We start from the raw sequence: 57269 nt of genomic DNA on the forward strand, positions 1-57269 counted from the left end.
GCGCCAAGGTCTATGGCGAGCGGCTGGGGCAGGCGCAGTTCGACACCATCATGCGGGATGCGCTGGCCCAGCGGCTGTCGGATCTGGACCTTGCCGCCTTCGTCACCGCCTGCGCCGCGGATCGGTTGGATTTCGACGAAACCATCGGCCTGACCCGCGCCATGCAGGGGGCCGGCGAGACGCTGGATTGGGGCGACCGGCTGGTGCTGGACAAGCACTGCGTCGGCGGCCTGCCGGGCAACCGCACCACGCCGATCGTGGTGGCCATCGTCGCGGCGGCCGGGCACCTGATCCCCAAGACCTCGAGCCGCGCCATCACTTCGCCGGCGGGCACCGCCGACACGATGGAGGTCATGGCGCCGGTGGCGCTGGACATCCCGGACATGCGCCGGGTGGTCGAGGCACAGGGCGGCTGCATCGTCTGGGGCGGCGGCCTGCACCTGAGCCCGGTGGACGACGTGCTGATCCGCATCGAACGGCCGCTGGATTTCGACAGCGAGGGCCAGCTGGTGGCCAGCGTCCTGTCCAAAAAGGCCGCCGCCGGGGCCAGGCGGGTGGTGATCGACGTCCCCGTAGGCCCCACCGCCAAGGTCCGCTCGCAGGCGGCAGCGGCGGCGCTGTCGGCCCGGTTCGAGGCGGTGGCCAGGGCCATCGGGCTGGACCTGATGATCCAGATCAGCGACGGCAGCCAGCCGGTGGGGCAGGGGATCGGCCCGGCGCTCGAGGCGATGGACGTGCTCAAGGTGTTGCGCCGCGATCCCGACGCGCCCGCCGACCTGCGCGACCGCGCCCTGAACCTTGCGCGGGCGCTGCTGGACATGGGCGGTGGCCCGGCCGCCCGGCACAACCTTGCACGCGAATTGCTCGACAGCGGCGAGGCCGAGCGGCGCTTTGTGGCGATCTGCGAGGCGCAGGGCGGCTTTGCCGAGCCGCAATTCGCGCCGCACCGAATGCCGGTCACGGCCCCGCGCGACGGGATGGTCACGGCGATCGACAACCGCCGCATCGCCCGCGTCGCCAAGCTGGCCGGCGCGCCTCAGAGGCCACGGGCCGGGGTGCTTCTTCGGGCGCAGAGGGGCGACACGGTCCATCGCGGTGACCCACTGTTCGAAATTCACGCCGAAACACCCGGAGAGCTGGCCTATGCGCACCACTATGCCGCCAGCCATCCCGGCATGTTCAGGATCGAGGAGCCGTCATGACACCCGTTCTTGCCCCGTTTCCCGAAATGCTGCCCCTGGCCGAGACGCTGGCCCCGTTGATCGGGGCTGATCTGGCCCCGGTCGACTGGCACCAGTTTCCCGACGGCGAAAGCCTGGTGACGCTGGATGCCGACCTGGCGGGGCGCGACGTGGCGCTCCTGTGCACTCTGCGCGACCCCGACCGCCACGCGCTGCCGCTGCGCTTTGCCGCCGAGACCGCGCGCGATCTGGGCGCCGTCAGCGTCGGGCTGATCGCGCCCTATCTGGGCTACATGCGGCAGGATCGCCGGTTCGCGCCGGGGCAGGCGGTCAGCGCGCCCCTGTTCGCCGCCTTCCTTCAGGAGAGCTTTGACTGGCTGGTCACCGCCGACCCGCATCTGCACCGGATCCCCAGCCTCGACCGGCTGTTCACCATTCCCGCGCGGCGGGTGGTCACCGCGCCGCTGCTGGCCGAATGGATCGCCGCGCATGTGGATGACCCGGTGCTGCTGGGGCCCGACAGCGAAAGCCAGCAATGGGTGGCCGGCGTCGCAGCCAGGGTGGGATGCCCCTACGAAGTTCTGCGCAAACATCGCAGCGGCGACCGCAGCGTCGAGATCAGCGTGCCCGACAACCCGGCGCTGCGCACCGGCACGCCGGTCATCCTCGACGACATCGCCTCGTCGGGCCGCACGCTGGTGCGGGCGATCGAGCGGCTGCGCGAGGCCGGGACCCGCGCGCCGGTCTGCGTGGTCATCCACGCGGTGTTCGCCGGGAAGGCCCATGCCGACATCTTGGCCGCTGGCGCCCGGCAAATCGTCACCACCAACAGCATTCCGCACGCCAGCAATGCCATTGACCTTTCTCCGCTGATTGCCGGCGCGATCGCAGAGACGGCGGCAGGCTTGACCTTCCAGCAACTGGAATCCCCATATTCAGACCAAGCCAAATGGTCAAAAGGATCAAAAAAATGAGCGACAGAATCCATAATCCTGCCAAAGCCGAGGCAACCGAGACGATCTATACTTGCCCGATGCACCCCGAGGTGCGCCAACCCGAACCGGGCGACTGCCCCAAATGCGGCATGCACCTTGTGCCCGAGGGCGAGGTCGACGCGCATGCGCACCACCACCACGCGCACGCGCAGTCGACGGGCGACAACGGAGAATACGACACCGTGCCGGCAGGCTATGACGGACCCGTTTACACCTGTCCGATGCACCCGCAGGTGCGGCAGACGCATCCGGGCTCGTGCCCGCTCTGCGGTATGGGGCTGGAGCTGGAAAGCGCAACGATGGCCGATGAGGGGCCAAACCCCGAACTGGTGGATTTCACCCGGCGGCTCTGGGTCGGGGCGGTGCTGACCTTTCCGCTGCTGGTGTTCACGATGGGGCCGTATGTGGGGCTGTCGGGCGTCCGCGAAATCTTTGGCGAACGCGCGACCCTGTGGATCGAACTGGTGCTGGGCACGCCGGTGGTGCTGTGGTGCGGCTGGCCCTTCCTTGAACGGGGTTGGACCTCGTTCCGCACCATGAACCTGAACATGTTCTCGCTGATCGGCATGGGCGTGATGGCCGCGTGGCTGTTCAGCGTGGTTGCGGTGCTGGCGCCGGATATCTTCCCCGACGGGTTCCGCGATGCCGAGGGCCATGTGGGCGTCTATTTCGAGGCGGCGGCGGTGATCGTCACGCTTGTCCTGCTGGGGCAGGTGATGGAACTGCGCGCCCGAGAGGGCACCGGCAAGGCGATCCGGGCGCTGCTGGACATGGCCGCCAAGACCGCCCGCATCATCCGCGCCGACGGCAGCGAAGAGGAAATCCCGCTGGAAGAGGTTCAGGTCGGCGACCGCCTGCGCGTGCGTCCCGGTGACAAGGTGCCGGTGGATGGCGTCGTGCTGGAAGGACGCTCGTCGGTGGACGAGAGCATGATCTCGGGCGAGCCGGTTCCTGTCGAGAAGGTGGCGGGCGAGCCGGTGACCGGGGCCACGATCAACGGCACCGGCACCCTCGTGATCGAGGCCACCCGCGTGGGCGCCGACACGATGCTGTCCCAGATCGTCGAGATGGTGGCCAATGCCCAACGCAGCCGCGCGCCGATCCAGAAATACGCCGACAAGGTGGCGGGCTGGTTCGTGCCGGCGGTCATCGCCATCGCGGTGCTGGCTTTCATCGGCTGGGCGATCTGGGGGCCTGATCCGGCGCTGTCCTACGCGCTGATCGCCGCCGTTTCGGTGCTGATCATCGCCTGCCCCTGCGCGCTTGGCCTGGCGACACCGATGTCGATCATGACGGCCACCGGGCGCGGGGCGCAGGCCGGGGTTCTGATCAAGAACGCCGAGGCGCTGGAGCGGTTCGAGAAGGTCGATACCCTGATCGTGGACAAGACCGGCACCCTGACCATGGGCAAGCCGCGGCTGGTGGCCGTGCTGCCCGAGCCCGGCCATGACGAGGCCGAGGTGCTGCGGCTGGCCGCGACACTGGAGAAGGGATCCGAACACCCGCTGGCCGAGGCGATCGTCGCCGGGGCCGAAGAGCGTGGCGTGGCCCTGTCCGACGCCACTGACTTCGAAGCGGTGACCGGCAAGGGCGTCAAAGGCATGGTGGACGGCCGCCCGGTCGCGCTCGGCAACCTGAAGCTGGTCACCGATCTGGGGCTCGACGCCGCCGACCTGACCGCCAAGGCCGATGCGCGCCGCGATCAGGGTGAGACGGTGATGTTCGTGGTGCTCGACGGCGCGGTGGCCGGTCTGGTCAGCGTCGCCGATCCGGTCAAGGAGACCACCCCGGCGGCCTTGCAGGCGCTGCATGATCTGGGCTTCCGCATCATCATGGCCACCGGCGACAACGAGCGCACCGCCAAGGCGGTGGCCGAGCGTCTGGGCATCGACGAGATCCGCGCCGACGTGCTGCCCGAGGACAAGGCCCGCATCATCCGCGAGTTGCAGGAAAAAGGCGCCAAGGTTGCCATGGCCGGTGACGGGGTGAACGACGCCCCGGCGTTGGCGCAGGCCGATGTGGGCATCGCCATGGGCACCGGCGCCGACGTGGCGATCGAAAGCGCGGGCTTCACGCTGGTCAAGGGCAACCTCGACGGCATCGTGCGCGCCCGCCGACTGGCCCGCGCCACCATGCGCAACATCCGCCAGAACCTGTTCTTTGCCCTGATCTACAACGCCTCGGGCGTGCCGGTGGCGGCGGGCGTGCTGTTTCCGGTCTTCGGCATCCTGATCAGCCCGATGTTCGCCGCCTTCGCCATGAGCGCCTCGTCGATCTCGGTGGTGCTGAATGCGCTGCGACTGCGGGGGGCGAAGATTTGAGCACGCACCAGCATAATATGCACGGCGCCGATGGCGCGCTGAAGCCCGGATCAATCTCGCTGACCGGGGCCGTCGCCATGGGCACCGGTGTGATGATCGGCGCGGGGATTTTTGCGCTTACCGGACAGATCGCCGGGCTGGCGGGGCCGTGGTTTCCGCTGTCCTTCTTGGTCGGGGCCGTGGTGACGGGTTTCAGCGCCTATACCTATATCGCCATGTCCAACGCCTGGCCCTCATCGGGCGGCATCGCCATGATCCTGACCAAGGCCTATGGGCCCGGGGCGGTTGCGGCGGCGGCCTCGCTGCTGATGGCGCTGTCGATGGTGATCAACGAAAGCCTCGTCGCGCGTACATTCGCGAGCTATGCGCTCCGCCCGTTCGACATCGAAGGCGGGCCGCTGGTGCCTGTGGTCGCGGTTGCGCTGATCGTCTTTGCCTATGCGGTGAACCGGTCGGGTAACCGGTCGGTGGGGTTGTGGTCGATCATCATGTCGGCGCTCAAGATCGGCGGGATCGCAATATTCGGCATCGCCGCACTTTGGGCGGCGGGCGGAACCTGGCAGGTTCAGGGCTCGGAACCGGCGGCGCCGTTGGGGTTCGTCGCCTCGGTGGCCCTGTCGATCCTCGCGTTCAAGGGCTTCACCACCATCACCAACAGCGGGGCCGAGATCGTCGATCCGCACCGCAATGTCGGGCGCACTATCATGATCTCGATCGTGATCTGCGCGGTGGTCTACCTGCTGGTCGCCCTTGCGGTCGGCGTCAGCCTGCCGCCCGAGCAGATCCGCGCGGCGCAGGACTATGCTCTGGCCGAGGCTGCCAAGCCGGTGCTGGGGCAGGGCGGGTTCTACCTGACCGTTGCGCTGGCGATGGTGGCGACGGCTTCGGGGCTGATCGCCAGCGTTTTCGCCGTGTCCCGGATGCTGGCGATGCTGACCGACATGAAGATGATCCCGCACAGCCATTTCGGCATGACGGGCAGCATCCAGTCTCACACGCTGATCTACACGGTCGTGATTGCGGGTCTGCTTGCGGTGTTGTTCGACCTGTCTCGCATCGCCTCGTTGGGGGCGTTCTTCTACCTGGTGATGGACATGGCGGTTCATTGGGGTGTCTGGCGGCGCTTGCGCAGTCAGATCAACGCCCGGGGATGGGTCTTGTTGACCGCTCTGACGCTGGATGCGGTGGTGCTGACCGCGTTCACGATACTCAAACTGCGCTCGGATCCGATGATCGTGGTTTATGCCATTTCCGGCATCATCCTCGTTTTCGCCTACGAGCGGCACTTTCTCCAACACTGGACCTTGGAACAGGAGGAAAACCAGCCATGACAAACACTGGCAACACACCACGTCCACCCGAGACCACCGACCAAATCGATCCGGCCGCGCCTTCCGAGGTATCACCGGATAAAGACCAGCCGGTGGGTCGCACCAGGCGCAATTGGATTCCTGCGGCCGCCGTGATCGCATTTGGTGTTGCGCTGCTGGGCTGGGAATACCGCGAGGCACTGTATCCGCTGCTGGCCTCGCCCCTGCTGTTCCTGGTGGTCTGCGTGGGCATGCATTTCCTGATGCACCGCGGCCATGGAAAGCACTGAACAATGACCCAAGCCCGCATCTATGTCGTTTTGGGAACTGCGATCCTTCTGACCACTTTGGCCGAGGTTTTCTACCTGGTGGTCTGGGGAATGGTGTTGTTCCCGCAGGGCAGTCTGGCGGGCAAGGCAATGTGGACATTGACCTGTGGTGTGGCAATGGGGGCCGTGATCGGTGCGGCCACGCTGGTGGCGATCGAGCCGCGTTACAGCGGCACCGCCGGATTGTGGCGGGCAGCGCTGATCGTAACTGTGGTCGGCAGCTATTGCGCCCTGCTGTGCAGCCGTATCGACGCCAGGTTCGGCTATTTCGGCGGGTCCGAACACGCCGGTTTGTTCATTGCTTCAGGAGTTGTGCCCGCGATTGCCGGCGGGGTCTTTTACGGATGGCTTTTGTACGGCTGGAACACGGCGCAACAGGAAGGATCGAACGAAGCGCGCGGATAGGAAATCCAAGCAGGAAAGGAGAAACCCATGTTTGCAAGATCCATGACCATACCAGCGGCACTGCTGGCAATGACGGTCGGGCCAGTTCCGGCGCTGGCCTCGCACGGCGAAGGACAGCACATGCAGATGATGGACCAGACGCCTATGGGGCTGATGATGCCCCAGATGAGTGCCGAAAGAGGCAGGGCGCTGTTTGCCTCCAAGGGGTGCATCGTCTGCCACTCGATCAACGGAGTTGGCGGGGAAGACGCCCCGATGCTCGACGCCTCGACGATGGACGAAATAATGAACCCGTTCGACTTCGCCGCCCGCATGTGGCGCGGCGCGGCCGCGATGGTCGAGCTTCAAGAGGAAGAACTGGGTGAACAGATCGAGCTGAGCGGCCAGGAACTGGCCGACATCATCGCCTTTGTTCATGACGCCTCGGAACAGGCGAAACTCTCTGAGGATGACATCCCGAAATCGATCGCGGCGATGATGCACCATCAATCCGAAGAGGATCACCACGAAGAAGGGGAAGAGGGGCATAGCGACTGATCCACCTCGTCCGGGCCTTGCCGACCGGCAGGCCCGGACCCGGCATGAAGGAGGAACGCCATGTCAGATATCTCGGCAAGACAACAGCCACAGGCGGACGAGAGCCGCCGCGACTTCCTGTATTACGCCACCGCAGGCGCCGCGGTCGTCGTGACCGGAGCCGCGATCTGGCCCCTGATCGACAGCATGAACCCCAGTGCGGATGTCTCGGCCGAGGCGGTAGTGAATATTGACCTCGAAGGGGTCGAGCCCGGCAGCCGGATCACGCTGAAATGGAAGGGCAAGCCGGTTTTTATCGACCATCGGACAGAGGAACGGATCGCACAGGCGCGGGCCGACGACGCGGTGCCGATGATCGACCCCGAACCGGATGCCGAGCGCATCCAGCGCCCGGAATGGCTGGTCGTGATCGGCGTCTGCACTCATCTGGGCTGCATCCCGCTGGGTCAAAACAGCGGCGACCCGACCGGGGACTGGAACGGCTGGTTTTGTCCGTGCCACGGCTCGCATTACGACACTTCGGGGCGGATCCGGAAAGGCCCGGCGCCGCGAAACCTCGACGTGCCGCCTTATGAGTTCGTGAGCGACACGCTGGTCAGGATCGGCTGAGGCGCGGAGCGTAAAGGAGCCATGCAGCGCGCGCCCCCCAGCCAGTGGCCGGAGTGCGGCCAATCCGTCACGAGATCGCTCGGCGGGCCGAAGGACTCCGCCAGCAGGACGCGGCCTTCGCCGTTCGGGCCGCGGGCCACGGCGTCATTCGCCACGATGACCTCACGCAGGTCAGGTTTCTTGTTCATCTTCGCTCGGCAGCGGCTTCAAGGAACCAGAAATCTTCTGTTGCTCAAACCGCTCAATTTGTCCGATAGGTGCTGACGTCAGACAGAATTTGGCCGGTGCCTTCCCGATGACGGCCGGTCTCTTTCGCGAAAGAGGGCCCGGAAAACGCTTTCGACCCCGCTTGGGTTCCCGCTATCTTCGGGGCTGACAAAGCAGGCAGGCGGCAGAGTTGAAGGCGACGAACATGGCACAAAGTCGTACCGGGATGTCAAACGTTTACGGTGTAGCCTGCGTGATCGGTGTTGCGCTGACGATCATTCTTTCGGTCTTTTTGTACATGTCGCATGCAACCGGAAAACGCTTCGGCGACATGCGTGAGAACTGGTTGATCTACTCGGGAGATACCAGCCCCCAAGGATACTGGATTTCCGACATACGGGGGTATTTCGGCTATGGCGGCCTGATCCACAACTTCAAAAACTACGTGCTTCGCAGTGACCCGACCTATGGAATGACATTGCGGCGGCAATCCAGCAATCTTCTGCAAACACTGGAAAGCTACCGGACGTCGAACGCGTCACCCGCGGAAAAAGAAGCGGTGACACAGATAGAGGCGGTGGTGCGCGAATATGTCGGCAACATCGAAAAGATCGAGGCCGGAATCGCGGCCGGGCTAAGTGCCGAGGAAATCGATGAGCTTGTCCGTGTCGACGACCGACAGGCGCTGGAGGCCCTTGCGACGTTGGAGGCGTTGTGGATCGCGGAGCGTGATCAAAGCTTGTCCAACATGGTGCGATCGTTTTCCGAGGGGGAACGATTGGTGCGCCGTTTTTCGATCTTTCTGGTCGGGCTCATCATTCTGGTCGGCGTGATCGGGATATTGACGACACTGCTGATGGCATATGTCCTGCGTACCAACAGGCGGCTGCAGCAAGAACTTGAAATCCGCAAACAGGCGGAACTGGCCGAACGGAAATTGGCGCGGGCCGTGGATCAAAGCCCCACCTCGATTGTCATCACCGACACCAATATGCGCATTGAGTACGCCAACAGAAAGTTTCTTGAGATGAGCGGGTATGACGTTGAGGAAGTGCTGGGGCAGACGCCTCGGATTCTCAAGTCGGGATATTCGAGCGAGGAAAGCTACCGTTCTCTGCGGACTGCCCTGAACGAGGGTCGAAGCTGGAATGGCGTGTTCCGCAACCTGCACAAGGATGGCAGCCAGTATTGGGTTTCGAACACGTTTCTACCGCTGCTGGATCAGGATGGCGCCGTCACCCATTATATCTGCATCGGCGAGGACATGACGGAATCCCGCCGCACCCGTGAAAAGTTTGCGCAGGTGCAGAAGATGGAGGCGGTGGGAATCCTGGCGGGGTCGGTGGCGCATGATTTCAACAACGTGCTGATGAGCGTGACCGGCAATGCCGATCTGATCGAACTGGATGCCGAGGGCAACGAGGACATTCTGACCTCGGTCAATCATATCCGCATTGCTGCCCGCCGGGCGCAGGGGCTGGTGCGAAAGATGCTGACCTTTGCCCGGCAGAAACCGCGCAACCCGCAGCGTAGCGATCTGGTGAAAGCGGCGCAGGATGCGTTGGAACTCATCCGGGTATCGGCACCGCCCAATATCGAGATCCGTTTTCAAAGCCGGATCGACGCGGCTTTTGCGGATCTGGATGGAACGCTGTTTTTCCAGACGCTTTTGAACCTTTGCCACAATGCATTTGAAGCCATTGGAGACAGACCTGGCGTGGTGGCCTTGGAAATCAGCCGCGCCGAGCGCGACACGCTCAGCGACATCCCCGACGAAGCGCTGGGTGCCATCAGGGTAGATGTCAGTGACACCGGGCCCGGAATCCCCGAGGATCTGCAGGCCAAGATATTCGAGCCGTTCTTTTCCACCAAGCCTGTGGGCAAGGGCACCGGGCTGGGTCTGACGATCGTCCGCAACAGTGTCGAGGAATGTCGCGGCAGCGTCGAGCTTGTCTCGACACCCGGGCAAGGCACTCGCTTCTCGCTATTTTTCCCCGAGATGCCCGCGCTCAGCACCGAAGAGCAGAGGGAAATCGAATCGATCGCGGGCAATGAACATGTCCTGCTGGTCGATGACGACGAAAACGTGCTCTATGTCTCCCGCCGCCTGCTCGCCAGCTATGGCTACCGGGTCGAGGCCTATTCCTTGCCAACCAAGGCGTTGGACGCGTTCCGCGCTGCCCCCGACAGCTACGACATTCTGGTTTCCGATCTCATGATGCCGGATTTGTCCGGGACGGAGTTGATCGAGGCCGTGCGCGGGGTTCGGCCCGATCTGCCTGCGATCCTGATCAGCAGCTATTTCGAAAATACCGAGGTTGCCGTATCGGGCGAGATGCCCGTCATGGCGCAGAAACCGCTTGAAATCCGCAGCCTCGCGCGCCTGATCCGATCCTTGATGAACTGAGCGCCGTTACATTTCTTAACAACTCTTCACACTATTTCATCGCGGGAAAATCACCGCGACACATGTTCGGAATAAAAGCACCCTGCCGAATGTCGTCACCGCGTGACGGCTATTGGTCCAGCGACAAAGGGGCTTTCTCATGAACACCAAAGCCAGAACATGGTTCAGAGCGTTCTCGACAGCATCATTGCTGACGCTGAGCGTTGTGCTGCCGGTTCACCATGCCCAGGCAGACGAGCCGGGTCCGGTCGAACCCATAGAATTCAATCCCGCCTTGGCGGAGCTCGGCAAGCGGCTGTTTTTCGATCCGCGATTGTCGGGCGATACCGAGCTTTCCTGCGCAAGCTGCCACCAGCCCGACAAGGGGTTCACCGACGGTCAGGCCCTGTCGGACGCCTACGCCGGCAACCTGCATTTCCGCAACGTGCCGACACTGATCAACAGCGCCAAGCGGGCAGCCTGGTTCCACGATGGGCGGATCGGCACCAACCTCAATGACGTGACCCGCGAAAGCATCACCGAAACCTATTCGATGAACATGGACATGCGCCTGATGCAGGAGCGTCTCAAACAGGACCCTGTCTATGTCGAGATGTTTGCCGCCGCAGGTCTGGGCGAGCCGTCAAACGGGGGCGTGCGCAAGGCGATCCCGGAATACCTGAAAACGCTGATCTCGCGCGGCGCGCCCTTCGACACCGGAGAGATGTCGCAGGACGCCAAGGACGGCTATGTGATCTTCAAAGCCAAGGGCTGCAATTCCTGCCACTCGGGCGAGCGCTTTACCGACGACAAACCTCATAACATCGGTGTTCCGGAAAACCCGGAAATCTGGTCCACGCCGGAGCGGCACATCACCTTCGTGGCGATGATGAAGTTCCTCGGGCTGGAGAACTACATGAACGTCCGCCAGGATCCGGGCGCGTATATCCGCACCCACCAGCCGGAAACCTATGGCGGCTTCATCACTCCGACCCTGCGCGAGCTGACCCATACCGCGCCTTACATGCACAACGGCACGATGGAAACGCTGGCAGACGTGGTCGCCTTCTACAACGAGGGTGGTGGCGACGATCCGAACAAGGATCCGCGGTTGAAGCCGCTGGGCCTGTCGGAATGGGAGCAACGCAAGCTGGTTGCGTTCCTCGAATCGCTTTCGGGCGATCCCCTGACCGGGCCGGAATTCGTCGTCGAGGAGATCGATACGGATTACGAGCCGATCGAAAACTGGCTTGAAGCCGTGAACTGAGGAGTGGACCCATGAAAGACCTTTCGTCTTATCTCAAAGGCTCGATTGCCGCCGCTGCTCTGATTGCGGCCGCCGGTTCTTCGGCCCTGGCCGCCGAGAGCATGAAGATTCCTGCGGGCGTCGGCGGCGCGGACCCGGATGTAGATGCACCTCTTGAAGCGCTTGGCCCGCCGCCCATTCCGCTCGACAACCCGCAAACCGAAGCAAAGGTCGAACTCGGCAAGATGCTGTTCTTCGATCCGCGGCTGGGTGGCAATCCGTCGACGCCATGTTCCGCCTGCCACAACCCGGATGTCGGTTGGGATGTCGAGGCACCGATTTCATTCGGCTATCCGGGCACGACGCACTGGCGCAACAGCCAGACCATCGTGAACTCGGCCTACTACAGCAAACTGTTCTGGGCCGGATCGTCGAAAAGCCTTGAAAGCCAGGCGAAATCGGCGGCAAGCGGTGCGGTTGCGGGCAACGGCGAAGCCGACATGATGGAGGCACGCCTGGCCTTCATCCCGGAATATGTCAAACGCTTCAACGAAGTCTTCGGCGACAAGTGGCCCCGCATCGGCAATGCCTGGAACGCCATCGCCGCCTTTGAACGCACCATCGTTCAGACCGACACGCCTTTCGACAACTATCTTCGCGGCGACGAGGATGCGTTGACCGAGGAACAGAAACGCGGTCTGGAGCTGTTCACCGGCAAGGCGCAATGCTCCGAATGCCACAACGGTGCGCTTCTGTCGGATGAGAAGTACTACAACACCGGCGTTCCGCGCTACGATGGCTGGGAAGACGATGCTCTGGCTCAAATCACCTTCCGCTACGAGCTTTATGCCAAGGGCTCGACCGAAGAGGGCTATCGCCACACCAAGGACGACCCCGGCTTCTATTTCCGCACCAAGGAAAAGTCCGACAAGGGCAAGTTCCGCACGCCCAGCCTGCGCTACACCCTCTATACCGAACCCTACATGCACAACGGCATGCTGGAGACGCTCGAGGATGTGGTCGAGTTCTACAACCAGGGTGGCGGCGAGAACGAGTTCTCGGAAAACAAGTCCCCGCTGATCCAGCCCCTTGGCCTGACCGAACAGGAAAAGGCGGACCTGGTGGCCTTCCTGAAGTCCCTGTCCGGCGAGGAAATCCTGATCGAGGAACCTGACCTGCCGGATTACCAGCCGCTTTCCGCGGTTGCAGCAGAGGAGTAAGCGCTATGACCGATCATAACGCAACCGGATGCAGCTGTTCGGGCGAGGCCAAGAAGGCCTGCACCGTGAACCGCCGCCAGTTTCTTTTCGCCTCCGGCGCCACCACCTTTGCGGTGATGGTCACCCTGCCGACCAGCAAAGGTCACGCCGAGCAGGTGCCGGCCCTGGTATCGACCTATCCGCGAAAGCTGATCGGCAAACTGTCCGAGCTCGAGCAGGATGTGCCGGTCGATTTCACCTACCCGGACGAAGGCGACTATGCCGAATCCATTCTGGTCAAGACCGGCACCGAGTGCGGTGGCGGTCTGGGCCCGGACCGGGACGTGGTGGCCTTCAACCTGACCTGCACGCACCAGGGCGGATCGCTGTATGACACCTACAAGCCCGAGCACAAGGTGCTGGGCCCCTGTCCGCTGCACCTCAGCACCTACGATCTGACCCGCCACGGCATTCTGGTGTCCGGGCAGGCGTATCAGTCTCTGCCGCAGGTCCTGCTGGAGCTGGACGGCGACGACATCTACGCCGTGGGCATGTTCGGCCTGATCTATGGCCGTTTCGACAACCTGATTTCATAAGGAAGGGGAGACTGAACAATGGCAACCCCATACTATGTCCCCGAGACCAACGTCCCGCTGCCGCCCAAAGGCGCCGAGGTCATCTCGACCGCCTGCGACTACTGCATCGTGGCCTGTGGTTACAAGGTCTACCGCTGGCCCGTGACGGCCAAGCCGGGCGGTCCTGGCGCGGATGAAAACGCATTTGGCGAGGACTTTCCCGTGGCGCCTCTTGGCGCGTGGGTGGCTCCGAACCAGCACAATATCGTGCTACACAAGGGCAAACCGCATCATGTGGTCATCATCCCCGACAAGGATGCGCATTTCGTCAATACCGACGGTGACAGCTCGCTGCGCGGCGGCTGTATCGCGCAGAAGTGCTACAACCCGCAGACGCCCACCCGCGACCGCCTGAAGACTCCGCTGATGCGGATCTATGGCACGCTGATGCCGGTTCCATGGGATCTGGCGCTGGACGTGGCAGCCGAGGTCGGCAACCACGTGATCAAGAAGCACGGCACCAACGCCTATGGCGTGAAGACCTTCAGCTACCAGTATATCGAGAACACCTACGCGATCTCGAAATACGCGCTGCGCCACATCAACACGGCGAACTTCACCTTCCACGACACGCCGTCGGATGTGACCTCGACGCCGGGCTTCCGCGATGCAGGCTTCGACAATTTCGGACCGTCCTACGAGGATTGGCGCGATGCGGAAACCCTGCTGGTCTGCGGCACCGACCCGTATGAAACCAAGACCATCCTCTATACCCAGTGGATGATGAAAGGGATGCAGAACGGCCAAAAGGAGATCTACCTGATCCCGCGCCGTTCAGCCGGCGTGGCCCATGCGGAAAAGATGGGCGGTCTGCATATCGACATCCTGCCCGGCACCGACTTGCCGGTCGTCAACGCCATTGCCCGCGTGATCGTGGAAAATGGCTGGGAAGACAGCGACTGGATCAAGAAGTGGGTCAACAACAAGTGGGAAAGCTCGTCGGGCTTCGGGCAGGGCACCCGGAATACGCCGTGGCAGTGGCGCACGACCTGGGGCAAGTTCCAGACCAAGGGTTTCGAGGACTGGAAAGAGTGGCTGCTGAGCCAGGATGAATTCATCCCGGAAAATGCTGCGGCCATCGCCGAGATCGACGTTCAGAAGATCTATACCGCAGCCGAATGGCTGGCCAAACCCAGGGCCGATGGTACCAGGCCCAAGACCTCGATCATGATCGAGAAGGGGTTTTACTGGTCCAACAACACCGGCAACACGCAGGCCATTTCCGCTTTGGGCATCATCTGTGGCTGTGGCGGACGCCCGGGTCAGGTCATCGGCCGGGCGGGCGGCCACCAGCGGGGTGGCGTGAAGGGCGGCAAGTACCCACGCAACAAATCGCCCGAGAAACTGCCGGGCCGCCGTCGCCGCGCCATGGATACCGACCGGTATCTGATCGCAGGGCATACCCGCATGGCCCACGTGATCGGCACCACCTGGATCCAGTCCATGTGCGGCAGCCAGCAACTTGCCGACAAATTCGAGGAACTGACCGTCCGCAACCCCAACCAGGTGAACTCTTTCGACAAACAGGAGATCATCGATACACTGAAGGCCCGCGCCGACAGCGGTGGCATGGTGGTGATCAACCAGGACATCTATCTGCAGGACCCGATCGGCAACCGCTACGCCGACATCGTGTTCCCGGCAGCGACCTGGGGCGAAGAGGACTTCCTGCGTGCCAATGGCGAACGCCGCCTGCGGCTGTATCAGAAGTTCTATGACGCGCCGGGGGCCGCCAAACCCGACTGGTGGATCATCGCACAACTCGCGACACGCATGGGTTTTGACGGCTTCGACTGGCAGAATTCCAACGAGGTCGCGGAAGAGGCGGTGCGCTTTACCCGCGGCTCGCGCAAGGACTTTCACGCCGTCTATCGTCTGGCCAGGAAAGAGGGCAAGACGTTGCACGCCAAGGTGCGCGAGTTCGGCACTGACGGGGTGCAGTGCCCGGTCATGCTGGATGCGGACGGGGTCACGCTGATCGAAACCAAACGGTTGCATGACACCACCCGCAAGCTGCCAGAAACCGGCGCGGCCGGAGCAGATGTGTTCAACAAGAAGCTGACGCATTTCAACAGCCAGACCGGCAAGTGCAACATCCAGAAATCGCCGTGGAGCCTGTTCTCGGACTATTGGGAGTGGCTGAAACCCAACAAGGAAGATGGCGAACTCTGGGCCACTTCGGGCCGGATCAACGAACGCTGGCAGTCCGGGTTCGACGACCGTCGCCGCCCGTATATCGTGCAACGCTGGCCGGAGAACTGGGTGGAGATCCACCCGGATGACGCTGCGGAACGCGGTATCGAAAGCGGCGACTACGTGATGGTCTATTCCGAGCGCGTTCCTGGCAACAAGCACACGTTGCTGGGCGTGGAAGGCGATGACTTCCAGTTCTCGAAACTGATGGAAAACGGGCATATCGAACTGACCAAGGCGGCCATCACCGCCGTGGCCATGGTAACGCCCGCCATCAAGAAAAGCGTTGTCTACATGGACTTCCTGCACATGCAGCAGCCCGCCAACGCGCTTGAGGGCCGGATCGTCGACTGGATCAGCGGCAACTACAACTACAAGATGGGCGTTGCCAAAGTCCGCAAGCTGGGGCCGTCGCCCTACAAGTCATCGTTCCGCACGATGTCCTTTGCGCCGCGCGACATCGCCTGACACTGAACCGATGCTGAGATTCCCGGGGGCGGATGCCATGTCGCCCCCGGGAGGCCCCGCCAAAAAATGGGGCCATGGGCCGGAATGCTCCGGTCACCTCGGAAGGCAGGAATCGGTTGGGAAACCTGCCTTCCATTTCCCAACCAACCATTCCCAACAAGAACATGGCAGAACACGAAATGAACGCTCAATCCGAAAACCTCCTGCGCGACGCAGCCGTGGCGCTGTTAAGCGAATTTGCGAAATCCGAATATGACGTGGTTCGGCTGCGCGCCATCCAGGCGCTTGCTGCCCTGGGTGCCAGGAACAGCCCCGCACTGGTCGAGGCGCTCTTGGACGATGACGAGGATGTGCGCCAGGACGCGGCGACAGCCCTTGGTCAGCTCGGCGTCGAGCAGGCCGTACCGCAGTTGCTGGAAAACCTGATTCACGATCCGTGCGGCGAGGTGAAACTGGCCTGCGTCACAGCCCTGGCCAAATTGGGCGCCGCTGATGCCGCTCCTTACCTGCGCACCCTGGTGACTGGCCGGGGGGACGAAATCGTCTGGGACGAGGACGAATACCATCAGGATGAGTGGGACGACTGGCTCGATACCCAGATCGCCGCCATCCGCGCCGTTGGCACACTGGGAGACGCGGTCGCCATCGAGCCGATCGTCCGCGCCGTTATGGACGAAGAGGCGCAGGAACTGGGCGATGTCGCTTGCGAGGCGCTTGGCCGGATCGGCGCAGCGGCGATTCCGACCCTCGGGGTGTTCGCCTCTTCGCCGAAACGACGCTTGCGCTACCATGCCGTGCGCGCCCTGGCGGAAATCGGCGGGTCCGAGGCGCGGGCCATCCTTCGCAAGGCTTTGTCGGACGAGGACGGCGGCGTGCGGTTGCTGGCCCATGAGGCGTTGATGGAGCATGATCCGCAGCTGGTCGAAGCCGCGCTGACAGACCCGCAAGAGGACATTCGGCTTGCCGCCCTGGCCCGCGCCGGCCTGTCCGAGCCCGAGTTGCTGGACCGGATGATGCGCGATCCTGGATCACGGGTGCAACTGGCCCTAATCGAGCGGCTCGACCGCACCTCTCCGATTGCCGACACGGACGATTTGCGCTGGCAGGTTCTGGATTTCCTTTCGACCGGCGAACAGCCCGAGGTCGCAGCGCAGGCCCTTGGTCTGCTTGCCGCCCTGGCGCCGGAACTGATGACCGACAGGCTGAAAACCTTGTTTGCGGCGACACCGGATCAGGAGCAGGCCGAACGCGATCAATGGGCCGTCGTCGACGCACTTGCCAGGTCGCCTGTCAAGGAAGCGGCGGAATGGCTGCAACGCGCCTGCCGCTCACCTTTTCGATCGGTTCGGCTCAAGGCGCTGGCAACGCTTGGGATGATCGTCACGGAAGAGGGTCGCGCCCATGTGAACCAGCAGCAGGGCCGCGAGTTGCTGTTGTCGCTGGCATTGTCGCCGATGCCGGTCGCGGAAGAAAAGAAAGAGGACACCGCCGAGATCGAAGAGGCGCCGCGCAACGACATCCAGGCGCTGGAAGAGGCGGGGCTGGACGTATCGCATGGCGGAGAGAATGGCCCGACATCCAGCCTCGGCGCCATTCTGGGGCATGATGCAATCGCCGCCGAAATGCAGCATGAGGCAGAGCAGGCCGAGGAAATGCCGCCGCTTTCACCTCGCGAGCAGGCGTTGCTGGCACGGGCCACCCGGCAGCCCAAACGCCGCCGGGTGGCGCTGGACGACGACGCCGAGGCGCTGGAGCACGAAAGCCGGATGACGGCGATCCGCCTGCTGGGCGAAGTGCGCGGGATGCAGGCGATGCTTGCACAGATCGTGCGGGATCCGGACCCCGAGGCCGCGCAACAGGCACTGGGGGCGCTTGGCAACGCGGTGGCGCGCCACGGGGCCGAGCTGAGTATGGAACAACTTGCCGGGATCGCGACCGACGGTCTGTCCACCGCTGACTCGGCGACGGCGCTGCAGGCGCTCAAGCTCTTGCGTCAGGCGGCTTTGCCTCCTCTACCCGAGTTGCGTGGCAAGCTTCGCGCGATTCTGCGAACGGGCGAAGCTCCATTCCGTATCGAAGCGATGCAGATTCTCTGCGCCTGGGATGAGTCCGCTGACGCTGCGCGTGAACTGCTGGACGATCCTTCGGCCTCGGTCCGGCAGGCATCCATGCGGCTGATCTCGGAGATGACCCCGGAAGAGGCCGGGGCGGTGATCGTCCCGTTCCTTCTGGCCAACCCTGACCAACGGATCCTGACCTATATCGGCGACAATCCGCAGGCGAAAAGAAATGTGGCGGGTGAGTTGATGCAGAAGTTGAGGGATCACGACCGCCGCGCGACGTGGCCGGTGATGATCGCTGCCCTGGCGGATCTTCTGTCCCAACCCGGGCCTGCGGTCTGAGAGCGAGGGGGGCATGGACATGCAGAAGTGGAGAGCGGCGGGGCAGGCCCTGGCCGCGGCGCTGCTGTTGCCCGCGGTTTCGCAGGCGACCGAACAGCCACAGGTGGCGGTGGTGCATCAACTCATCGATCCCTCCGCGCAGGTCGTCGCCGAGGTCTTTCGCTTCGAGCCCAAGTTCCTGCGCGTCCCCGCCGGCGCGACGGTTCGTTTCAAGGGCTCGGTCGGGCGGCACACGGTCTCGTCGATCAGGGCAATGATCCCCGAAGGCGCGCGAAGTTTCGAGATCCGGGGCAAGCCGGAGATGGAGCTGACCTTCGAGCACGAGGGCGTCTACGGCATTCGATGCCGTGTGCATGGCCGTCATGGGATGGTCATGCTTCTGGTTGTCGGAGACCCGGGCGTCAACATCACCACCGCCAGGGCCTACCTGCCGGAATTGCCGGACCCCGAGAGGGAAGTATTCGAAGAACTTTTCAATGAACTGGAGAGAACCGATGGCTGACGGCTGTGGATGCGACGCCCTCGCCCATGATCTATTGTCGGTGCCCGAGGCGCTGGAAAAGGGACTGGCGGCGGCCGCCCCGATCGGCATGCGGGAAAGCCTGCCGTTGGCAGAGGCAATCGGCCGGGTTCTGGCGCAAGATTGCGTCAGTCAGACGGACATGCCTGGATTCGACAACGCTGCCATGGATGGATTTGCCTTGCGCACGGCCGATTTGGGTTCCGGGAGCCGGTTCGAATTGCCGGTTGCGGGTCGTGTGGCGGCGGGCGACAGTGGCGTGAAAGAGGCGCCCAGCGGTGCGGCCCTTCGAATCCTGACCGGGGCGCCGGTTCCTGCGGGATTTGATGCGGTGGTCATGCAGGAGCACTGCGAGCGACTGGATGGCCGCATCCGGTTCGACCGTCGCCCGCAGCCGGGCCAGCACATTCGGCGCGCAGGAGAAGACCTGAGAGCGGGCGAGACGATCCTGACCAAAGGGTGCCTGATCGGCCCGCGCGAGGCCGGGGCCTTGGCCGCTGCCGGATACGGGCAGGTGCAGGTCAACCGAAGGCTGAAGGTCGCCTTCTTTTCCACCGGAAACGAGTTGCGCCACCCGGGCGAACCGCTGGGACCCGGCCAGATCTGGAACTCCAACCGTTTCATGCTGCGAGCACTGTTGGATCGGCCCTGGGTCGAGCTGTCCGACATCGGCCCGGTGGACGACGATCCGATGCGGCTGGAAAAGACCTTGCGCGAGGCTTGCGACAACGCCGACCTGATCGTCACGACCGGCGGGGTCTCGGTAGGTGACGAGGACCACATGCCGCGGTTGTTCGCAGCCATGGGCGGAAAGGCCGACGTGATGAAGGTGGCGATGAAGCCCGGAAAACCGCTCATGTTCGGCCGCCGGGGCGGTGCGCTCTATATTGGTCTGCCGGGAAATCCGGTCTCGGCCTACGTAACCTGGCGGGTTATCGGCGCGCATATGATGGCGCGGCGGGCCGGGCTGTCCTACCGCCCCGAACCCCTGCTGCCGGCCGTGGCGGCTGCCGACTATCACCGTCATCCGGGTCGTCAGGAATACCGCCCCGCCCGTATTCTGGATACCACGCCGGACGGTCGTCCAAGGCTGAAACTCTTGGGTTCGTCTTACAGCGGGCGTGTGGCGCTGCTGGCGCAGGCCGACGGGGTGGCGGTTCTTCCGGCGCAGGCCGCGGACATTGCCGAGGGCGCCCATCTGGAGTTTTTGCGCTTCTGAACCCGGCCAACCGCTTGGGTCGGCGTGCCGTGGCAGGATATGCGTTCCCGAGGCATCGACCTTGCATGTTTCGGGCCCTCGCTGCTAACTGTTGCTTGCCGCTGCACCATGGTCAGCTGAGTAGGCGAGATGAGCAAAGAACATATCCTTGTCGTCGATGACGATCCGCAAATCACGTCGTTTCTCAAGCGTTATCTCGAGAAGCAGAGCTGCGATGTCAGTTGTGCGGCGGACGCAGTCAGCATGGAGGCCATTCTTGCCGTAAAGTCCGTGGACCTGATCGTTCTGGACATCGGCCTGCCCGGGCGCAGTGGCCTTGACATCACCCGCGATCTGAGAGCGAACTCGAACATCCCGATTATCGTTTTGTCAGGACGGGATGACGCGTTCGACCGGGTGGTCGGCTTGGAGTTCGGGGCCGATGACTATGTTACCAAACCGTTCGAGGCCCGAGAGCTGTTGGCCCGTATTCGCACTGTTTTGCGCCGCTGCCGAGCTGAGGGGCTGGCCGCACGGAACAACGGCGACGACGTGCCACTTATTCGGTTCGGGCAATGGGTGGTCAATTTCAACGAGCGAACGTTGAAATCGGACGCGGAGGGAGTTTCGACGCCGCTGACGACCACCGAGTTCGACATCTTGCAGGCATTCCTGAAAAATCCACATGTTGTCTTCTCTCGAAATCAACTTCTGGATACGGCGCGTGGAAATGATACGTTCGTCGGTGATCGGACGGTGGACGTGCATATCATGCGGCTGCGCAAGAAAATCGAACCGGATCCATCCAACCCAAGCTATATCAAGACCGTTCACGGCATCGGTTACTGTTTCGCTGCCAACGTAACCAAAGTTGGCGACCACAAGTGAACGGGCATTGCGCGGCCTTGGGTGATGTGACGTGTAGACGGCTCGGTTTTTCCAAGAGTTGATTTGCGCTGATGGCGAACTTTGCGGGTTGTGGTCTGTGTCTCAGCGCGGTCGAGCATCCCGTTCCCGCGTCAATCCGACATGTCATTTCAATCTACCGTAGATGGTCCTATCCGGTTGGACGGGGGAGGGTAGGGTTTTACTCGTGAGACAGCCGCAATCCGACCGCGACCTGCGCGAGCGCGGCCAGGATCGCGGCGACGAACACCGCCTCGATGGCGATCGCACCGGCCAGAACCCCGCCCAGAAGCGGCGCCAGTGCCGCCGGAGCCGCGAAGCTGTTGAACCAGGCGGAGTAGGCCGGGCGGCGCTCGTCGGGCGAGATCTCCATCAGGAAGCCGAGATAGCCGATCGTCACTCCGTTCATCATGGCGCCGATCAGGAAAAACAGACCCGCGTATCCCGCCAGACCCGCGCCCGTGGCCGAAAGCATCAGGACAAGGACCGGAGGCCCCATCCGCACCACCGCCACGACCTGCAACAGCCGCAGCTTGCCCATGTGGTCGCCGATGCGGCCCCAGACCGGGTTCGAGGCCAGCGCACCGAAGGTTTGCGCGGCCAGCATCGTGCCGACCTCTGCCGCCCCGAGACCCTGCCGGGCGGCCATCACCACGTAGAACGGCAGCGCCATCAGCGTCGCAGCCCCGAGCCACTGGAAGATCAGAAACAGCCGGAGCCGGCGGTCCTGCCGCAGCGTGATCAACCCGTCGCGCAGAAAGGCCGGCAGGTTGGACGGGCGGTCGCGCGGCGCGGTTGCCGCGGCGGGTGGTTCCCCGGCCGAGACGAAAAGGGTTGCCGAGACGATCATCAGCCCCGCACCAAGACCGAAGATCAGCGCATAAGCCGTGAGCGGCGGCATCACGTCCAGCGCGAGGCGCAGCAGGCCTGCCACCAGGACCGCCAGAACGCCGCCGCCGAAAAAGCGCCAGGCCAGCATCCGGCTGCGGCGCTCCGACGGGATCGCCCGGCCGACGATGTCATTGTAGGGCACCGCCACGACACCGCTGACAAAGGCATAGACCGTCCAAAGGCCGAGAAACCCGAACACCAGCGGAACCGGAGGCCAATCGACTTGCGGCCAGTCAGCCCCCCGCCAAAGCAGCAGACCGATCAACGCCACCGCGATCGCCCGGCCATAGGCGCCAAAGGCGTAGAACGGCATGCGCCGTTCCGTGCGGCCGGCGAGGTAGCCCACGAACAGCTGCGGCAACAGCCAGCCCAGCCGCAGAACCGCGCTGGCATAGCCGACCGCCAGCGCGCTGCCGGTCAGCATGTGCACCAGGCTCGCCACCACCGTCGCGCTGTCCACCGCGGCCGATCCGCCCTGAAATGCCGCCCCGGCCCCGGCGATGCGCCAGAACCTCGTTTCTTCGGAACTACGCGCCACCCTTCGCGGCCTCCGCCTCCGCCCGGGCGCGGCGGATGTCGATGCCGCTCTGCCACAGCACCGTCAGGCCGATCCCGACCACCAGAAGGATCGTCAGCACGTAGTTGAACAGGATCATCAGAAGCGCCGTCTCGTCCGGCACCCCCAGCGCCTTGAGCGCGAACCCCGCCCCGAAGACAAAGCTCGCCGGGATGCGCACGAAGCGCCCGAGGACCATGGCGAACCCGGCAAACACCATCAGGAACAGATAGTCCCACGCGCTCAGAACAACGCCGACGGCAAGCCCGGCCCACAGGAAATGGGTCGTCGCCACCAGCTTGCCGATGATGGCCGCGGCGATGGCGGCGACGCGGCGGGCCCGCGCCCGCGGCCAGATGATCCCGGCGCCCAACGCGGCGCGCAGGCCCGCGCCATCGGCCCCCATGCGGGCCACCGCCCCGTCGAAGAGGCGGCAGAGCAGGGGGGTTTCGCTCAAGAGCGACGCGCGGAACCGGAACAGCAGCCAGAGCAGCCCCCCGAACAGCACGAGATTCAGCAGCCCCGCCAAGCTCAGCCCCAGCCGCAACTCGCCTTCGATCTGCGGGATCTGGCCGGCGGCGGCCACAACCCCGGCAAAAAGCGCGAAAACCACGCCGTCGAGGAACCGGGCGATGATTGTGGTCGCCAGCACGGTCGCCATGCTCAACTGGTCCAGCCGCGCGATCAGCCAGGCCCGGACCAGCGGGCTGATGCCCAGCGGGACAAGGACATTCGCGCCATACCCCGCCAGCAGCGCCCCGGTCAGCCGCAGCGTGCCCACCGGCTTTACTTCGAACAGGATCTGCCGCCACTTCCAGCCGCTCATCAGCTGTTCCAGCAGGATGGCTGCGGCAAGAACGGCGATCCAGAACGGGTTGGCCCCGCGCAGGCCCTGCAGAAACAACGCGAAATCGAGGCTGCCATAAAGCGCGAACACCAGGTAAAGCGCCAGGGCCGCGCCGAATACCGGCAGCACCCATCTTTTCAGGAAGGTCCGCATATGACGACCTCTCGCCTGTTCCGGTTCGGAAGTCTTACCCAATGTATCATGATGCGGTGTCAAGGTGCTTGTGAAGTAGGGCAGGCGGTTCGGTATCACTACATCCTTTCTGGGTGGGCCATGTTGGTGCACGTCTTTGCCGCCGCGATGGCGCGGTAGAGCGCCGAAGACATCCGGCCTTGGTTCAGCCAGTTCGATACCTCTACCCGATTCAGCCTGCGTTCGCTTGTCAAAACCCATCCCATGCCCACACTCTCTGCCTGTTCTCATTGGGGCAGGGTGTGGCACTTCTACTTTGCACGTGTAGGACATTTTAACTTTGCTGCTTCAGGTGAAGCGCCCGTAATAGAGATTATGTTACCTTTTGATCACGCGGTAAGGGCCTCTGGCCGAAGTTGCGCTCAGATGAGACAGCCGGGATCGGCATCTGTATGCGACGATACCGTGGTCTTGAGACCCTATCGGCACTCCGAGATGATGGAGTTCGCGACGGTCGTACCGCACCGCCACCACTCCAACCCGATACACCCCAGAACAACCAACCAAATTCACGCTGAATTCTTCCTCCTGCACATGTGTGCACGCACGCGCGCAGAAAGGTTTTCTCGTCGCCCTCGACGATACCACATTCCCTTCGCCAGCAGGCCAAGCCACCATTTCACAAGGACACACGCATCATGACCAAAGACATCAACGCGCTGATCAAGAAGATCAATGAAACCGCCAACACCCTCTACGAGCTCATTGGCGAGATTGATCCCGGCACGATCCCCGCCCTGGAGAGGCACCTTCAGGACGCAAGCGATGCGGCTGACAAGATCAGCTACGACACCTTCACCTATCTCGCTCTGGTCGCGGAATACGGAGATGACCAGATCGACGCCGTCTTTCAGGCGAAAACCGACCTGGACATTCACGAAATCCATGAGGAACTGCAGAACTCGATGACCCACGACGACATCGACCAGTTCGTATGGGAAAGCCTCAAATCGGCTCAGGAAGACGGAACCCAGGACTGTGAGGACCCCAAGTTCGACATGGCGCGGTTTCGCGACGAACTGCTGGCCTCATCCCGATTGGTCACCACCAAGACCGGCGCGATCGTTGGGCTCTGCGCCTGACGCGGCTGTGCACGCACATACCCCGAAAAGGAACCCCGCGGCGGCCAGTCGCAACTTTTGACAGGCTGCTGAACCGCGGGCGCTGTTTCGGCAAGAGATGGCGCCCCACAAGGCATGACCCGCCTGCAGGTGTTTTGCTCGGCCGGGATATTCGGTCTTCTACCCACCCGAGCCCGGCCCAGTCGCGCCCGGCGCTTTTCAAAAATTTCTTTACACAACGCGACAACACTTTGTTTTTATTACCTATTACTTCATCCAAATCCGTTTCCGGATTTTCCAAAACGAACCGATCTCCCGCGCGTAACACGCAGGAGACCATTCGTGACCAATACCCGATCGACCGCTCGCACTCTCGACCAGTTCTACACTTCACCGACCGTTGCCCGTGACTGCATCGACTTCGCCAAGGCCCAGCTTTCTCGCCTGAATTTTGACACGCTGCTTGAGCCGTCGGCCGGCGCCGGGGCCTTCTCGGACCAGCTCGGCCCGGCCTGCCTCGCGCTCGACATTGACCCGCGCATGCCGGGCATCGTGCGGGCGGACTTTCTGAAATGGCCGCCGCCCGCCGATCCGGGCCGCACCTTGGTCATCGGCAACCCGCCATTCGGTCGGGCCGCCCGCACCGCCGTCAGGTTTTTCAACAAGGCGGCGGAATTCGCCGATGTCATCGCCTTCATCGTGCCGTTGAGTTTCCGCAAGGACAGCGTCCAGCGGCAGCTTGATCGCCGGTTCCATCTGCTCGCCGAACTTGAACTGCCGGATCAGTCCTTCATCTTCGAGGGCGCGCCCTATTCGGTGCCCTGCTGCTTTCAGATTTGGGAGCGTCGTCCAGAGCCCCGACTGCCGAGGCCCAAGACGACCACGCATGCCGATTTCACCTTCTGCAAGCGGGACGAGGCGGATTTCGCCGTGCAACGGGTCGGCGCCAATGCTGGCCGCATCAAGCCCGTAGACAAGGCCGGCAGCGCGAACTCGCATTACTTCTTGCGCGCCACAGGTGATGCCACTCTGCTGCGGTTGCGATTTGAGAAGATCGACTTTGACATGGTCCGCAACCACTGCGCCGGCTGCCCGTCGATCTCGAAGGCCGAGGTGGTCGATCTCTATTGCCAGATCCTTGCAGATGAGGAAGCTTTTCCGCCTGATCCCCTCCTATTGCAGGCGCGCAGTCGTCACCCGGTCGAGACGAAGACCACAGCGGCGGCCGTGCCGCTCTGCCCCGGAAACCGACGGGGGCATCCGGAACTGGCCCGGCATGTCGGCCCGCTGGATATCGACCGGGCCTCAGATGCCTTATGGCCGTTACCAATTGATACAGAAAACGTGTTGAAGCCGGCTGCGGCGGGTGGCACTCGGGCAGGCAAACACGCGCGGTCTATCGCAAGGAAGGCAGATCATGATTGGCAAATCCGGAACGGCCCTGGCGGCCTTGATGCTGTTGGCAGCAACGGTCACCGGCAGGGCGGAAGCGCAAGAGCAGACAAGCGCGCCGCTTGACCGCGTGCAATCCGTGTTCAGTCTGGCGGTCGACCCGGCCGGCGACGGCGCCCTGTTGCTGGGCACGGGCTACGGCCTGCTGCGCGCCACGCCCGACGGCATGGCCCAGGTCATCACGCCCCCTCGCGCCGCCATCACCGGCATCGCCACCGACCCGAATGACCCCGCTCGTCTGCTCCTGAACGGTATCGACGCGACCGGGGCTGCGGCAGGGCTGCTGATCTTCGATCAGAAGACGGCACGCTGGACCGCCACCCCCGGCACGCAGGGCGAGAACGGGAGCAAGCTGACCTCGCTCTCGATCAGCCGGCTGGACGGTGAGCGAATGGCGGGGATCGACAAGACGATCCAGCTGAGCACGGATGGCGGCCTCAGCTGGGAACCGCTTGCCACCGCGCCCGAGGAAACCCTCGCCGTGGCGCTGTCCGGCACCAGCCCGTCGCGGATCTTTGCCGCCACCGTGGGTGGGCTGATGGTCAGCGAAGACAATGGCCAGAGCTGGCAGCAAAGCTATCCCGGCGACGCCCCTGCAACCGTCGTCACCAGCCTGTCGGGCGGGCGCGTCGCGGCGTACATCTATCGCACGGGCCTCGTCATGGCCGATGAGGAAACGCTTGACTGGCAGGTGGTCGGCAGCGGCTTCCAGGACCGTTACCTGCGGGCCCTGGTCGAGGACCCCTCCTCGCCCGAAACGCTCTATGCCGTGGCCGATACCGGGGCTATCCTGCTCAGCCGCGACGGCGGGGCAACCTGGATCAGCTTCGAAGGCAGCGATCTGGCCACGCCGGACCGGATCGCCGCGGGCAAGGTGCTGTATGATGACAACTGCGCCTCGTGCCACGGCGCTGGCGGCATCGGCGAGGCCCCCGACGACCCCGAGGCCCGCGACGAGTTCGGCTTCAAGGCGCCCGCGCTCAACGACGCGATGCACGCCTGGCACCATTCGGATGCCGGCCTGCGCGCCACGATCCACGAAGGCTCGCCCCGCAACGAGCGCATGGCCGCCTGGCAGGAGGTGCTGAGCGACGAGGAGATCGATTCGATCCTTGCCTATGTCAAAAGCACCTGGAGCATACGCAGCCTGGCCTGCCAGGGCGCTCGGCACATGGCCTGCTTGGGGCAATAGACCTGCACCGGGCGGCCTGAAGCAGACTTTGATCTGTGATCTGTCCCCGCGTGCGCGGGGCGGATCAGTATCGTTGCGCCGGTTTTTGCGCGCAATAGCTGTCGGGCCGCTTCTGCGCCGCTTCAATTTTTTCCTGGGCAAACTCCCAGGCCAGACGGGATTTCATCCGCCACACCCGGTCTTCGTGCGTCTCGGTCTTGCGGCGGTTTTGCTCTGCGTGGAAACGTGCAAGGCAGGCCCGAATATTCGGTGCGTTTGGCTTCACCTTCATGCGCGCTTCGATTTCTCTGATCGCCTCGGCCAGTTCCGTGGCTGTCATCAGGTGGGCCGATCCTGCCCGGCAAGCCGGGCGATACCGGAGAGGCAGCAGATCCCGGACATCGCCGAGATCTGACAGATTCGGGTGTTGGATCGAGCGCGAAGCGCTGTGGCCATTGGCATCGGAGGCACGCGTCACGACATTTCCCCCCATCGCTCAGGCAAGACCCGGCGCTTGAGCTTCAATAAATGCGTTCTTCAGCAGCCCCTGGACCGCGTCGAGGTGCTCGGCCACGAAACCCATCGCGCAATCGCCGGTGTCCTTCCAGGTCGCATTCTCGACCTGGACAGATACCGGGCCCGGAACCAATTCGGCCTCCACCGCAAGGAGTTTGTCTGCGCCATCGATGCACGCCTTCAAATCGGCCCGGATGTAGCCGCCATCGGCAATGTGGCCATTGACCAGTGTGAGGTTCGAGGTGTTGTTCGCCATGGTAGTTTTCCTTGTTTTGGCTTCTTCGTCACTTGAGGAAGCATGTTGAGTTTGCATTCGGGCAGATCGCCCTGTTCAGCAGCTGACCGGAGCGCCTTGCTGCTTCAGGAAGGAGATGGGTTCGTTTTCTCAGGGCAAAAAACTTTTTTTGCGCAGGACGGAATTTTTTTTGCCCGCCAGTTCACGCCGGGAATAGAAACAAAAAGGGGCCATTCAACATGCCGAAATACCCATTCAAACGATATTCCGCCGCCCCCGCTGATGACCAAGCCGCCCGACAACGCACCTACCCAGAACTTTTCGCACCCCTCGCAGAAACCCCGACCTTTTCCCCACCGCAATCCGCCCAGTTGCAATGGTCGAGCGGTCCCCAGAGCGACTCTGCCGCTTTTTCCGGCGATTTTCCGTTCGTCAGCAGAACCGCGGTTTCCCACCTCGCGTACCGCACGGCCCGCTTGATCCTGATGCAGGCCACTCGTGCAGCCGCCTCGTTCCAGGAAGAAACCGCGGTTCCCGCTTCAGACACTGTTGTCTTTCGCTTCAGGTAAGTCCGTGCCGCCTCGACACTGGAAAAGATCGCCGGGGCCGCCTCGGCAAGGCCAGTAGGCGACAGGCGGATACCGCCTTGCGCCAACAGGCCATCGGCGATCGCCGCGTCAAGGCGGTTCGGCGACAGGTCCTGCCATGACACAAGGGCATCGACCGGAATGCCGGGGATCGGGATGTTGCAGCCGATGAGCACCCGCTTGGGGTAGGATGACCGCGCCAGGCGCAGCCGCTCAATCAGTTGCCGGGTCGCCAGTTCGCGGCTCTGCAGCTGCAGCCGACGGATGCGGCGGTCGGGGTGGCAGGGCACCAGCACCGCTTTTGCGCTCCCGTCGGTCATTTCATAAGGAACGACCGCCTCGGGCATCCGGATGTTTCCGGCAGCGTCCGGGGCAAGCAGGTCCAGAGGCTCGCCCGGCGTATCACCCCAGAGCGCCCGCGCCTGGTCTTCCAAAGCGCAAACCGGCAGTTCCTCGCGGCCAATCACGATGACGCTCGAACAATCCTTGTATTTGTTCGAGCCAAGAGCGCGGCCACCGAACCACAGCCAGTGGGCCCCGTGCAGCTTGGTTTCGAGCATGTAAGCCGAAACTTCCTCCTCGGACATGCCGTCAAAGCGATGCCCGGCATCCTCGAAGAAGGCGCGCACGACCTTGCGCGTCGCGCCGACCAGCACCCCGCCGTTGCGGTCCAGGCGGTCGGTCAGCACCTCGCGCGCGATGATCTGCCGCCAGGTCTCGCGCAGACCGGGCTGGCTCAGCAGGCTGCCGTTGGTCATCCGGCGGTCGTGAAGCTGCGTCACGATGGCGTTCGGGCGCAGCGTGACATCGTGGCTGCCGCGAATATCACATTCGAGCGCCGACAGGATCTCGGGATCAGCATCGGCGTCGAGCACCAGCATCGGCTGCTGATGACGCAGCGGTTTCCGCCTGAGCACCCGGATAAGATGCTTGTCGCCATCCGTAACCAGGCGCAGCCGTTCGGTTGCGTCCAGACCGGCCTCCTTTGCGTCAGCCAGCACCTGCCAGATCGCGGCAAAGCCGGAAACCTGACGGTGGTGGGCTTCTGCCCGCCTCAACAGCTTGTCCTGCAGCACGCCGCTCTGGTCCGGTGCCAATGAAGCGCCCGGGGCCTTGCCCTGCCATTCAAGGGCAGCAAATGCCGCAAAGTCCGCATGGGAAAACGGCAAACCCAGAGGCGAGTTGCCCGCGATCAGCGCCGCCGCGACCTGCTGCGCGGCGTCCAGAAGGTCGGCGTGATCGCCTGCCGTCTTGACCGGAAAGAACGTACGGGGTGCCGTGAAAGCGACAACGGGAACATTCCCGATCGAAAGGAACTGCTGCCAGAAGGTCTCGTCGACGATCCGCAAGTCACATTTCTCCACCGGGTCGGGCAGGGAAAGATAGCTGTTGGCGAGGAAATTGTGCGTCGCGCCGGCTCGGAACTGCGCGAGATAGGCGCATCGGTCAAAATGCGGGCAGCGCTTTTCCTCCCCGTCCTCCTCGACACGCCGGCAGAAACTGTCCCGCACCGCGATGCCCAGACGGCTGGCCCGCTCGACCAGATCGGCCTTGGCGCACATGGTGCCTGCCCCGTCCGGGTGCGGTGCCGAGCGACCGCGGATTGCCTGCGCCTTCAGGCCAAGGTCGAGGGCCTCCGCCGCAGCCTCCTCGGCCAGCGCGAGTGTCGGCAGGTGGAAGGACACGCGGCAGTCCTCGCCGCGCCCTGCCTTTTCGGCCAGCAACAGCCGTGCCAGCCGGCTCTTGCCGGCGCCGGGACTGGCGCGACACACCACGGTGGCGACGCCGGGACGCTCCTCGCCGGACAGGGCGAGAATGGCGGCGGCCTCCTCCAGCGCCTCGCGCAATTGGGCGTCGGCCTGCCCCAGCGGCGTGAAGCGCGTCTGCAGCACCGGACCGTCACAGTCAAACGCCCCCTGCCCCGTGAACCGTCCGGTTTTGTCCCGCAGCGCTTCGGTCTTGGTGGAAATCATGGTCATCGCCAGTCGTCCTTTTGTTGCAACTGGCGAGGAACTCGGTTCGCATCGGAAAACCCGGAAACACCGGTTTGATCCGGAAGTTTTGGGGCGGACCGGAAATAGGATCCTGTTACCGGCGTGACCCATTTTTCACGGCCACCGCCCAGGCATCAGCTTTTTTGTCCCGGAAATTTCCGCACGGCACCGCCGGGGACCATTTCCCCCGCAAACACCGGGAGGAAGCCAATGAAAACACCGAAATACTATTCAACGAACGAGGTTGCAGCGATCTTCAAGCGCGATCCGCACACGATCCGCGACTGGATCAACCACGGCTGCCCGACGCCTCACGGGCCAGTCAAGCTGCAGGCCGTAAAACTGGGGAAGTCATGGACGATCAAAGATGAGTGGCTTGCGGTCTTCGAGCTGCGAGTCCGGCCTGAGGCAGGAAGGCCGGATCTCGACCTCGAGTAGCCGGTCGCCCACCAACCAAGAGGCGTATCCATGACCCTTGCTGAAGAATTGCAGGACTATCTCGACACCAGCGGCGAGTCGCGACGCACGTTGTCCTTGCGCGCGGGGCTAAATCCCAAGGCCGTCTCGGACATTCTCAACATCCCCGGACTCAAACCCCGTCATTCCACGCTGGTAGCTCTGTCGGAGGCAACGGGGCGCGATTTTCTGAGCTTGGGCGGTGAGGCGCAGAGAACCTATGCGGATCTCATCTCAGAGGCGCAATCTGTTGGAAACAAAACCTTGGCCTCACGTCTGACATGGCTGTGCCGCAATGCCGGTTGGGTGCCCGAGCTAAAAGCGGTCTGCAAACAAGAGGTCATCGATTTCTTTGACCACCATACCCCGGCCAGCTTTGGCCTGACCAAGGGAAGCATGGCCACCTATCGCTCGATGCTCCTCAAAGCAGCGGGCACTGGACAGTCGCGCCAGCGCAAACAACGGATCGACGACATCGGGGGGATCTACAAAGACGTGCACGTCGCGATCCGGAACAGTGACCTGCCTGTCTCGACACGGCTGGCGTCAGGGTCGTTTCTTCTCTTTCTGCACGACCAAAACATTCAGCCAAGCGAAATTTCGACCGAAACACTGGCTGACTACTACCGGCACCGCACCGAGATTTCACCAAAGGGTGAGAAACAGTGCGAAAAGCATGTGCGCGAGATTGCAACCCTTCTGCGGAAACTGTCGATTCATCCAGATTTCTCACGCTTCGGCTTTGTCGCCGCGCCGCACCCGTTCGAAGACGGCCGCGACAAGTTCGGTGTCGATGATGCGCAGATTGCGCCGCTGCTGGCGGAGTTCGACGCCCGTGTCGCGCCCTGGGTCACGGGGCAGATGTCGCGGGACGGGCTGTCGCGTGCCGAATTCATCGCCTCGCTCGACGCAATGGAGCAGCCGGTTTCCGACAAGAAGGCCCGGTTGCGCAGCGCGAAGAAGGCGCGGGCTGCGAGAGCAGGGAAGCCCACCCACAAATCGTCATCCGCACTCATGACGGACAAAAGGTTTCTGGTGGGGCGGGATCGCTGGTCGGAGAAAACGTTGGCCCGCCGACGCGGCTACGTCATCTCGATGGCGAAGGCGATCGTCGCGGCGGCAGACGTCGTCCCGGAGACCATCGAGGAACTGACCGACCCGGAATTCCTCGAGATCGGCGCTGAAACCCTCGCCGACAGCAACAAGAGCGACTATCCCAGCGGTTACGTCGCAAGCGTTCTCAAGACCATGCGCAAGATCGCATCCGGGTTCCTGTGCCGCCCGCCGGAGGAGATGCAGGCGATTTCCGACCTGATCTCGCTGCACAAGCCGGGCTTCAATGGGATCTCCCCCCGGAACAAGGCGAAGCTGCAGCAGTTCACTGACGACCGCATCGTCCAGACGATCCAGCTGACCGGCACCATCGTCACGCAGGTCAACGACGAGATCGCCCGGCGGCGGCGGGTGCATCGCAAAAAGACTGGGAAACTCCCGGCAAAGGCCGACGTCATGGATGCAGAGCTGATCCGCGACGTGATGGCCGCGCTGGCGCATGACATCCTGATGACCCGGGCACCACGCAGCGACAACATTCTGCGTGCGCGGCTGGACTGGGTTTCCTGGCAGGGCGACCTCGCACGCCTCGCCATCCCTGCCGAGGAAGTGAAGATGCGCAGTTCAGGCGACGCCGACCTGCCGATCCCGCTGAGCGAAAGCACCAGCCGTCTGTTGCGGACCTATCTCGAGGTACTTCGGCCGAAACTGCTGATGCCGGATGACAGGCAGAACCCTTACCTGTTCCCATCCCAGGGCAAGGCCGCGCCCGGCGCGCACTACGGCGCGCTGCTCAAGCGCGTGACCCGGCTGTTGGCGCGGCATGTCGGCGTTGACATCCACCCGCATCTCTACCGCCACCTGATTGGGTGGATCTGGCTGAGGGACAATCCGGACCACCTGCCGAAAGTCCAGCGTCTGCTCGGCCACCGTAGCCTGCAAACGACGCTGGATTACTACGCCGAACTCGACGAGGGCCTCGTGCTCGATGCCTGGCAGGAACAGCTGAACGGAAAGACAACCGGCAGGACCAATTCGAACGGGAGAAAAACATGACGACCAATCTCCATCTTCGCCTGCTTGCCGATATCCGATCGGCAACAGCAGAAGACCCCGTTCCCGGTCGCGTCGAGCTTTCGGCCCATCTGGAACGCCGCATTGATCAGGTCGGCAACACGGCCCTGGCCGAGTTCACTCATGTTCAACGGGTGGCGTGCCAAAAGTGGGGCGCAGAACGCACCGCCCATTTCGGTCAGATCCTGCGCAGCCACCGCGTGGCGCCCAAGCCGCCGCGCAAGACGGTTTGGGCCCGCGCCGAAGAGGCGCTCCGCCACCTCCCTGCCCCGTGGCGGCAACCGATCGCCGACCACCTGGCCCTGTCGCGGCAGGGCAAGCGCGTCAAGGGCCGCACGCTCTGGAGCGCGGCCTACGCTCAAAGCGTCGTTTCCGCGCTGAAAACATGGGCGGGTTACTGCGCGGCCACAGGGGCTGATCTGACACCAACCGGTGCCGCGCTCGATGCCTTCGGCCATCACCTCATTGCCTGGGCGGGCCAAGAGAGACAGGTGACGACGCGATCGGTCGCTGACTACATGCAGCGCATTCTCAGCGGGATGGCACTGGTCCAACCCGACTTCGCCTCCGCAGCCTGCGACTTCGTCGCCGAGGACTGGCGCGAGCGGGCAAAGGCGTCAGCTCCAAGCACGAAAACCGGCGCGCAGCTGGTCGGCGCCTCGGCGATCTACGACCTCGGGTTCCGCCACATCGACGAGGCCCGCGCCCGGCCAATGCGCGGGCTGCACGCGGCGCGGCAGTTCCGCAACGGGCTCATCCTGGCACTGGGGACCGCCTTGCCCCAACGCGCGCGGGCGTTGTCGTGCCTCGCGTTCGACAGCACCCTCCTGCTGCTCGACGCTGAAACCCTCGGGGTTCGCATCCCGGCGTCGATGCTGAAACTGCCGGAGGACAGGAAACGGGGCGCGCCGTTCGAGCGCAGCTTCCGCAACGCTCCACTGGCCGCAGCCCTGTTGGACTACCGCCGGTCCTTCCGGCCGATCTTCGATGATGGCCTGGCGCTGTTCCCGTCGGTGCTGTCCCGACACACCGCGATCAGTGAGAAACAGATCGGCCGCCTGACCGGCGACATGACCGAAGCGGCCTTCGGCGTCCGCATCCCGATCCATCGCCTGCGCGACAATGTTGCGACGGAAGCCAGCGAAACGCTCAACGGAGGCGGCCGCGCCGCCACGGCTCTGCTCGGCCACAAGTCGCAGGCAACGACCGCGCGCCACTACGATCACTCCGAGGGAATCCATTCCGCGCAGGAGTTCGGCGACCTCCTGGCATCGCATCGGGACAGCACCGTTGAACTCGATCTATGACCAAGGCGGCGGCCTCGTCCACCACCGCGCAGCGCCGGGATTTCCGCATTTTCCGCACCGTGTTGAAAACGGGGGCCCATCATCCGCACGGGGTGATCGGAGACCGTTTTCAACAAATTCCGCCCTCCGCGGCAACTTCCGCAACACGCTTGTCGATCAAGAAACCGCCTTCAACATTCGGCGGCCGCGGCAGCCAGATTGAAGAATTCCTCGCACTGCCATCGCATGGTAGGGTGGCAACATGGACGAAACTGACCTTGACACCTTCACGCTCAAGATGGGCGAACCCGGCCCCAAGGAAGAAGAGTTCTTCGCCCGGCGCCGAGCTCTCGGGCTCGGCGTTGGCCTCGACGAAAACGGAAAGCTCGTTCATCAGAAAGGGCCTGTGTTCATCGACTTCGTAGCTTCAAGTCTCTCCGAGAACTCGTGGCCAGTCGAAGTTGGTGTCTCATGGCTTGAAGGTAATCGAGTGGAAACTCACAGCCGGCTGATTCAGCCACGCCCGGATTGGCCCGAAGAAGACTGGGATATCGAAGGCGCCAAGCTCCATCAAGTTCCCCGTTCCGACTTGAACAATGCCGCGCCTGCAGACGCTGTAAAAGAGTGGCTGACAAAAACCGTGGCGGGTCGGGCACTTGTATCAGATGCCCCATCCTTCGATCAAAGGTGGCTGAATCGGTTGCTCAACGCGACCGGCCCCAAAATCCTGGATTTCGATGAATTGGCCCGGGTCGCTTTCTCGGAAAATGGGGCGCTGAACCCCGGCCAGTTGCATCTTGTCTACAAGACTTTGGCCAGGCGAGACAGGTTGCATCGTGCGGGTGAGACCGCTGCAAACCTGTGCCGCGCATGGCAGGCAGGGTCGAGGCGGTGAGAGCGGATTTGCAGCATCGCGGCCAAATGATCGCTGTCACTGCATTGGTTTTCGCGCAAGCTGAAACAGCAGGAGCGCGAAAGTTCAGTTTCCTGGAACAGCGCCCGCCGGCACCTGCTCAGAACAGCGCCGCCGGCAGGGCGGTGGCCAGTTGCGGGACCAGCCACAGCAGAGCCATCCCCACCACCTGCAACCCGATGAAGGGCAGGACGCCGGCATAGATATGGCCCGTCGTCACTTCGTCGGGCGCGACGCCGCGCAGGTAGAACAGCGAAAAGCCGAAAGGCGGCGTCAGGAATGAGGTCTGCAGGTTTATGGCCAGCAGGATGCCCAGCCACAGGGGATCGTGGCCCATCAGGATCAGCACCGGCGCCACCAGCGGCAGCAGGATCACCGAGATCTCGACGAAATCCAGGAAACAGCCCAGCAGGAACACCAGCCCCATGCTGAACAGCAGCGCCCCGGTCGGCCCGCCCGGCATGGATTGCAGGATTTCGGCCACCCGCTCCTCGCCACCCAGCCCGATGAACACCAGCGAGAACATGCCCGCCGCAAGGATCGTGGCGAAGATCATCGAGGTCATCACCAGGGTCGAGCCGGCGGCGTCGTGGGGCACCTTGCGTCCCCAGGCCGAGCGCAGCGCGCTCAGCACCGCCAGCACGCCCAGGCCCGCCAGAAACACATAGGCACCGCCCGCCACAAGCTGCGCCGGCTCCAGGTCGCTGCGTTGCAGGCGCACCGGGTAAAGGCCGGACAGCACCGCCAGAAGCAGCAACGCGCCGGTGCCGGCAAGGATCAGACGGCGGTTTCCGCCGCTCTTCAGCCCGGCCATCAGCACCGCGCCCACCGCGCCGACCGCGGCGGCCTCGGTCGGGGTGGCGATGCCGCCCAGGATCGAGCCGAGAACCGCGAGGATCAGCAGCACCGGCGGCACGACGACGGACAGAACCTCTTGCGCCGAGGGCCGGGGCAGATCGGCGCGCACCGGCGGCATGTCATCGGGCCGCAGCACTCCGCGGATCACGATATAGACCAGGTACAGCACCACCAGCGCCAGGCCCGGCCCCATCGCGGCGGCAAAGAACTGCCCCACCGACAGCGCCTCGACCACGAACTTGCCCTGCTCGTATTGCGCCTGCTGAAAGGCGTTCGACATCACGTCGGCCAGGATGATCAGCAGGGTCGAGGGCGGGATGATCTGACCCAGCGTGCCGGCGGTGCAGACGATCCCGGCGCCCACGCGCGGATCGTAACCCGCCCGCAGCATCGACGGCAGCGCGATCAGCCCCATCGCCACCACGGTGGCGCCGACGATGCCGGTCGAGGCGGCCAGCAGTGCGCCCACCAGAACCACCGAGATGCCGAGACCGCCACGCAGCTTGCCAAACAGCCGCCCCATCGTGTCGAGCAGCGACTCGGCGATACCGCTCTTTTCCAGCACCGCGCCCATGAAGACGAACAGCGGAATGGCGATCAGCGTCTGGTTCGACAGAAGGCCAAACACCCTCTGCGCCATCGCCCCCAAAAGCGAGATGTCCATCACCCCGAGCGCCCAGCCCAGATAGGCAAAGAGGATCGCCACCCCGGCAATCGAAAAGGACACCGGAAAGCCCAGCAGGATGCCACCCAGAAGGGCCGCGAACATGATCAGGTCGAGATAATCCGCCATCACGCCCGTTCCCCCGTCAGCAGCTTTGCCAGTTGCGACAGCGATTGCAGCATCAGCGTAACGGCAAAGGCCGGGATCAGCGTCTTCATCAGGAACACCGCCTTGAGGCCGCCGACCGAGATCGGGCCTTCGAGAATTTTCCACGAGTTGGCCACAGACGGCCAGCTCCAGTAGAGCAGCGCCGCCATCGACGGCAGCAGCAGGAACAGGTGCCCGAACACGTCGATCCGCCAGCGGGCGGCCTCGGACAGCCGGGAATAGAAGATGTCCACGCGCACATGCTTGTCGATCTGCAGCGTATAGGCCGCGCCCAGCATGAACAGCGTGGCGTGCATGTAGAGCACCAGCTCCTGCACCGCGATCGAGTTGACGCCAAAGACATAGCGGCCCAGCACGATGCCGAACTGCACCAGCACCATCAACAGCGCCAGCCAGCGCACCACCCGGGCAATCAGGCGGTTGACCCCGTCAACCACGTCAACAAAGCGCCCCATCCTGTCCCAGCCTCCAGCCTCGCGCGGGTTGCCGGGCAGCGCGGGTCAGCCCGCGCCGCCCGTATCTGCTCAGTAGCCCATGACCGCGGCGCGCGCGTTCATTTGACCGTTGTCGGCATAGGTCATGTAACCGCCCACAAGGTCGCGATAGGCGACAAAGCTTTCCACGATGCGGCGCACCAGCTCGTCCTCGTCCTGGCGCAGCTCGTCGATCACCTCGGCGGCGGCCTTGCCCATGGCGGCGATCACCTCGTCGGGGAACTTCCGGACCTGCACGCCATCCTCGGCGACCAGCTTTTTCAGCGCCAGCGCGTGCTTGGTGGTGTATTCGGTCCAGACCGGGTTGTAGAGGCTCTCGCAGGCAAAGGCGACCGCCTGCTTCAGGTCGTCGGGCAGGTCGTTGTAGACGTTCATGTTGACGCCGCATTCCTCGGCCGAGGACGGCTCGCCCACGCCGGGCCAGTAATAGTTCTTGGCCACCTGCTGATACCCCAGCGCCGAATCCGTCCACGGGCCGATGAACTCGCCCGCGTCCAGCGCACCGGTCTGCAGCGCCTGGAACATCTGCGGCCCGCCCATGGCCTCGGCCGCCATGCCCATCTTGGAGGCCATTTCCGAGGCAAGCCCGGTGGTGCGGAACTTCAGCCCCTTCAGATCCTCGGGCGAGTTGATCTCGGTGCGGAACCAGCCGCCCCATTGCGGGCCCGAGTTGCCGCACAGGAACGGCTTGATGGCAAAGCGGCCATACATCTCGTCATAGAGCTCCTGGCCACCGCCATGCACCATCCAGCCGACCTGCTCGTCGGCGCGCAGGCCAAAGGGCTGCGACCCGAACAGCAGGATGCCCTTGGATTTCGAGCCCCAATAGGCCGGAACCGCGTGATACAGCTCGGCCGTGCCTTCGCTCACCGCGTCGAACACGCCGCGACCGGGGACCAGTTCGCCGGCGGCGAACAGCTTGACTTCGATCCGGCCGCCCGACAGCGCGGTGATCCGGTCGGCCAGCATCTGCGCGGCCACACCCGGCCCCGGCAGGTTCTTGGGCCACGCGGTGACCATCTTCCACTGGCGCTTGTCCTGCGCGATGGCCGGCGTGGCCAACGGCGCGGCAACGGCACCAACCGCCCCCGCCTTGAGAAACTTGCGTCTGTCCATGTCATTTCCTCCCGTTCTTGATCCGGATCCGCGAAAACCTTCCCGATGTTCCGGGCCGCGAAATCCTGCTGTGCCGGCACCAACGGTGGCACCCCCTGCCCCGCGAGATCCTTGCCGCCTCCGCGGTCGGGAGCCGGTGAAGAGAATCACCTGCCGCCTTGCTTTGTGCACCATTTTCGTGATTAAGTGCACACATATTTGCAAGTCAAGAAAGAACAGAGGCTGCGCCCGGTTTGACGCAGGCCTGATGCCGGGTTGAACAGACAGGATGAGGACCGCGCCGCGATGAACGCAGACAGCACGAAATCCTGGCAAGCGGTGCGGGCCGAGGTTCTGCGCCGGATCCGCGACCGCGAGTGGAAGCCCGGCGAGTTGGTTCCGCACGAGGCCGAGCTTGCGCGCGAACTGGGCTGTTCCCGCACCACCGTCAACCGCGCCCTGCGAGCGGTGGCCGAGGACGGCCTGATCGAGCGCCGCCGCCGCGCCGGCACCCGTGTCGCGCTGCACCCGGTGCGCAAGGCCCGGCTGGACATCCCGGTGATCCGCGTCGAGATCGAAAACCGCGGCCTGGCCTATTCCTACAGCCTGATCTCACAGGCCGAAGAGCTGCCCCCGCCCGCGGTGCGCGCCCGCTTGCAAAGCCCGCCTGACCACAAGATGCTGCACGTCCTCGGGCTCCACCTTGCCGACGGGTGTCCCTACGCGCTGGAGGATCGCTGGATCGACCCGGACGCGGTGCCCGAGGCGCGCGAGGCCGATTTCACCCAGATCAGCCCCAACGAATGGCTGGTGCTGACCGTGCCCTTTGGCGGCGGCGACATCGCCTTTTCAGCCGTCGAGGCCGGACCGGACGAGGCCGAGGCGCTGGACTGCGCCCCCGGCGCGGCCCTCTTCGTCACCGAACGCACCACCTGGCGCGGGTCCCGCATGCTGACCACCGTGCAGCTGCTCTTCGCCCCCAGATACCGGTTGCATACCAGGATCTGAAAGAGGTCAGGCAGAAAAGCCCAGGCCTCGGACCAATCGAACATTCAACAGAGCTTGCGGATGCAGCTCGTTTCTTCGGGATTTCGGAGTGAACCCCGAAGAAACGACCCGCCCCGCAATGAACCGAGAGAAGCAGCCTCTCAGAATAGTAACTCGCGCCAACGAAAGGAGTTTCAGTCGCCCTTGAAGCCGTCGGCACACCCGCCACGGCGCTGCAGAGGAGAACGACATGTTCGACCTTTATCATGACACGCTGAAGGAACTGCGTGAATTCATGTCTTCCCACAGCGAGGCGCTCCAGAATGCGTCCGTGCTTCTGGGAGGCCAGCCCGCGCTGCGCCAGACCCAGGCGCTTCTCGACGAAATCGTCTCGGCCCCTGGGCTGACGCGAAGCCTGAGACGCAGGATCGCCGCGCTCCACGATCTCTTTGCACTGAAGAACGTGCATGACCCCGAGACGCTCGAGGCGGCGTATTTCGCCGAAATCGACCCGGGCTCTCCGATCGTCGAGGAGCTTTGCCTGCTGAGCGAAGCCCTGAAGGACGCGATTTACCGGCAACAGGACATCGATCTGATCACCCTGATCGAAGCCGATCCCGCCGCATGAGCGCACACCGCCAGCCCCTCTCTCCTTTGGGACTGGCGTCTTGAGAGCCGGCGCGGTGTCGGCTCAGGAAAGAAGGAGACCCGAATGGACATCGATACCGAAAGGGAGATTCACCAGCTGACTCTGGACGCGATCGTGTCGGGGCGTCTGCTGGCCGAAGACTGGCTGGAAGGAAGCCTGGCCCCCACGGGCACCGCAAAAGCCCTCATCCTGGAAACCCTCCGCTCCCTCCGCGAGCGCGAGAGCCTGCCGCACGTGGACAGGGATCTGATCGAAGCGATGGGAGAGCAAATTCGCAACGCCCTGAACGAAATCCGCGACGGCAAAGGCGACGCGGCACTGTCGCGCGAAGTGGATCTGGTCTGGGAACAGAACCAGCAGGTCATCGAGTACGCGAATCTGGCCTGTCGCTGGCGAAGATTCAAAGAAGCCATGATCGCCCTGGATGACAGGCTGGCCGCAACCCGCATGGCCGGCCTTCTTCTGGCCAGCGTTGTGTGAAAGCCGCAAGAGATGTCGGGGCAGTTCGCGCTGTCCCGGCACATTCAAGCGCCCGAAGAACAGAATTTGAAGGGTGCGGAACAAGTGGGGCGCGGCCTTGCCGGCAGGTTGGGATCGTTGCCGCGTGTGGCCAGCGACGTCTCGGGCAACCTATGACGGTGTCCACGCCGACTCACCGATCCGTTGACGAAAAAGCATTTGACCTTCCATCGCTGGAAGGGGCTATGCCGCGCTTCGAACTGTCAGAGATGGAGCGAAACGTGACGAGTCATCAGCAAGCAGACACGGCAGGGAAACCCGCGCAGGACACCGGCGGAAAACTCATGAAATGGGGCATGATGGCCTGTTGCGTCGTCATGTTCGCCCCGATCGGCCTGTATTTCCTGGCCGGCGGCGGTGCAGGCGGCGTGTCCGAATCTCTGGGGCTGATCGCGCCGCTGCTTCTGTGCGTCGGGGCGCATGTCTTCATGCACAAGGCCATGGGCAAATCCTGCCACGCAACTGAAGAAAAGAAGGTGGAGGAGCGCCCCGAGGCAGAAGAGGCCATTCCGCCTGTGGCCGTGCGGCAGTAACTTTGCCAATGATCCTCAGGCGCGGGCGGCTGGTGGCGGCGGTCTCGGCCGCCGCGGTGCTGCTGTCGGCCTGTGCGCAAAGTAACCGAACCTGCCCGCTGCAACCCGAGGCCCCCTCCTTCACCCTGCCCGAGGGGTGCAATGTTCAGTGGGAAGGCCAGCAGGGCGGCGCCTATTTCACCTGCGATGATGGCCGGGTCGGGTTCGTTGGCTGATGGCCGCGATGTGACATTCCGGCCCGTTGACCCTCCAGCGCTGGAATCTGCCAATCACGGCGCACGCAACAAAAGGCAGCGAGTCGCCATGGGCAAGGCATTGGTAAAACTGGTTCTTGTGGTCTGGGTAACGGCCCTTGGCCTGCTTTTGACAGGGCAGGGTCAGGCCGCCACCTCTGCACCCCATGACTCCCTACCCGTGAACGCCCGCCTCGTCACCGCGCAGGACGGGGTCGAACCCGGGGCCGGAACCCTCACCGCAGGGTTGCACCTGAAGCTGGCCGAGGGCTGGAAAACCTATTGGAAATCACCCGGCGAGGTTGGGATCCCGCCCAAGGTCACGTGGGAGGGGTCGCAAAACATCCGCGACGTGCAGTTCCACTGGCCCGCGCCGATCCGCTTCCGCGCCTTCGGGATCGAGAATTTCGGCTACAAGGACGAGGTGGTCTTTCCCCTGACCATCACGCTCGAAAACCCCGGCGCGCCCGTGGATCTGAAGGCGGATGTCGCCGTCCTGGTCTGCTCGGACGTCTGTGTGCCGGTCGAGTTTCCCCTGTCGCTGTCTCTGCCGCAGGGATCGGGCCGGGATCAGGACTCGGCCCGACTGATCAATGCCTACATGTCGCGCGTGCCGGTCCCGGACAACAGCAACGGGATCGCATCGGAGTCCGCGTCGCTGGATGCCGAGGCCAAGACGCTGACGCTGAGTTTCACCAGCGACCTGCCCTTTGATGCGCCCGACGTGTTCCCCGACATGGGCCGCGATACCGCCTTCGGCGCGCCCGACATCCGGCTGGGCGAGGACGGAAGGCTGCTTTGGGTGCAGTTCCCCATCCTTGCCCTCGCGGACAGCCCCCCTGCCCTGTCGGTCACGGTGACGGACACCAACCGCGTGGCCGAGTTTGCCCCGCGTACCGACGCACGCCCTGCCCCGCCGCCCTACGAAATCGCGACCGCCGAGCCTTCGGCCGGCGCGATGGTCTGGATCCTGCTGCTGGCCGTCGGCGGAGGGCTGATCCTGAACGTCATGCCCTGCGTACTACCGGTGCTGTCGATCAAGCTGTCCTCGGCGGTCAAGGCGCATGACCGGTCGCCGGCGCAGATCCGTGCCGGATTTCTGGCCTCGGCGGCCGGGATCCTGGCCTTCATGTGGCTGCTGGCGGGCATCACCATCGCCGCCCGGTCGCTGGGCTATTCGATCGGCTGGGGCATCCAGTTCCAGAACCCGCTGTTCCTTGCGGTGATGATCGTGGTGCTGGCGGTCTTTGCGGCCAGCCTCGCGGGCCTGTTCGAGATCACGCTGCCGCAGGCGCTGAACACCCGGCTGGCCCATGTGGACGAGGGCCGCACGCCGCTGGCCGGGGATTTCCTGACCGGCGCCTTCTCGGCGGTTCTGGCAACGCCCTGCTCGGCCCCCTTCCTGGGCACCGCCGTCGCCTTTGCCCTGACCGGGCGGCCGGTGGACATCCTGGCGATCTTCACCGCCCTGGGGCTCGGGCTGGCCACTCCCTACCTGCTGGTCGCGGCGCATCCGAAACTCACCGCCGCGCTGCCCAAGCCGGGGCGCTGGATGGTGGGGCTCAAATGGGTCCTGTCGGCGGCACTGCTGGCCACGATCGGCTGGCTTGTCTGGGTTATGGCCGGTGTCGCCGGAGATGCCGCCGCAACCGCCACGGCCCTGGCCGCCGCGGTCCTGGTCCTGGTGATCTGGAGGGGCGCGGCGCTGCCGCCCGCCCTGCGCTGGTCCGCCATGGCGCTGCCGCTGGTCGCCGCCCTGGCGGCCCCTGTCGCGATTGCGGGCAAAGGCCGGACCGGCCCGACCGAACCGGCCGGAGAGATCCCCTGGGTGACCTTCAGCCGCCCGGAAATCGCCCGGCTCGTGTCGCGCGGCGAGGTGGTGTTCGTCGACGTCACCGCCGATTGGTGCCTGACCTGCAAGGCCAACAAGGCGCTGGTGCTGGAGCGCGGCGAGGTGCTGGCCGCGCTGCAATCCGGCGAGGCCGTCCCCATGCAGGCCGACTGGACCCGCCCCGACGACGCTATCGCGCAGTTCCTCGAGGACAACGACCGGTTCGGCATCCCCTTCAACATCGTCTATGGCCCGTCGGCCCCCGAAGGCATCGCCCTGCCCGAGATCCTGTCGACCGCGGCCGTGCTGGAGGCGCTGGACAAGGCCGCGCCGGATGGCGGCACACCGCTGGCAAGCGGATCGTGACGCGCGCGGCCGCTACGCCCCGGCCTGATCGAACAACGTGTCGATGACCGGGCATGCGGGCACGTCCCCGCGGGCGCATTTCGCGGCCATGGCTTCCAGCACCGTCTCCAGCTTGCGAAGCGCCGCGATCTTGTCGCGCACGGCCGCCAGATGCTGCAGCGTCATCCGGTGAACCTCGCCGCAGCTGACCTCGTGCTGATCGACCATCCCAAGCAACGAGCGGATCTCGGCGATGCTGAAGCCCAGATCGCGGCTCTTGCGGATGAAGGACAGCCGCTTGAGGTGGTCATGCGTATACTGACGGTTGCCGCCCGGGGTCCGGTCGGGCCGGGGCATCAGGCCGATCTTTTCATAGTACCGGATCGTTTCGATATTCACCCCGGTTTCGCGCGACAGGGCGCCGATCGGGTAGGCTCTCGGATTCGTGACTCGGGACATCGGGAAAAGCCCTTGCATCTGTAGTTGCTACAGGTGCCACATTACCCGTCATGAACGAAACCGGCGAGGAAATTCATGACGGACACCGTTGAACAATCCGCGAGCGCGGCGCAACCCGCCGACGACGGAAAATCCGCCCGGCTTGCGGCGGCCGGGGGCATCCTTGGCGCCATCGCGGCCTCTACCTGCTGCATCATCCCCCTGATCCTGTTCAGCCTGGGCGTCTCGGGCGCCTGGGTGGGCAACCTGACGGCTCTGGCGCCCTACAAGCCGATCTTCATCACGGTGACGCTGGGCTTTCTCGGCTATGGCTACTGGATGGTCTATCGCAAGCCCAGGGCCTGCGCCGAGGGCGAGGCCTGCGCCCGCCCCCTGCCCAACCGGCTGGTGAAAACGGCGCTGTGGGCCTCGACCGTTCTGGTCCTCATCGCACTGTTCTGGAACTGGATCGCGCCGGTCATCGCGCCGGTCCTGCTTGGTTTGTGAAAGGAATGTCCATGAAACTGAAACCCCTTGCCCTCGGGCTGAGCCTCGCCCTTGCCCCGCTTGCGGCATTCGCCGCCGAGCAGACCGTCACCCTGTCGGTGCCGGGCATGACCTGCGCCAGCTGCCCCTACATCGTCGAATCCGCAATTTCGGGCGTGGACGGCGTTCAGGCCGTCGAGACCAGCCTCGAATCGCGCACCGCCACCGTGACCTTCGACGATGCGGCAACCACGGTCGAGGCGATCACCGGCGCCACGCTCGACGCCGGATACGAGTCGAGTCCGATCAATGAATCGTGACTGCTCCAAAACCAACCGAAACAGGGCCGAACGCCATGTCTGATTGCTGCCCGAACGGGAACGGAAACTTTGACCTCGCCGTGATCGGCGCCGGATCCGCCGGGTTCTCGGCCGCCATCACCGCCGCCGAAGAGGGCGCGCGGGTCGCCCTGATCGGCCATGGCACCATCGGCGGGACCTGCGTGAACGTGGGCTGCGTGCCCTCCAAGGCGATGATCCGCGCGGTCGAGCCTCTGCATGCCGCCCCGGCCGCCCGCCGGTTCGCCGGGATCGAGGCCTCGGCCCGGATCACCGACTGGTCCGCGCTTATCGGCCAGAAACGGGCGCTGGTCGAGGAGTTGCGCGCCGCGAAATACACCGACGTTCTGCCGAACTACAACAACGTGACCTACATCGAGGGCGCGGCCGGTTTCACGGCGGATGGCGACCTGTTGGTGAACGGAGACACGGTGCGGGCGGACAAGATCATCATCGCCACCGGCTCGCGCCCGCATGTGCCCGACATCGCCGGGCTTGACGCGGTGCCCTGGCACGACAGCACCTCGGTGCTGGAACTGGAGCAGGTCCCGGACTCGCTGATCGTGATGGGCGGCGGCTATATCGGCGTCGAGCTGGCGCAGGTCTTTGCCCGTGCGGGCGCGCAGGTGACGATCGTGACCCGGCGCGGCCTGCTGCCCGAGGCCGAGCCCGAGATCGCCGCGGCCCTGACCGAATATTTCACCGACGAGGGCATCACCGTCCGCAAGGGGCTGCGCTATGACCGTGTCGAGGGCGGCGGCGGAAACGTCGCGCTGCATGTCACCTCCACGGCGGGCCCCGAGGTGATCCGCGCCGACAAGCTGCTGCTGGCCACCGGGCGCGTGGCGAACACCGATCTGCTGAACCTGAACGCCGCCGGGATCGCGACCAACGGCAATGGCGGCATCCATGTGGATGCGGCGCTGATGACCAGCCGCCCCGGCGTCTATGCCGTGGGCGACGTGACCGGCCGCGACCAGTTCGTCTACATGGCCGCCTACGGGGCCAAGCTGGCGGCGCAGAACGCGCTGAACGGCAATTCGCTGCACTACGACAACACCGCGATGCCGGCGGTGGTGTTCAGCGACCCGCAGGTGGCCAGCGTCGGCCTGACCGAGGCGCAGGCGGCCGCGGCCGGGCATCGGGTCAGAACCTCGGTGCTGCCGCTGTCCCACGTGCCCCGCGCGCTGGCCGCACGCGACACGCGGGGGCTGATCAAGCTGGTGGCGGACGCCGACAGCAAGCGGCTGCTGGGGGCCGGCATCCTCGCGCCCGAGGGCGCCGACAGCATCCAGACCGCCGCCATGGCGCTCCGGGCGGGGATGACCTATGACGAGCTGGGGGCGGCGATCTTTCCCTATCTGACCACCGTCGAGGGGCTGAAGCTGGCGGCGCAGACCTTTGAACGCGACGTGGCGAAACTGTCCTGCTGCGCGGGATAGACGCTCGCCGTGGCGCGGTCGAACAACGTGTCGATGACCGAGCACTCGGGCACGTCCCCGTCGTTCGTGCCTGCGAGATGCAACACCGCTTGTTGGAATTCACATATCCCGGATGCGGTTGCTCTGCTGAGCAAGACGCATGGTCTCGTGCTCTTCCATTTCCAGTAGCGCCTGAAGGAGTTCGCGTGCCTCGGGTATCTCGGCCCGCCCAAGCAAATATCGATACAAATTGATCACTTGGTTGTGAAAATCGAAGACCGCTTCGCAGATCTCTTCGACACTCATCTGTGCGAACGGTGTGTCGCAGGTGCGATGGGGGTCGATCGGTTCATGGCCCAAATAGTCAAAAACCCATGTGTTGAGTGCTTTGGGATCGGCTTGCTTCATAAAGCCGTCGACGATTTTCTCCAAAGCAGCTTCATGGTCGGCGAGGTAGGTCAGCAACATCCTGGCCAGCTCCTGCTCGGATTGCGTCGAACAGTGGGCCAGACATTCGGCAAGCCAATGATGCATTTCCCGCGTCCAGACGATAAGGTCTGAAAAAGTTTCGACTTTCATGGCCTCGGCCTCCTGATGATTGGTTTGCAACAGGCTAAGTCAGGAGTCCCCGGATGGCTTCTCCCAATCGCCCATGATTGTATCACATCGGGCATCGGACCGAGTGCTTGGCGGCGCAAAACTTTGAACGCGACGTGGCGAAACTGTCCTGCTGCGCGGGATAGGCGTGCACCCCGGCCCGGATGCTCTGCCGGGCCGGAACGCGTGTCAGGTCAGCCCCCCAGTTCCGACAGGGCCCGATCGATCGTCGCCTTGCGCGGGTCGGTCTGCGGCAGGGTCTCGGCCAGCTTCTGCGCCCGGCCAAAGGCATCGCGCGCGTTCTCGGTCTCGCCCAGAACGGAATAGGCATTGCCAAGCCGCATCCAGCCGTCCAGATCGCCGGGGGTCTCCTGCATCCGGGTGGCCAGACGCTCGACCATCGAGCGGATGAAGGCCTGACGGTCCTCGTCCGACATCTCCTCGGCGGCGGCCACCTGGTCGGCGGTCGGGCCGGGCATCGCCGGTGCGAACTCGGCCAGATCGACGCGCGGGCGTCCCGCCGCCGGTGCGATCCGGTTCAGCTGCGCGGCAAAGCTTTCCATCCAGGGGCGGAACTCTTCTTCGGCATCCATGCGCGCCGTCAGCAGGTCATAGGCCGCATCCGGCGCCCCCGCCTGCTCCATCGCCATCGCCTGATAGAACGTGGCCGCCGGGTTTGCCGGATCCAGCTCCAGCGCCCGGTCGAACGCGCGGCCCGCCTTGGGCGTCACGATGCCATCCTCGGCATAGACCAGCGCCTCGCCATATTGCGACACCAGCGCCGAGGTCACGTCGGGCCTCTCCTGCAGGCGCGCAAAGGCCTCGGCGGCGTCCTCGTAGCGCCCCATGCGCATATAGGTCTGGCCCAGCAGCGCCCAGCCCTCGGTCTTGCCACCGTCCGGTTCGGACAACAGCCGCAGTTTCAGCCGCTCCGCCAGATCGGCGATCTCGCGGGCCTCGGCCTGTTCCCCGGCGCGCTCGGCAAAGGGCTGGCTGGGGATGTCGGGGCTGCCAAGCTGCCAATACAGACCGGCCGCAACCGCCGGCACCGCAAGCGCCGCCGCCAGCACCAGCGCCCGCCCCGAGCGCCGCGCCGCGGGGTCCGCCTCGGCCTGCCGTTCGATCGCCTGCAGACGGCGCTCGATCTCGGCCTTCGCCGCCCGGCCCTCTTCGGCGGTGATGACCCCACGCTCCTGGTCGCGCTCGACCTCGCGGATCTGGTCGGCAAAGATCGCCGAGGCGCTGTCACGCCGGGACAGAACCGCGCGGCCCCCGCCGGTCGCGGTAAACGCGATCACCAGGAAGGTGGCCGCCGCCATGAGGAAAAACACGATCCAGATCATGCGTTCGGCTCCTTCACCGGGGTTTCAGGGGTCTGCCGCGCCGCGTTGCGATAGCGGCGGGCGTTCTGCGCCAGCACCAGCGCGATGGCGATGCCCCCGATCGAAAGGATCACGAAGGGCGCGGCCCACAGGACGTATGTCGAGGGTTTGAAGGGCGGCTTGAACAGCACATAGTCGCCGTAGCGCGCCACCAGGAAATCAAGAACCTCCTGGTCCGTGTCCCCGGCCACCAGCCGTTCGCGCACCAGGATCCGCAGATCCCGCGCGACCCCGGCGTTCGAGCTGTCGATGTCCTGGTTCTGGCACACCACGCAGCGCACCTGCTTCGAGATCGCCCGGGCGCGTTCCTCGAGAACCGGATCGTCCAGCATCTCGTCGGGCTCGACCGCAAAGGCGGGTTGCGACAGCAGCGCCGCCAGCGTCAGGACGGCTATCAGCATTTTGCGGATCATGACGTCTCTCCTGCCCTGTTCCGCCGCGCCTGTTCCAGCGCGGTGCGCAGTTTCCCGATCGCCTCGTCGCCCAGCACCGGCCCGACAAAGCGGAACACCACGGTACCAGCGCCGTCGATCACGAAGGTCTCCGGCACGCCGGAAATCCCCCACTCGATCCCCGCCCGGCCGTCGAGATCCGAGCCGATCCGCTCATACGGGTTGCCCAGATCGTCCAGCCACTTCCGCGCGTCCTGCGGCTTGTCCTTGTAGTTGATGCCCATCAGGCGGATGCCGTCCTCGCGCACCATCCGCGTCAGCACCGCGTGCTCGGCCCGGCAGGGCACGCACCACGAGGCGAACACGTTGACCACGATCGGCGCGGACCCGTCGTTTTCCGCAAGATCGGTGCTGGACAGGCCCGGGGTGTCCAACCCCTCGACCGGGGGCAGATCGAAGGCGGGCACCGGCTGCGAGATCAGGACGGACGGAATCTCGTTCGGGTCGCGGTCGGGATTCAGCCCCCACAGCAGGAACCCGCCGAGGATCACGGCGATCCCGATCGGCAAAAAGGCAAGTATGCGTTTCATCGGCCTACTCCGCGACAACCGGGGCCGGCACCGGCTGGGCCCGTTTTCGTGGCGCGCCCACACGCAGGCGGCGGTCGCTCAGCGACAGGACCCCGCCAAGGGCCAGCAGCCCCGACCCGATCCAGATCCAGACCACCAGCGGTTCATAGAGAATCCGCAGGGTCCACCTGCCCTGCTCATCCTCTGAAGCCGGCTCCTGGATCGAGGCATACAGGTCTCCGGCCAGCGTGGTGCGGATGGCCGACTCGGTCGTGCTGCTGCCGGCCGCCGGATAGGCCCGGCGCTCGGGCCGCAACGTGGTGACGTAGGACCCGTTGCGGGTGACGGTCAGAGTGCCCATGCGCGACAGGTAGTTCGGCCCGCGCAGGTCCTCGACCCCTTCGAACCGCACGTCGAACCCGGCGATCTCCAGTTCGGTTCCCGGCTCGGCGAACAGCACCACCTCGGATTTCCAGGCGCTGGACCCGACGAAACCGATCATGCAGACCGCCAGCCCCGCATGGGCCACGACCATGCCGTAATGCGCGCGCGGCAGGTTGCGGGCCCGGCGCATCGACTCGGCCAGCGGCACCTCGCCCAGCCGGATCCGCCCGGCCCATTCGGTCAGCACCGCGCCCAGCAGCCACACCGCCAGACCGATCGACAGAACCGCCAGCACCGGCCCTCCGGTATCCAGATACCACACCGCAAGCGCCGCCAGCAGGCTGAGCCCGGCCACCCATTTCAACCGGGCCAGCACCCCGCGCAGGTCCGCCCGCTTCCAAGACAAGAGCGGCCCGACCCCCATCACCAGAACCAGAACCAGCATGATCGGCACGAAACTGACGTTGTAATAGGGCGGCCCGACCGAGATCTTCTCGCCCGTCACCGCCTCGAGCAGCAGCGGGTAGAGCGTGCCGAACAGCACCGTCGCCGTTGCGGTGGCCAGCAGCAGGTTGTTGATCAGCAGCCCCGCCTCGCGGCTGATCGGGGCGAACAGGCCGCCGCCCTCCATCTGGGGCGCGCGGACGGCGAACAGCGTCAGCGAACCGCCAATGGCGATGGCAAGCAGCGCAAGGATGTAGATGCCGCGTTCAGGATCGACCGAGAAGGCATGCACCGAGGTCAGCAGCCCCGAACGCACCACGAACGTGCCCAGCAACGACAGCGAGAAGGTCAGCACTGCCAGAAGGATCGTCCAGCTTTTGAAACTGTCGCGTTTCTCGGTCACGATGGCCGAGTGGAACAGCGCGGTGCCCGCCAGCCACGGCATGAACGAAACATTCTCGACCGGGTCCCAGAACCACCAGCCGCCCCAGCCCAGCTCGTAATAGGCCCACCAGCTGCCCAGCACGATGCCCAGGGTCAGGAACACCCAGGCCGCCAGCGTCCAGGGCCGCACCCAGCGGGCCCAGGCGGGATCGACCCGCCCCTCGATCAGCGCCGCCACGGCAAAGGAAAACACGATCGAGAAGCCGACATAGCCCAGATAGAGAAACGGCGGATGCAGGGCGAGGCCGACATCCTGCAACAGCGGGTTCAGATCCTGCCCATCCAGCGGTGCGGGGAACACCCGGTCGAACGGGTTCGAGGTGAACAGCATGAAGGACAGGAACCCCGCGCTGATCCAGGCCTGCACCGCCAGGGTGCGCGCCTTGAGCTTCAGCGGGATGTTCTGGGCCAGCAGCGACACGCCCAGCCCGAAGATCACGAGGATCAGCACCCACAGCAACAGCGACCCTTCGTGGCTGCCCCATGTGGCCGCCACCTTGAACAGCATCGGTTTCAGCGAATGAGAGTTGCTGGCCACGTTCACCACCGTGAAGTCGCTGACCACGAAAGACCACATCAGGGCGCCGAAGGCGATGGCAACCAGCACGGTCAGCAGGACCGAGGTTGCCGTCGCCGAACGCATCCAGATGACATTGTTGCGCGCCGTTCCCATCAACGGCAAAACGCTCTGCACCAGCGCCACCGCCAGTGCCAGAGCCAGGGCAAACTGCCCGATTTCCGGTATCATTCCAAACCCTCCGGGTTTCCGGTTTTCGCGGCCTTGTCCGACAATCCAGCGCTGGAGGGTCAAGGGCATTTTTGCCGCACCCCACCCAGATGCGAGAGCGTCGACCGACGGGTTTGCGAACCGGTGGCCTTGACCTTCCTGCGTAGGAAACCCCCATTATCGAACACGTCGCTTGTCACGCAGCGCGACATGGACAACCGAGTGAGGATAGGATGGTGAGAAACAAAACAGCAAAAATTCACCGCTGGAAATTCGTTCAGGCCGCTTTGATGGCCGGTGGTCTGGGTCTGGCGTCGCCCGCCCTGGCCCACACGGTGACGCAGCCGACTGACGGCATGGCAATGGACCCGCAAGCCCCTGCTGGAATGGCCGGAATGGGCAACATGTCGGCAATGATGCGCCCTGACGCGGCACCGCCCACGGGCGTCGTCGGCGGCATGCACCCGCCCGAGGGCGTGTTGATGCCGGTATTCTCGTTCATGAACATGGAGATGGACGGAAACCGCTCGGGAACGCAGTCGCTGTCCACGTCGGACGTACTGTCGCAATACATGATCGCGCCGCTCAGCATGAGCATGAACATGGCGATGGTCGGCCTGATGTATGGCGTGACCGACGACATCTCGGTCATGGCGATGCTGCCTTATACCAACAAGTCGATGAAGCATCAGACCCGCATGGGGCAGTCCTTCAAGACGAGGGCGCAGGGGTTCGGTGATCTGAAGATCATCGGCGGGTATGATGTCTACAAATCCGACGGGCAGGTTCTGGAACTGTCTCTTGGCCTCAGCCTGCCGACCGGCTCGATAGACGAAACCGACACCACGCCGGCCGGGCCGGACCAGCTGCTGCCCTACCCCATGCAACTGGGGTCCGGCACCTATGATCTGCTGCCGGGTGTCACCTACACGGGCCAGAACGCGGATTGGTCGTGGGGCGGCCAACTGGGCGCGGTCATCAGGATGGGCGAAAATGATGCGGGTTACACCCTGGGCAATGTTTATTCGGCAACGGTGTGGGGCGCCCGGCGCTGGAATGACCAGTTCAGCTCCTCGTTGCGGCTGGTCGGTGACATCGTCGAGAACATCGACGGTGCAGATGCGCGCCTGAACCCCGCCATGGTGCCCACCGCCGATCCGTCCCTGCGCGGCGGAGAGTTCCTGAGCGTCGGGATCGGCGTGAATTACCTCGTGCCGGGGTCGGGTGCTTTGGCGGGCACGCGTCTGGGCATCGAGGGCGTCATCCCGGTGTATCAGGATCTGGACGGGCCGCAGCTCGAGCGTGACTACGCGGTCTCGTTCGCGATCCGCAAGGCGTTCTGACCTGTCAGACCGACGCTGACTGAAGCAGGACGATCACCGCCGCCGCTGCGGTCAGAACCACCACCGACAACGCAACCATCAGCAGGGCCAGGATGACTGGCCCTGCGCGCCCCGGGATACGGCGCATCAATTTGGCGGCGAAGCCTCTGCCATGGGCACTCTGGCTTTGCATGACCGAGACGTAGAGCGGCAGGGCGCCGACCAGCGTGGCATAGAGGTAGACGCCCGAGATGTTCTCGAACAAAGCCGAACGCACCAGCGTCGGCCCGACCACCGTCAGTGCCTGCCAATGGTCGCCCCCGAACGAGCCGAACCAATCGGCGGACAGGAAATAGATCACGGCGTGCAGCAGGATGAACAGGACGACCCGCGCGGGGAGGTCGATCAGGATCAAGCGCATCGGCACCGGCCCGTCGGCTCGCCCGGCGTTGCCAGCGGCATAGAGAAAGAAGCTCAGGTAATTGACGGCGAACACCACGGGCAGGCCGTTGGTGATCACCTGCCGCAGAAAGCGGCTGAGCGCCGGCCCGCCGTTCAGCAGATGCGCGCCGAATCCGGGTGTGCGCAGGATGAAAAGCAACAACAACGGAAACAGGCCGAGGCAGCTGACGATCAGCGTGTTCCTGGAAAACCGCCAGAACGGCATGTCGATAGAGAAATAACGGTCCATTGCCCTCACCTTGCCAGCAGGTCCATTGCCATGTCGATGCCCAAGGCGATTTTGATGGGAAATCCTTCATTGGCCTTGAATTGTCAGCCGGCAAGATTCCGCAAGCCTTTGGTTTTTATTATCTTTTCAAATTGTCAGCTGACAATCCCGCGCATCCACCCGGTTGATCAGCGCTTTGAGCATCGGTTCGCAGGAAAACCGCCCGGCCCGGGCCTTCTGCGCCAGCCTTCTGAGATAGGCCCCAGGACTGCGGATGTCGCCAAGCCGTTCGAGGATGCACAGAACCGAGGTTGCCGCCGCCTTTGCCCCCATGCTCTGACGCGCGTCGTGGAATACGGGCGCATCGATGCCGATCATGGGCGAGAGCCTCTCGGCAATGGCGACCAGCTCGCGCCAGTCTCTTACCCTTCCGGGATAGTATTGACGGAACTCGGTGCAGGCCGTCAGGATCTGGCCCAGGTCCTCGGCATTCGCCGTGCTTCGCGGGATGTCGGCCGTCGCTTTCCCGGCCCTTTCAGAGTCAATATCTTTCTCAGATGAATCCTGTATGTGCCGCTCATTCTGGCTGTCGGTGGCGCTCATTTCGACCTGAGGCAAGGCGTTGTCAGCCGGGTTTTCCACAAGGTCAAGCCGGGCCACGGCCTCGTCCAGCCGCGCGGCGATCTCGGCCAGGTCGCTTTCACCGACCTTGCGGCGCAGGATCAGCCGGGCGGTTTCCAGAAGACCGGCACAGGCCCCCTGCCCCGCTTCGATCAGAACCTGCCGCGCGGCGGCGATCCGGTCGCGCAGCACGCGCATCCGCTCGGCCCGCTGATGCGCGGCATGGGCCACGGCAAAGATCTGATCCGCATGGCCATTGAGCGGTGACAGGTCAAAGCCGAACGCCACCTGCACCCCCTGCCCGACCCGGCGCGCGTAACGCTTGCGGTTGGCGCTGTCCTGCCGGTTGACAAGACCCAGCTCGACCAGCCGCGCCAGGTGCCGGCGCAGCGTGCTTTCGGGCATGCCGTTCAGCCGCTCGGACAGGGTGCGGTTGGACGGATAGACCACCGCCTGTCCTGCCCCGGCCGGGATCGCGCGGTCGGGCAGAAAGGTCAGCAGCGCCCTGAGAACGCCCAGCGTGCGGTGCGAAATGTCGAAATCCGGGGCGGCGGCGGTCAGGGCCGACAGCAGCTCCCACTTGTCCACGGAGGCCGGGACAAACGTCTCCGGCCGCCCAAACTCGGTCTGGGACGCGTGTTTCATGGCATTTTTTCACGAAAGACAACAAAATCCCCGCCCTGCGCGCGGCGCAGAGTTGACAGGACCGAATCGGAGGGGCTATTTCAAAGATGCTAAGTTTGAAAAGGGCCTTCCGGGATGCATGTCCTGGGGGGCTTTTTTATCTCCTGCTCGTGCCTCCTGTTTCTTGTTTCACCTGTCGTCAGTCTTCCGACCGTTCGTTTTTCCAGCGGTCGTGAAGTTCGGCCAGCAGCGCCTCGGCATGGGTTTCGAACCAGCGGTCGAAGCCTTCGGCATTGCGGGCGGGAATGTTGAGCGTCACGCCCCGGGCGGTCTGGCGGATGTCGGCCAGCGCCTTGCCGTCGCCATTGCGCAGGGTGCGCGGCTTGGCCGGCTGTGGCTTCTTGCCGGGCTCGGGCGTGGCGGTGACATGCTTCAGCACCGCCTCGAACCGGGCGTTTGACTCCAGCGTCAGAAAGTCTGGGCGGTTCATGAAGGTGTTGGCGCGGCTCAGCGCGGCCTTGTCCTTCAGCGCCTCGGCCAGGGCCAGCCAGCGGTCGCGGCCGATATCCGGGGCCGAACCGATCTGGCGCAGGAAGGGCAGGGGGAAGGCCTTGCCCACCTTCAGAAGGCGCGACAGCATCGGCATGTCGATGGACAGCGCCGCGGCGATTGTCGGCCGGTCATAGCCGGCCTCGTCCAGCTGGGCGGCGAAACTGGCCTTTTCGATGAAGGACAGATCCTGCCGCGAGGTGTTTTCCTGCCCCTGCGCCATCACCAGCGCGTGGTCGTCCAGCTGGCGCACCATCGCCTTGACCGGCAGGCCCAGTTCCTTCAGCGCCATCAGGCGGCGGCGGCCATAGACGATCTCGTACCGGCCGGGTTTCTCGGGATGCGGGCGCAGCAGCACCGGAACCTGCTGGCCGTAGCTGCGCAGGCTTTCCACGAGCTGTCGTTGCGCGTCGCTGTCCAGCCCCAGCCGGTCTTCGAACCCGGCATCGTCGACCAGGGCGCAGTCGATCTCCTGCACCGCGTTTTCCTGCAGCTTGGACAGCGAGGATTGCAGCGCACCGACGGCCCCGCGCGGCATCATCCGTGGTTTCGCGCCGGGCGTCTTGGCCTCGGGCTTGGTGATTTCGGTCGTCAGAATGCCTTTGCGTGCCATCAGCGCCCCCATGCCTGTTGCAGCAGCGACTCGATCTCGTCATTCACAAGATTCAGTGAATCCACCGCGCGGTCATAGGTGTTGCGGTGGAATTGCGTGCGTTCGACCTCGTAGATGGTCTGTTGCGTCAGCCCGGCATCCGAGATCGCGGTCGATTTCAGCATCGGCGCCACCATGACCTCGTTCCCGAACAGCTGGCGCAGAAAGGCCACCACCTGCTGTTGCGGCCCGTCGCTGGGTTCATAGCGGTTGATGAGAAAGCGCAGAAAGTCGAACTCCATCGAGGCGCCGGCATTGGCCACCACGTCGAGCAGTTCGGCGCTCATCTGCAGGAATTGCGACATCGAGGCGACGTCGAGCATGTTCGGAACCACCGTGATCAGCACGCCGGTCGAGGCGCACAGCGCCGACATGGTCAGATAACCGAGTTGCGGTGGGCAATCGAAGATGATCACGTCGTAATCGGCCTCGACCTCCTGCAGCGCCATCGCCATGCGGGCGAAAAAGGCGGGCTGGACGTTGTGGATCAGGGCCTGCGGGGTTTCGTGTTCGAATTCCTGCAGGATCAGGCCGGCGGGGGCCAGGTCGATGCCGGTGAAATAGGTTTTCTGGATGATCTGGGAAAGGGGCAGGGGGTCTTCGTAGCGGATCGCGTCATAGATCGTGCCCGATTCCAGGAAATCATATTCGGGCCGATAGCCGAACAGGGTGGTCAGCGAGGCCTGCGGGTCGATATCGACCGCCAGCACGCGATAGCCCTTGAGCGCCAGCCGCTGCGCGGTGTGAATGGCGCTGGTGGTCTTGCCCGAACCGCCCTTGAAGTTGAGAAACGACAGGGCCTGCACCTTGTCGCCGGGACGGCGGCCTTTCAGATAGGCGCCGGGCGACTTGGCGGTAGATTCCAGTTCCTTGCGGATGGCCAGAAGATCCTCGGCCGAATAGTGCCGCCGCCCGCCGGGCGTGGTATGCACGTCGGGAATGCGGTTGTCGAAATGCAGCTTGCGCAGGAAGCTGGTGGAAATGCCCAGCAGCTCGGCGGCTTCTCCGGCGCTGAACCGGCGCAGTTCCTTGCGGGCGTCCGGCGCAAAGACCTTGAGCATGTGGCTTTGCAGCGCAACGCTCAGGTTTTCGGCGTTCTCTCGGATACGCTCGTTGATGTGGATCGAATTTGCCACTGCCGCCCTCATTCAGTAACGCTGTTTTTCGCCAACGCTGTTTTTACCGTTTTTTTAAGCAAGGCGAGGGGGGCTTGGCAACAAATTCTTGAAAAACCGGAGAGTCTTTCTTGTTTTCCACATCTTGTATCACGTGGGCGCAGCATCACAAGATAACGCTTAAGGCATTGAAATTTAAGACAAATTTTTGACCCCTGCGAGGGCAGGGGCTCCGGCTGCGGCTGGTTGAGCCGTCCGGCCGGGTTTTGCCGGCCCTGGCCGATTTCGAATCGCCCGGGGCGGTTGCGGGGCGACTCGCGGCGGGCAAAGTGCCGTGGCGCCGGAGATTTTCGGGATCCGCAGGTTTGACTTGCAGCGGCGCAGCAG

53 protein-coding genes are annotated in these 57269 nt (G+C 64.1%); 34 read left to right on the forward strand and 19 right to left on the reverse strand.

Annotation, left to right across the window (positions count from 1 at the left end; translation table 11 throughout):
- The 8 genes from F3H26_RS14225 to petA form a co-directional block, all read left to right on the forward strand.
- A partial coding sequence (locus tag F3H26_RS14225; RefSeq protein ID WP_149776682.1) for a thymidine phosphorylase family protein occupies positions 1–1202 on the forward strand: 1202 nt, incomplete at its 5' end.
- The gene (locus tag F3H26_RS14230) at positions 1199–2155 is read left to right on the forward strand and encodes a ribose-phosphate diphosphokinase (RefSeq protein WP_149776683.1); all 957 of its coding nucleotides are present in this window, start codon (positions 1199–1201) and stop codon (positions 2153–2155) included. The genes F3H26_RS14225 and F3H26_RS14230, both read left to right, overlap by 4 nt.
- A gap of 59 nt (positions 2156–2214) precedes the next feature.
- On the forward strand, positions 2215–4497 hold the full coding sequence (locus F3H26_RS14235) for a copper-transporting P-type ATPase (RefSeq protein ID WP_394349777.1): 2283 nt from the start codon (positions 2215–2217) through the stop codon (positions 4495–4497).
- A gap of 17 nt (positions 4498–4514) precedes the next feature.
- Positions 4515–5828: an APC family permease gene (locus tag F3H26_RS14240; RefSeq protein ID WP_149776684.1), complete on the forward strand. Its 1314-nt coding sequence runs from the start codon at positions 4515–4517 to the stop codon at positions 5826–5828.
- Positions 5825–6097 (forward strand): DUF2933 domain-containing protein, encoded by a 273-nt coding sequence (locus tag F3H26_RS14245; protein ID WP_149776685.1) that lies wholly within the window; start codon positions 5825–5827, stop codon positions 6095–6097. Before F3H26_RS14240 ends, F3H26_RS14245 begins: the two co-directional genes overlap by 4 nt.
- 3 nt (positions 6098–6100) lie before the next feature.
- The gene (locus tag F3H26_RS14250) at positions 6101–6541 is read left to right on the forward strand and encodes a hypothetical protein (RefSeq protein WP_149776686.1); all 441 of its coding nucleotides are present in this window, start codon (positions 6101–6103) and stop codon (positions 6539–6541) included.
- Between the two features lie 42 nt (positions 6542–6583).
- Positions 6584–7078 carry a c-type cytochrome gene (locus F3H26_RS14255; protein ID WP_223162516.1) on the forward strand — a complete coding sequence of 165 codons (495 nt, stop codon included), beginning with the start codon at positions 6584–6586 and terminating at the stop codon, positions 7076–7078.
- A gap of 60 nt (positions 7079–7138) precedes the next feature.
- Positions 7139–7687: a ubiquinol-cytochrome c reductase iron-sulfur subunit gene (gene petA / locus F3H26_RS14260; protein WP_149776688.1), complete on the forward strand. Its 549-nt coding sequence runs from the start codon at positions 7139–7141 to the stop codon at positions 7685–7687.
- On the opposite strand, the gene F3H26_RS19700 is transcribed toward petA, so the two are convergent.
- Entirely contained in the window at positions 7648–7875 is a 228-nt protein-coding gene (locus tag F3H26_RS19700; protein WP_223162517.1) for a hypothetical protein, read from the reverse strand. The genes petA and F3H26_RS19700 overlap by 40 nt on opposite strands.
- A gap of 245 nt (positions 7876–8120) precedes the next feature.
- Here F3H26_RS19700 and F3H26_RS14265 point away from each other — a divergent pair, with 245 nt between their 5' ends.
- From F3H26_RS14265 to F3H26_RS14305, 9 genes are all read left to right on the forward strand, one after another.
- Positions 8121–10301, forward strand: coding sequence for an ATP-binding protein (locus tag F3H26_RS14265; RefSeq protein ID WP_188127782.1), 2181 nt, complete (start codon positions 8121–8123; stop codon positions 10299–10301).
- A gap of 139 nt (positions 10302–10440) precedes the next feature.
- The gene (locus F3H26_RS14270; protein WP_149776690.1) at positions 10441–11547 is read left to right on the forward strand and encodes a cytochrome-c peroxidase; all 1107 of its coding nucleotides are present in this window, start codon (positions 10441–10443) and stop codon (positions 11545–11547) included.
- Positions 11548–11558: 11 nt separating this feature from the next.
- Positions 11559–12746, forward strand: coding sequence for a cytochrome-c peroxidase (locus F3H26_RS14275; protein ID WP_149776691.1), 1188 nt, complete (start codon positions 11559–11561; stop codon positions 12744–12746).
- Positions 12747–12751: 5 nt separating this feature from the next.
- Positions 12752–13321 (forward strand): arsenate reductase (azurin) small subunit, encoded by a 570-nt coding sequence (locus F3H26_RS14280; protein WP_149776692.1) that lies wholly within the window; start codon positions 12752–12754, stop codon positions 13319–13321.
- An 18-nt stretch (positions 13322–13339) separates the two neighbouring features.
- On the forward strand, positions 13340–16021 hold the full coding sequence (locus F3H26_RS14285; protein ID WP_149776693.1) for an arsenate reductase (azurin) large subunit: 2682 nt from the start codon (positions 13340–13342) through the stop codon (positions 16019–16021).
- A gap of 179 nt (positions 16022–16200) precedes the next feature.
- Positions 16201–18423 (forward strand): HEAT repeat domain-containing protein, encoded by a 2223-nt coding sequence (locus F3H26_RS14290; protein WP_188127783.1) that lies wholly within the window; start codon positions 16201–16203, stop codon positions 18421–18423.
- A gap of 13 nt (positions 18424–18436) precedes the next feature.
- Positions 18437–18925 carry a plastocyanin/azurin family copper-binding protein gene (locus F3H26_RS14295; RefSeq protein ID WP_149776695.1) on the forward strand — a complete coding sequence of 163 codons (489 nt, stop codon included), beginning with the start codon at positions 18437–18439 and terminating at the stop codon, positions 18923–18925.
- Positions 18918–20162 (forward strand): molybdopterin molybdotransferase MoeA, encoded by a 1245-nt coding sequence (locus F3H26_RS14300; RefSeq protein ID WP_188127784.1) that lies wholly within the window; start codon positions 18918–18920, stop codon positions 20160–20162. Before F3H26_RS14295 ends, F3H26_RS14300 begins: the two co-directional genes overlap by 8 nt.
- 129 nt (positions 20163–20291) lie before the next feature.
- Entirely contained in the window at positions 20292–21029 is a 738-nt protein-coding gene (locus tag F3H26_RS14305) for a response regulator (RefSeq protein WP_149776697.1), read from the forward strand.
- A 199-nt stretch (positions 21030–21228) separates the two neighbouring features.
- Here F3H26_RS14305 and F3H26_RS14310 read toward each other — a convergent pair whose 3' ends face one another.
- The gene (locus F3H26_RS14310) at positions 21229–22476 is read right to left on the reverse strand and encodes an MFS transporter (RefSeq protein WP_149776698.1); all 1248 of its coding nucleotides are present in this window, start codon (positions 22474–22476) and stop codon (positions 21229–21231) included.
- The gene (locus F3H26_RS14315) at positions 22466–23494 is read right to left on the reverse strand and encodes a lysylphosphatidylglycerol synthase domain-containing protein (RefSeq protein WP_188127785.1); all 1029 of its coding nucleotides are present in this window, start codon (positions 23492–23494) and stop codon (positions 22466–22468) included. Before F3H26_RS14315 ends, F3H26_RS14310 begins: the two co-directional genes overlap by 11 nt.
- Positions 23495–24171: 677 nt before the next feature.
- Here F3H26_RS14315 and F3H26_RS14320 point away from each other — a divergent pair.
- From F3H26_RS14320 to F3H26_RS14330, 3 genes are all read left to right on the forward strand, one after another.
- A complete protein-coding gene (locus F3H26_RS14320; protein ID WP_149776700.1) occupies positions 24172–24615 on the forward strand; it encodes a hypothetical protein in 444 nt (147 codons plus the stop codon).
- A 321-nt stretch (positions 24616–24936) separates the two neighbouring features.
- A complete protein-coding gene (locus F3H26_RS14325; RefSeq protein ID WP_149776701.1) occupies positions 24937–26112 on the forward strand; it encodes a hypothetical protein in 1176 nt (391 codons plus the stop codon).
- Complete coding sequence (locus tag F3H26_RS14330) at positions 26012–27238, forward strand: c-type cytochrome (protein ID WP_149776702.1); 1227 nt, start codon at positions 26012–26014, stop codon at positions 27236–27238. Before F3H26_RS14325 ends, F3H26_RS14330 begins: the two co-directional genes overlap by 101 nt.
- A gap of 64 nt (positions 27239–27302) precedes the next feature.
- Here F3H26_RS14330 and F3H26_RS14335 read toward each other — a convergent pair whose 3' ends face one another.
- The 3 genes from F3H26_RS14335 to F3H26_RS14345 form a co-directional block, all read right to left on the reverse strand.
- The gene (locus tag F3H26_RS14335; RefSeq protein WP_149776703.1) at positions 27303–27695 is read right to left on the reverse strand and encodes a hypothetical protein; all 393 of its coding nucleotides are present in this window, start codon (positions 27693–27695) and stop codon (positions 27303–27305) included.
- A gap of 18 nt (positions 27696–27713) precedes the next feature.
- Positions 27714–27989 carry a hypothetical protein gene (locus F3H26_RS14340; protein WP_149776704.1) on the reverse strand — a complete coding sequence of 92 codons (276 nt, stop codon included), beginning with the start codon at positions 27987–27989 and terminating at the stop codon, positions 27714–27716.
- 286 nt (positions 27990–28275) lie between these two features.
- A complete protein-coding gene (locus F3H26_RS14345; RefSeq protein ID WP_149776705.1) occupies positions 28276–30534 on the reverse strand; it encodes a hypothetical protein in 2259 nt (752 codons plus the stop codon).
- Between the two features lie 225 nt (positions 30535–30759).
- On the opposite strand from F3H26_RS14345, the gene F3H26_RS14350 reads away from it, so the two are divergent.
- From F3H26_RS14350 to F3H26_RS14365, 4 genes are all read left to right on the forward strand, one after another.
- Positions 30760–30987: a helix-turn-helix domain-containing protein gene (locus tag F3H26_RS14350; protein WP_149776706.1), complete on the forward strand. Its 228-nt coding sequence runs from the start codon at positions 30760–30762 to the stop codon at positions 30985–30987.
- A gap of 30 nt (positions 30988–31017) precedes the next feature.
- A complete protein-coding gene (locus tag F3H26_RS14355; protein ID WP_149776707.1) occupies positions 31018–33114 on the forward strand; it encodes a site-specific integrase in 2097 nt (698 codons plus the stop codon).
- Positions 33111–34439 carry a hypothetical protein gene (locus F3H26_RS14360; protein ID WP_149776708.1) on the forward strand — a complete coding sequence of 443 codons (1329 nt, stop codon included), beginning with the start codon at positions 33111–33113 and terminating at the stop codon, positions 34437–34439. The genes F3H26_RS14355 and F3H26_RS14360 overlap by 4 nt, the downstream gene beginning before the upstream one ends.
- A gap of 241 nt (positions 34440–34680) precedes the next feature.
- On the forward strand, positions 34681–35313 hold the full coding sequence (locus F3H26_RS14365; RefSeq protein WP_149776709.1) for a 3'-5' exonuclease: 633 nt from the start codon (positions 34681–34683) through the stop codon (positions 35311–35313).
- Positions 35314–35431: 118 nt separating this feature from the next.
- Here the strand turns inward: F3H26_RS14365 and F3H26_RS14370 are convergent, their stop codons facing one another.
- The 3 genes from F3H26_RS14370 to F3H26_RS14380 form a co-directional block, all read right to left on the reverse strand.
- Positions 35432–36982, reverse strand: coding sequence for a TRAP transporter large permease (locus F3H26_RS14370; RefSeq protein WP_149776710.1), 1551 nt, complete (start codon positions 36980–36982; stop codon positions 35432–35434).
- Positions 36982–37476: a TRAP transporter small permease subunit gene (locus F3H26_RS14375; protein WP_149776711.1), complete on the reverse strand. Its 495-nt coding sequence runs from the start codon at positions 37474–37476 to the stop codon at positions 36982–36984. The genes F3H26_RS14370 and F3H26_RS14375 overlap by 1 nt, the downstream gene beginning before the upstream one ends.
- Positions 37477–37545: 69 nt before the next feature.
- A complete protein-coding gene (locus F3H26_RS14380; protein ID WP_149776712.1) occupies positions 37546–38631 on the reverse strand; it encodes a TRAP transporter substrate-binding protein in 1086 nt (361 codons plus the stop codon).
- Between the two features lie 285 nt (positions 38632–38916).
- Here F3H26_RS14380 and F3H26_RS14385 point away from each other — a divergent pair, with 285 nt between their 5' ends.
- The 6 genes from F3H26_RS14385 (at position 38917) to F3H26_RS14410 (ending at position 43728) form a co-directional block, all read left to right on the forward strand.
- Positions 38917–39618: a GntR family transcriptional regulator gene (locus F3H26_RS14385; protein WP_149776713.1), complete on the forward strand. Its 702-nt coding sequence runs from the start codon at positions 38917–38919 to the stop codon at positions 39616–39618.
- 229 nt (positions 39619–39847) lie between these two features.
- Complete coding sequence (locus F3H26_RS14390; RefSeq protein ID WP_149776714.1) at positions 39848–40225, forward strand: hypothetical protein; 378 nt, start codon at positions 39848–39850, stop codon at positions 40223–40225.
- A gap of 84 nt (positions 40226–40309) precedes the next feature.
- A complete protein-coding gene (locus F3H26_RS14395; protein ID WP_149776715.1) occupies positions 40310–40726 on the forward strand; it encodes a hypothetical protein in 417 nt (138 codons plus the stop codon).
- Between the two features lie 152 nt (positions 40727–40878).
- Complete coding sequence (locus F3H26_RS14400) at positions 40879–41298, forward strand: DUF2933 domain-containing protein (RefSeq protein ID WP_223162518.1); 420 nt, start codon at positions 40879–40881, stop codon at positions 41296–41298.
- An 8-nt stretch (positions 41299–41306) separates the two neighbouring features.
- On the forward strand, positions 41307–41513 hold the full coding sequence (locus F3H26_RS14405; RefSeq protein WP_085869400.1) for a hypothetical protein: 207 nt from the start codon (positions 41307–41309) through the stop codon (positions 41511–41513).
- An 88-nt stretch (positions 41514–41601) separates the two neighbouring features.
- Positions 41602–43728 (forward strand): protein-disulfide reductase DsbD family protein, encoded by a 2127-nt coding sequence (locus tag F3H26_RS14410; protein ID WP_149776716.1) that lies wholly within the window; start codon positions 41602–41604, stop codon positions 43726–43728.
- A 12-nt stretch (positions 43729–43740) separates the two neighbouring features.
- Here F3H26_RS14410 and F3H26_RS14415 read toward each other — a convergent pair whose 3' ends face one another.
- Positions 43741–44166, reverse strand: coding sequence for a MerR family transcriptional regulator (locus F3H26_RS14415; protein ID WP_149776717.1), 426 nt, complete (start codon positions 44164–44166; stop codon positions 43741–43743).
- Positions 44167–44241: 75 nt separating this feature from the next.
- Here F3H26_RS14415 and F3H26_RS14420 point away from each other — a divergent pair, with 75 nt between their 5' ends.
- The 3 genes from F3H26_RS14420 to merA are packed head-to-tail and all read left to right on the forward strand — an operon-like array spanning position 44242 to position 46411.
- Positions 44242–44652, forward strand: coding sequence for a mercuric transporter MerT family protein (locus F3H26_RS14420; RefSeq protein ID WP_149776718.1), 411 nt, complete (start codon positions 44242–44244; stop codon positions 44650–44652).
- An 11-nt stretch (positions 44653–44663) separates the two neighbouring features.
- Complete coding sequence (gene merP, locus F3H26_RS14425; RefSeq protein ID WP_149776719.1) at positions 44664–44951, forward strand: mercury resistance system periplasmic binding protein MerP; 288 nt, start codon at positions 44664–44666, stop codon at positions 44949–44951.
- A gap of 35 nt (positions 44952–44986) precedes the next feature.
- Positions 44987–46411 carry a mercury(II) reductase gene (merA, locus tag F3H26_RS14430; RefSeq protein WP_149776720.1) on the forward strand — a complete coding sequence of 475 codons (1425 nt, stop codon included), beginning with the start codon at positions 44987–44989 and terminating at the stop codon, positions 46409–46411.
- 99 nt (positions 46412–46510) lie between these two features.
- On the opposite strand, the gene F3H26_RS14435 is transcribed toward merA, so the two are convergent.
- The 5 genes from F3H26_RS14435 to F3H26_RS14455 form a co-directional block, all read right to left on the reverse strand.
- On the reverse strand, positions 46511–46969 hold the full coding sequence (locus tag F3H26_RS14435; protein ID WP_149776721.1) for an ATPase: 459 nt from the start codon (positions 46967–46969) through the stop codon (positions 46511–46513).
- Between the two features lie 212 nt (positions 46970–47181).
- Positions 47182–48330, reverse strand: a complete 1149-nt coding sequence (gene ccmI, locus F3H26_RS14440; RefSeq protein ID WP_149776722.1) for a c-type cytochrome biogenesis protein CcmI — start codon at positions 48328–48330, stop codon at positions 47182–47184.
- A complete protein-coding gene (locus F3H26_RS14445; RefSeq protein ID WP_149776723.1) occupies positions 48327–48782 on the reverse strand; it encodes a cytochrome c-type biogenesis protein in 456 nt (151 codons plus the stop codon). The genes ccmI and F3H26_RS14445 overlap by 4 nt, the downstream gene beginning before the upstream one ends.
- The gene (locus F3H26_RS14450) at positions 48779–49351 is read right to left on the reverse strand and encodes a DsbE family thiol:disulfide interchange protein (protein ID WP_149776724.1); all 573 of its coding nucleotides are present in this window, start codon (positions 49349–49351) and stop codon (positions 48779–48781) included. The genes F3H26_RS14445 and F3H26_RS14450 overlap by 4 nt, the downstream gene beginning before the upstream one ends.
- A 4-nt stretch (positions 49352–49355) precedes the next feature.
- The gene (locus F3H26_RS14455) at positions 49356–51350 is read right to left on the reverse strand and encodes a heme lyase CcmF/NrfE family subunit (protein ID WP_149776725.1); all 1995 of its coding nucleotides are present in this window, start codon (positions 51348–51350) and stop codon (positions 49356–49358) included.
- Positions 51351–51565: 215 nt separating this feature from the next.
- Between F3H26_RS14455 and F3H26_RS14460 the strand changes: the two genes are divergently transcribed.
- Positions 51566–52672: a transporter gene (locus F3H26_RS14460; RefSeq protein ID WP_188127786.1), complete on the forward strand. Its 1107-nt coding sequence runs from the start codon at positions 51566–51568 to the stop codon at positions 52670–52672.
- Positions 52673–52676: 4 nt separating this feature from the next.
- Here the strand turns inward: F3H26_RS14460 and F3H26_RS14465 are convergent, their stop codons facing one another.
- The 4 genes from F3H26_RS14465 to repA all read right to left on the reverse strand — a co-directional run bounded on the left by F3H26_RS14465 (position 52677) and on the right by repA (position 56903).
- Complete coding sequence (locus F3H26_RS14465) at positions 52677–53342, reverse strand: hypothetical protein (RefSeq protein ID WP_149776727.1); 666 nt, start codon at positions 53340–53342, stop codon at positions 52677–52679.
- A gap of 126 nt (positions 53343–53468) precedes the next feature.
- Positions 53469–54587, reverse strand: a complete 1119-nt coding sequence (repC, locus tag F3H26_RS14470) for a plasmid replication protein RepC (RefSeq protein WP_149776728.1) — start codon at positions 54585–54587, stop codon at positions 53469–53471.
- 178 nt (positions 54588–54765) lie between these two features.
- The gene (gene repB / locus F3H26_RS14475) at positions 54766–55728 is read right to left on the reverse strand and encodes a plasmid partitioning protein RepB (RefSeq protein WP_149776729.1); all 963 of its coding nucleotides are present in this window, start codon (positions 55726–55728) and stop codon (positions 54766–54768) included.
- Positions 55728–56903 carry a plasmid partitioning protein RepA gene (repA, locus tag F3H26_RS14480; RefSeq protein ID WP_149776730.1) on the reverse strand — a complete coding sequence of 392 codons (1176 nt, stop codon included), beginning with the start codon at positions 56901–56903 and terminating at the stop codon, positions 55728–55730. The genes repB and repA overlap by 1 nt, the downstream gene beginning before the upstream one ends.
- Between the last annotated feature and the right edge of the window lie 366 nt (positions 56904–57269).

It is taken from the genome of Ruegeria intermedia (genome assembly GCF_900129345.1).
Lineage (GTDB): Bacteria > Pseudomonadota > Alphaproteobacteria > Rhodobacterales > Rhodobacteraceae > Ruegeria > Ruegeria intermedia.

Coding starts and splice junctions, on each gene's coding strand:
- F3H26_RS14380 (WP_149776712.1), bottom strand. CDS start 38,631: ATGGACAGACGCAAGTTTCTCAAGGCGGGGGCGGTTGGTGCCGTTGCC.
- F3H26_RS14290 (WP_188127783.1), top strand. CDS start 16,201: ATGAACGCTCAATCCGAAAACCTCCTGCGCGACGCAGCCGTGGCGCTG.
- F3H26_RS14360 (WP_149776708.1), top strand. CDS start 33,111: ATGACGACCAATCTCCATCTTCGCCTGCTTGCCGATATCCGATCGGCA.
- F3H26_RS14345 (WP_149776705.1), bottom strand. CDS start 30,534: ATGACCATGATTTCCACCAAGACCGAAGCGCTGCGGGACAAAACCGGA.
- F3H26_RS14230 (WP_149776683.1), top strand. CDS start 1,199: ATGACACCCGTTCTTGCCCCGTTTCCCGAAATGCTGCCCCTGGCCGAG.
- F3H26_RS14270 (WP_149776690.1), top strand. CDS start 10,441: ATGAACACCAAAGCCAGAACATGGTTCAGAGCGTTCTCGACAGCATCA.
- F3H26_RS14365 (WP_149776709.1), top strand. CDS start 34,681: ATGGACGAAACTGACCTTGACACCTTCACGCTCAAGATGGGCGAACCC.
- F3H26_RS14340 (WP_149776704.1), bottom strand. CDS start 27,989: ATGGCGAACAACACCTCGAACCTCACACTGGTCAATGGCCACATTGCC.
- F3H26_RS14275 (WP_149776691.1), top strand. CDS start 11,559: ATGAAAGACCTTTCGTCTTATCTCAAAGGCTCGATTGCCGCCGCTGCT.
- ccmI (WP_149776722.1), bottom strand. CDS start 48,330: ATGATCTGGATCGTGTTTTTCCTCATGGCGGCGGCCACCTTCCTGGTG.
- F3H26_RS14350 (WP_149776706.1), top strand. CDS start 30,760: ATGAAAACACCGAAATACTATTCAACGAACGAGGTTGCAGCGATCTTC.
- F3H26_RS14455 (WP_149776725.1), bottom strand. CDS start 51,350: ATGATACCGGAAATCGGGCAGTTTGCCCTGGCTCTGGCACTGGCGGTG.
- F3H26_RS14355 (WP_149776707.1), top strand. CDS start 31,018: ATGACCCTTGCTGAAGAATTGCAGGACTATCTCGACACCAGCGGCGAG.
- F3H26_RS14410 (WP_149776716.1), top strand. CDS start 41,602: ATGGGCAAGGCATTGGTAAAACTGGTTCTTGTGGTCTGGGTAACGGCC.
- F3H26_RS14285 (WP_149776693.1), top strand. CDS start 13,340: ATGGCAACCCCATACTATGTCCCCGAGACCAACGTCCCGCTGCCGCCC.
- F3H26_RS14300 (WP_188127784.1), top strand. CDS start 18,918: ATGGCTGACGGCTGTGGATGCGACGCCCTCGCCCATGATCTATTGTCG.
- F3H26_RS14240 (WP_149776684.1), top strand. CDS start 4,515: ATGCACGGCGCCGATGGCGCGCTGAAGCCCGGATCAATCTCGCTGACC.
- merA (WP_149776720.1), top strand. CDS start 44,987: ATGTCTGATTGCTGCCCGAACGGGAACGGAAACTTTGACCTCGCCGTG.
- F3H26_RS14395 (WP_149776715.1), top strand. CDS start 40,310: ATGGACATCGATACCGAAAGGGAGATTCACCAGCTGACTCTGGACGCG.
- F3H26_RS14415 (WP_149776717.1), bottom strand. CDS start 44,166: ATGTCCCGAGTCACGAATCCGAGAGCCTACCCGATCGGCGCCCTGTCG.
- F3H26_RS14295 (WP_149776695.1), top strand. CDS start 18,437: ATGGACATGCAGAAGTGGAGAGCGGCGGGGCAGGCCCTGGCCGCGGCG.
- F3H26_RS14420 (WP_149776718.1), top strand. CDS start 44,242: ATGACGGACACCGTTGAACAATCCGCGAGCGCGGCGCAACCCGCCGAC.
- F3H26_RS14390 (WP_149776714.1), top strand. CDS start 39,848: ATGTTCGACCTTTATCATGACACGCTGAAGGAACTGCGTGAATTCATG.
- F3H26_RS14400 (WP_223162518.1), top strand. CDS start 40,879: ATGACGGTGTCCACGCCGACTCACCGATCCGTTGACGAAAAAGCATTT.
- F3H26_RS14450 (WP_149776724.1), bottom strand. CDS start 49,351: ATGAAACGCATACTTGCCTTTTTGCCGATCGGGATCGCCGTGATCCTC.
- F3H26_RS14370 (WP_149776710.1), bottom strand. CDS start 36,982: ATGGCGGATTATCTCGACCTGATCATGTTCGCGGCCCTTCTGGGTGGC.
- repC (WP_149776728.1), bottom strand. CDS start 54,587: ATGAAACACGCGTCCCAGACCGAGTTTGGGCGGCCGGAGACGTTTGTC.
- F3H26_RS14320 (WP_149776700.1), top strand. CDS start 24,172: ATGACCAAAGACATCAACGCGCTGATCAAGAAGATCAATGAAACCGCC.
- F3H26_RS14250 (WP_149776686.1), top strand. CDS start 6,101: ATGACCCAAGCCCGCATCTATGTCGTTTTGGGAACTGCGATCCTTCTG.
- F3H26_RS19700 (WP_223162517.1), bottom strand. CDS start 7,875: ATGAACAAGAAACCTGACCTGCGTGAGGTCATCGTGGCGAATGACGCC.
- F3H26_RS14330 (WP_149776702.1), top strand. CDS start 26,012: ATGATTGGCAAATCCGGAACGGCCCTGGCGGCCTTGATGCTGTTGGCA.
- F3H26_RS14465 (WP_149776727.1), bottom strand. CDS start 53,342: ATGGACCGTTATTTCTCTATCGACATGCCGTTCTGGCGGTTTTCCAGG.
- F3H26_RS14245 (WP_149776685.1), top strand. CDS start 5,825: ATGACAAACACTGGCAACACACCACGTCCACCCGAGACCACCGACCAA.
- F3H26_RS14280 (WP_149776692.1), top strand. CDS start 12,752: ATGACCGATCATAACGCAACCGGATGCAGCTGTTCGGGCGAGGCCAAG.
- F3H26_RS14255 (WP_223162516.1), top strand. CDS start 6,584: ATGACCATACCAGCGGCACTGCTGGCAATGACGGTCGGGCCAGTTCCG.
- F3H26_RS14375 (WP_149776711.1), bottom strand. CDS start 37,476: ATGGGGCGCTTTGTTGACGTGGTTGACGGGGTCAACCGCCTGATTGCC.
- F3H26_RS14385 (WP_149776713.1), top strand. CDS start 38,917: ATGAACGCAGACAGCACGAAATCCTGGCAAGCGGTGCGGGCCGAGGTT.
- F3H26_RS14435 (WP_149776721.1), bottom strand. CDS start 46,969: ATGAAAGTCGAAACTTTTTCAGACCTTATCGTCTGGACGCGGGAAATG.
- F3H26_RS14445 (WP_149776723.1), bottom strand. CDS start 48,782: ATGATCCGCAAAATGCTGATAGCCGTCCTGACGCTGGCGGCGCTGCTG.
- F3H26_RS14305 (WP_149776697.1), top strand. CDS start 20,292: ATGAGCAAAGAACATATCCTTGTCGTCGATGACGATCCGCAAATCACG.
- F3H26_RS14265 (WP_188127782.1), top strand. CDS start 8,121: ATGTCAAACGTTTACGGTGTAGCCTGCGTGATCGGTGTTGCGCTGACG.
- repB (WP_149776729.1), bottom strand. CDS start 55,728: ATGGCACGCAAAGGCATTCTGACGACCGAAATCACCAAGCCCGAGGCC.
- F3H26_RS14315 (WP_188127785.1), bottom strand. CDS start 23,494: ATGCGGACCTTCCTGAAAAGATGGGTGCTGCCGGTATTCGGCGCGGCC.
- petA (WP_149776688.1), top strand. CDS start 7,139: ATGTCAGATATCTCGGCAAGACAACAGCCACAGGCGGACGAGAGCCGC.
- F3H26_RS14405 (WP_085869400.1), top strand. CDS start 41,307: ATGATCCTCAGGCGCGGGCGGCTGGTGGCGGCGGTCTCGGCCGCCGCG.
- F3H26_RS14235 (WP_394349777.1), top strand. CDS start 2,215: ATGCACCCCGAGGTGCGCCAACCCGAACCGGGCGACTGCCCCAAATGC.
- merP (WP_149776719.1), top strand. CDS start 44,664: ATGAAACTGAAACCCCTTGCCCTCGGGCTGAGCCTCGCCCTTGCCCCG.